This window comes from Hydrocarboniphaga sp. (assembly GCF_028291725.1).
GTDB lineage: Bacteria > Pseudomonadota > Gammaproteobacteria > Nevskiales > Nevskiaceae > Hydrocarboniphaga.
In genome coordinates this window covers 1-57671 of record NZ_JAQGNT010000043.1, presented here as the reverse complement: position 1 = coordinate 57671, position 57671 = coordinate 1, and the positions used below count along the sequence as shown (strand labels likewise).

The 57671-nt window shown below is 64.6% G+C and carries 41 protein-coding genes (1 of these 41 running past the window's edge); 24 read left to right on the top strand and 17 right to left on the bottom strand.

Going from position 1 to position 57671, the window contains the following annotated elements:
- Positions 1-1858, top strand: partial view of an acetate--CoA ligase family protein gene (locus tag JWQ90_RS12075; RefSeq protein WP_299694058.1) — the 3' portion only. The gene continues 272 nt to the left of window position 1, outside the view; 1858 of the gene's 2130 nt are visible here — the last part of the coding sequence; its start codon lies off the left edge, out of view; the stop codon is at positions 1856-1858.
- 37 nt (positions 1859-1895) lie between these two features.
- Here the strand turns inward: JWQ90_RS12075 and JWQ90_RS12070 are convergent, their stop codons facing one another.
- Positions 1896-2783, bottom strand: a complete 888-nt coding sequence (locus JWQ90_RS12070) for an acyl-CoA thioesterase II (RefSeq protein WP_299694055.1) — start codon at positions 2781-2783, stop codon at positions 1896-1898.
- Positions 2784-2940: 157 nt separating this feature from the next.
- Between JWQ90_RS12070 and JWQ90_RS12065 the strand changes: the two genes are divergently transcribed.
- Positions 2941-3915, top strand: a complete 975-nt coding sequence (locus tag JWQ90_RS12065; protein ID WP_366919504.1) for a nitronate monooxygenase family protein — start codon at positions 2941-2943, stop codon at positions 3913-3915.
- A complete protein-coding gene (locus JWQ90_RS12060; RefSeq protein ID WP_299694049.1) occupies positions 3912-4721 on the top strand; it encodes an enoyl-CoA hydratase-related protein in 810 nt (269 codons plus the stop codon). The genes JWQ90_RS12065 and JWQ90_RS12060 overlap by 4 nt, the downstream gene beginning before the upstream one ends.
- Positions 4722-4792: 71 nt before the next feature.
- On the opposite strand, the gene JWQ90_RS12055 is transcribed toward JWQ90_RS12060, so the two are convergent.
- From JWQ90_RS12055 to JWQ90_RS12035, 5 genes are all read right to left on the bottom strand, one after another.
- Positions 4793-6304, bottom strand: coding sequence for a class I adenylate-forming enzyme family protein (locus JWQ90_RS12055; protein WP_299694046.1), 1512 nt, complete (start codon positions 6302-6304; stop codon positions 4793-4795).
- Positions 6305-6312: 8 nt separating this feature from the next.
- Complete coding sequence (locus JWQ90_RS12050; protein ID WP_299694313.1) at positions 6313-7599, bottom strand: MaoC family dehydratase N-terminal domain-containing protein; 1287 nt, start codon at positions 7597-7599, stop codon at positions 6313-6315.
- A 117-nt stretch (positions 7600-7716) separates the two neighbouring features.
- Complete coding sequence (locus tag JWQ90_RS12045; RefSeq protein WP_299694043.1) at positions 7717-8688, bottom strand: flavin reductase; 972 nt, start codon at positions 8686-8688, stop codon at positions 7717-7719.
- 76 nt (positions 8689-8764) lie between these two features.
- Complete coding sequence (locus JWQ90_RS12040; RefSeq protein WP_299694040.1) at positions 8765-9856, bottom strand: amidohydrolase family protein; 1092 nt, start codon at positions 9854-9856, stop codon at positions 8765-8767.
- 100 nt (positions 9857-9956) lie between these two features.
- Positions 9957-10808: an enoyl-CoA hydratase/isomerase family protein gene (locus JWQ90_RS12035; RefSeq protein WP_299694038.1), complete on the bottom strand. Its 852-nt coding sequence runs from the start codon at positions 10806-10808 to the stop codon at positions 9957-9959.
- Between the two features lie 233 nt (positions 10809-11041).
- Here JWQ90_RS12035 and JWQ90_RS12030 point away from each other — a divergent pair, with 233 nt between their 5' ends.
- The 3 genes from JWQ90_RS12030 to JWQ90_RS12020 all read left to right on the top strand — a co-directional run bounded on the left by JWQ90_RS12030 (position 11042) and on the right by JWQ90_RS12020 (position 15676).
- Entirely contained in the window at positions 11042-12253 is a 1212-nt protein-coding gene (locus JWQ90_RS12030; RefSeq protein ID WP_299694035.1) for an acetyl-CoA C-acetyltransferase, read from the top strand.
- A 23-nt stretch (positions 12254-12276) separates the two neighbouring features.
- Entirely contained in the window at positions 12277-14430 is a 2154-nt protein-coding gene (locus tag JWQ90_RS12025) for a 3-hydroxyacyl-CoA dehydrogenase NAD-binding domain-containing protein (RefSeq protein WP_299694033.1), read from the top strand.
- 106 nt (positions 14431-14536) lie between these two features.
- Positions 14537-15676: a phosphotransferase gene (locus JWQ90_RS12020; protein ID WP_299694030.1), complete on the top strand. Its 1140-nt coding sequence runs from the start codon at positions 14537-14539 to the stop codon at positions 15674-15676.
- A gap of 31 nt (positions 15677-15707) precedes the next feature.
- Here the strand turns inward: JWQ90_RS12020 and JWQ90_RS12015 are convergent, their stop codons facing one another.
- On the bottom strand, positions 15708-16544 hold the full coding sequence (locus JWQ90_RS12015; protein ID WP_299694027.1) for an alpha/beta hydrolase: 837 nt from the start codon (positions 16542-16544) through the stop codon (positions 15708-15710).
- 148 nt (positions 16545-16692) lie between these two features.
- Here JWQ90_RS12015 and JWQ90_RS12010 point away from each other — a divergent pair, with 148 nt between their 5' ends.
- The 4 genes from JWQ90_RS12010 to JWQ90_RS11995 are packed head-to-tail and all read left to right on the top strand — an operon-like array spanning position 16693 to position 21313.
- The gene (locus JWQ90_RS12010) at positions 16693-17796 is read left to right on the top strand and encodes an acyl-CoA dehydrogenase family protein (RefSeq protein ID WP_299694024.1); all 1104 of its coding nucleotides are present in this window, start codon (positions 16693-16695) and stop codon (positions 17794-17796) included.
- Between the two features lie 11 nt (positions 17797-17807).
- Positions 17808-19019, top strand: coding sequence for an acyl-CoA dehydrogenase family protein (locus JWQ90_RS12005; RefSeq protein ID WP_299694021.1), 1212 nt, complete (start codon positions 17808-17810; stop codon positions 19017-19019).
- A gap of 9 nt (positions 19020-19028) precedes the next feature.
- Positions 19029-20240, top strand: a complete 1212-nt coding sequence (locus JWQ90_RS12000) for an acyl-CoA dehydrogenase family protein (protein WP_299694018.1) — start codon at positions 19029-19031, stop codon at positions 20238-20240.
- Positions 20240-21313: an acyl-CoA dehydrogenase family protein gene (locus tag JWQ90_RS11995; RefSeq protein WP_299694015.1), complete on the top strand. Its 1074-nt coding sequence runs from the start codon at positions 20240-20242 to the stop codon at positions 21311-21313. The genes JWQ90_RS12000 and JWQ90_RS11995 overlap by 1 nt, the downstream gene beginning before the upstream one ends.
- A 106-nt stretch (positions 21314-21419) precedes the next feature.
- Here the strand turns inward: JWQ90_RS11995 and JWQ90_RS11990 are convergent, their stop codons facing one another.
- From JWQ90_RS11990 to JWQ90_RS11980, 3 genes are all read right to left on the bottom strand, one after another.
- Entirely contained in the window at positions 21420-21761 is a 342-nt protein-coding gene (locus JWQ90_RS11990; RefSeq protein WP_299694012.1) for a hypothetical protein, read from the bottom strand.
- 78 nt (positions 21762-21839) lie between these two features.
- Positions 21840-22496 carry a TetR/AcrR family transcriptional regulator gene (locus JWQ90_RS11985; RefSeq protein WP_299694009.1) on the bottom strand — a complete coding sequence of 219 codons (657 nt, stop codon included), beginning with the start codon at positions 22494-22496 and terminating at the stop codon, positions 21840-21842.
- Complete coding sequence (locus JWQ90_RS11980; protein WP_299694006.1) at positions 22493-23479, bottom strand: TonB-dependent receptor; 987 nt, start codon at positions 23477-23479, stop codon at positions 22493-22495. The genes JWQ90_RS11985 and JWQ90_RS11980 overlap by 4 nt, the downstream gene beginning before the upstream one ends.
- Positions 23480-23652: 173 nt before the next feature.
- Between JWQ90_RS11980 and JWQ90_RS11975 the strand changes: the two genes are divergently transcribed.
- Positions 23653-26031: a TonB-dependent receptor gene (locus tag JWQ90_RS11975; protein WP_299694003.1), complete on the top strand. Its 2379-nt coding sequence runs from the start codon at positions 23653-23655 to the stop codon at positions 26029-26031.
- Positions 26032-26101: 70 nt separating this feature from the next.
- Here JWQ90_RS11975 and JWQ90_RS11970 read toward each other — a convergent pair whose 3' ends face one another.
- Together JWQ90_RS11970 and JWQ90_RS11965 are read right to left on the bottom strand one after the other, a co-directional pair.
- Complete coding sequence (locus tag JWQ90_RS11970; RefSeq protein WP_299694000.1) at positions 26102-27751, bottom strand: GntR family transcriptional regulator; 1650 nt, start codon at positions 27749-27751, stop codon at positions 26102-26104.
- 13 nt (positions 27752-27764) lie between these two features.
- Positions 27765-28970, bottom strand: a complete 1206-nt coding sequence (locus tag JWQ90_RS11965) for a cytochrome P450 (RefSeq protein WP_299693997.1) — start codon at positions 28968-28970, stop codon at positions 27765-27767.
- Positions 28971-29258: 288 nt separating this feature from the next.
- On the opposite strand from JWQ90_RS11965, the gene JWQ90_RS11960 reads away from it, so the two are divergent.
- The 4 genes from JWQ90_RS11960 to JWQ90_RS11945 all read left to right on the top strand — a co-directional run bounded on the left by JWQ90_RS11960 (position 29259) and on the right by JWQ90_RS11945 (position 34048).
- Positions 29259-30716: an aldehyde dehydrogenase family protein gene (locus JWQ90_RS11960; protein ID WP_299693994.1), complete on the top strand. Its 1458-nt coding sequence runs from the start codon at positions 29259-29261 to the stop codon at positions 30714-30716.
- 78 nt (positions 30717-30794) lie between these two features.
- Positions 30795-31580 (top strand): SDR family oxidoreductase, encoded by a 786-nt coding sequence (locus tag JWQ90_RS11955; protein WP_299693991.1) that lies wholly within the window; start codon positions 30795-30797, stop codon positions 31578-31580.
- Between the two features lie 142 nt (positions 31581-31722).
- Entirely contained in the window at positions 31723-32823 is a 1101-nt protein-coding gene (locus JWQ90_RS11950; protein ID WP_299693988.1) for an acyl-CoA dehydrogenase family protein, read from the top strand.
- A gap of 1 nt (position 32824) precedes the next feature.
- Positions 32825-34048 (top strand): acyl-CoA dehydrogenase family protein, encoded by a 1224-nt coding sequence (locus JWQ90_RS11945; RefSeq protein WP_299693986.1) that lies wholly within the window; start codon positions 32825-32827, stop codon positions 34046-34048.
- Positions 34049-34063: 15 nt separating this feature from the next.
- Here JWQ90_RS11945 and JWQ90_RS11940 read toward each other — a convergent pair whose 3' ends face one another.
- Positions 34064-34903, bottom strand: coding sequence for an FCD domain-containing protein (locus tag JWQ90_RS11940; protein ID WP_299693983.1), 840 nt, complete (start codon positions 34901-34903; stop codon positions 34064-34066).
- Between the two features lie 324 nt (positions 34904-35227).
- Between JWQ90_RS11940 and JWQ90_RS11935 the strand changes: the two genes are divergently transcribed.
- The 5 genes from JWQ90_RS11935 (at position 35228) to JWQ90_RS11915 (ending at position 43108) form a co-directional block, all read left to right on the top strand.
- Entirely contained in the window at positions 35228-35686 is a 459-nt protein-coding gene (locus JWQ90_RS11935) for an FCD domain-containing protein (protein WP_299693981.1), read from the top strand.
- A 369-nt stretch (positions 35687-36055) separates the two neighbouring features.
- A complete protein-coding gene (locus JWQ90_RS11930; RefSeq protein WP_299693978.1) occupies positions 36056-37918 on the top strand; it encodes a hypothetical protein in 1863 nt (620 codons plus the stop codon).
- A 66-nt stretch (positions 37919-37984) separates the two neighbouring features.
- Positions 37985-40441, top strand: coding sequence for a TonB-dependent receptor (locus JWQ90_RS11925; protein ID WP_299693975.1), 2457 nt, complete (start codon positions 37985-37987; stop codon positions 40439-40441).
- Positions 40442-40530: 89 nt separating this feature from the next.
- A complete protein-coding gene (locus JWQ90_RS11920; RefSeq protein ID WP_299693972.1) occupies positions 40531-42300 on the top strand; it encodes a DUF3237 family protein in 1770 nt (589 codons plus the stop codon).
- 37 nt (positions 42301-42337) lie between these two features.
- On the top strand, positions 42338-43108 hold the full coding sequence (locus tag JWQ90_RS11915) for a TetR/AcrR family transcriptional regulator (RefSeq protein WP_299693969.1): 771 nt from the start codon (positions 42338-42340) through the stop codon (positions 43106-43108).
- Between the two features lie 150 nt (positions 43109-43258).
- On the opposite strand, the gene JWQ90_RS11910 is transcribed toward JWQ90_RS11915, so the two are convergent.
- Both JWQ90_RS11910 and JWQ90_RS11905 read right to left on the bottom strand, forming a co-directional pair.
- Positions 43259-44047 carry a hypothetical protein gene (locus JWQ90_RS11910; protein WP_299693966.1) on the bottom strand — a complete coding sequence of 263 codons (789 nt, stop codon included), beginning with the start codon at positions 44045-44047 and terminating at the stop codon, positions 43259-43261.
- 43 nt (positions 44048-44090) lie between these two features.
- A complete protein-coding gene (locus JWQ90_RS11905) occupies positions 44091-44870 on the bottom strand; it encodes an SDR family oxidoreductase (protein ID WP_299693963.1) in 780 nt (259 codons plus the stop codon).
- Positions 44871-44990: 120 nt separating this feature from the next.
- On the opposite strand from JWQ90_RS11905, the gene JWQ90_RS11900 reads away from it, so the two are divergent.
- The 4 genes from JWQ90_RS11900 to JWQ90_RS11885 are packed head-to-tail and all read left to right on the top strand — an operon-like array spanning position 44991 to position 49011.
- Positions 44991-46472, top strand: coding sequence for a coniferyl aldehyde dehydrogenase (locus JWQ90_RS11900; protein ID WP_299693960.1), 1482 nt, complete (start codon positions 44991-44993; stop codon positions 46470-46472).
- A gap of 40 nt (positions 46473-46512) precedes the next feature.
- Positions 46513-47625 (top strand): acyl-CoA dehydrogenase family protein, encoded by a 1113-nt coding sequence (locus JWQ90_RS11895; RefSeq protein WP_299693957.1) that lies wholly within the window; start codon positions 46513-46515, stop codon positions 47623-47625.
- Positions 47622-48815, top strand: a complete 1194-nt coding sequence (locus JWQ90_RS11890; protein WP_299693955.1) for an acyl-CoA dehydrogenase family protein — start codon at positions 47622-47624, stop codon at positions 48813-48815. Before JWQ90_RS11895 ends, JWQ90_RS11890 begins: the two co-directional genes overlap by 4 nt.
- A gap of 34 nt (positions 48816-48849) precedes the next feature.
- Positions 48850-49011 carry an SEC-C metal-binding domain-containing protein gene (locus tag JWQ90_RS11885; RefSeq protein ID WP_299693952.1) on the top strand — a complete coding sequence of 54 codons (162 nt, stop codon included), beginning with the start codon at positions 48850-48852 and terminating at the stop codon, positions 49009-49011.
- 100 nt (positions 49012-49111) lie between these two features.
- Here JWQ90_RS11885 and pbpC read toward each other — a convergent pair whose 3' ends face one another.
- Both pbpC and JWQ90_RS11875 read right to left on the bottom strand, forming a co-directional pair.
- Complete coding sequence (gene pbpC / locus JWQ90_RS11880; RefSeq protein ID WP_299693950.1) at positions 49112-51427, bottom strand: penicillin-binding protein 1C; 2316 nt, start codon at positions 51425-51427, stop codon at positions 49112-49114.
- A gap of 16 nt (positions 51428-51443) precedes the next feature.
- On the bottom strand, positions 51444-57488 hold the full coding sequence (locus JWQ90_RS11875) for an alpha-2-macroglobulin (protein ID WP_299693948.1): 6045 nt from the start codon (positions 57486-57488) through the stop codon (positions 51444-51446).
- Positions 57489-57671: the final 183 nt, after the last annotated feature.

The following is a 57671-nucleotide window of genomic DNA, read 5'->3' as shown; positions in this document are numbered from 1 at the left end:
TGTCGCCGCGGCTGGCATCCGCTACGCCGTGGTGCTGACCTCCGGTTTCGCCGAACTCGGCGAGCAGGGCGCCAGAATCCAGGATGAATTGATCGACCGCGCTCGCTCGCTGGGGCTGTCGCTGTTCGGCCCCAACTCGCTGGGCTTCATCAATTACATCGACAACGTGCCTGCGATCGTGCTGCCGCCGATGGTCAAGCGGGCAGGGCCGGTCGCCGTGGTTTCGCAGAGCGGCGCGACGGCCGGCGCCATCATGGGTTTCGCCCAGCAGCAAGGCGTGGGGCTCAGCTACGCAGTCACACTCGGCAACGAGGCCATGATCGGGCTCGCCGAGGTGCTGGATTTCCTGATAGACGATGAGTCGACGAAGGCGGTCGCAGTTTTTGCCGAGTCGATCCGCGATCCGCGCGCGTTCATGGCGTCCGCGGCACGAGCCCATGCCGCGCGCAAACCGATCGTGATTCTCAAGGTCGGCACATCGGAGCTGACCGCCAAAGTGGCGCAGGCGCACACCGGTGCGCTGGTCGGCGACGACAAGGTCTTCGATAGCGCGTGCCGGCAGCTTGGCCTGGCGCGCGTCGGCAGCATCGAGGAGCTGGTCCAGACCGCGGCGCTGCTCGCCTATACCGGCCCGATCACGCAGCGCTCGCTGGGCCTGGTGTCGATCTCCGGCGGCGCCTGCGAGATGGTCGCCGACAATGCCGAAACGTTCGGCGTCGCGCTGCCCCAGTTCGGTGAGGAGACGCTCGCTGCGCTGCGCGGCGTGCTGTCGGAAATGGGTGCATCCACACACAACCCGCTCGATGTCACCGGCGCGGCCGTCACCAAACCCGAAATGTTCGAGAACGTGCTGAGGATCGCCGGCAGCGATCCAGGCATCGGCATCACCGCGACCGTCTGCGGCCTGCCGGACGAAGCGTCGAAGATCAGCAAGTTCAACACGGTCGCCCTCGCGCACATCGGCCGCGGCATCCAGGCCAGCGGCAAGCCGGGCGTGCTGTTGACGCAGACACTGCAACCCGTCAGCGAGCTCAGCCTCAAGCTGCTGGAGGAGTCCGGCGTTCCGTTTGCGCTTTGCGGCCTGGACGACGGCATCCAGGCACTGGGCCATGCTTTCGCCTGGTCTGCGTCGCTGGATCGCGCGGTCTACCGGCCGCTGCCGCCGTCTGCCGCGGCCGTCGCCAGGCCGCGCAGCGAGCGCGAGACGCTGGAGTACCTGGCGGCCAGCGGCGTGCCGGTGATTCCGGCGGTGACTGCGACCTCGTCGGCCCAGGCGGTGATGGCTGCTGCCGAAGCGCTCGGCCCGGTGGTGCTGAAGATCGCCTCACCCGATATCGCGCACAAGACCGAGGCCGGCGGCGTACTGCTGAACCTGGCCGACGACGCGGCCGTCGCCGAAGGCTACGCGCGGATTCTGGCCAACGTCGCCAAGGCGCAGCCGGACGCGCGGATCGACGGCGTCATCGTGTCGCCGATGCGAGCCAAAGGCAGCGAGCTGTTCGTCGGCATCGCGCGTGACCCGCAGTGGGGGCTGGCGATCGCGGTCTCCCTCGGCGGCGTCTGGGTGGAGGCCTTGCAGGACAGCAGCCTGCGACTGCTGCCGGTTGCGGCTGGCGAGATCAGGGCGATGTTCGAGGAACTGCGCGCCGCCAAGATCCTGCGTGGCTACCGTGGCCAGCCGGCGGTGGACCTGGATGCGGTGGCGCAGGTCGTCGAAAGGATCGCGCAGGCCGCGATCGCGCTCGGCCCCGACCTGGTGTCGCTGGAAGTGAACCCGCTGTATGTCGGACCCGACGGCCGCATCGAATGTCTGGACGCCCTGGCAATCTGGAACGACACGCCGGCACCCTCGCACTGAGAGGCTACGAGTTTTTCGCCCGCCTACTGCGGACGCTTCAGCCGAGCAGGCGGAGCATCGACTCCTGAGTCGCGCTCGCGATGCGCATGCCGCCGCGATCGTAGATGGCCGCGTTCACCAGCCCGCAGCCGTCCTCGACGACCGCTGATTCGGTGTCGAACAGCAGCCATTCGTCGACCGCTGTGCCGCCGTGCAGCCACAGGCTGTGATTCAAGGTCGGCGCGGCGAAATCGCGGCCCAGCCGCTGGCGGATGTGCGGCATCAGCATCGCACTGTTGAAAAAGGCGTCGGACAGGAAGCCCAGCAGCAGTTCCTGTGCGCGGGGGGCCGCATCGGTGCCGTTGCTCGGGCGGATCCAGTAGCGCAGTCGCGGCTCGCCGGGGCCGAACAGGAATGCGCGGCCGTCGATCGGGCGTATCTGATAGTGCGGGATGCCGGTCAACACCCGGCGCATGCCGTCGCTGAGTTCACTGCGATGGAGATCCGCGAGTTCGGCCAGGCCCGGCAAGGCCTCGGGCGGGGGAACCGCCGGCATCGTCTGCGCGCGCCGCGGCCCTGGCTCGCGCCGCTTGAAGCCGCAGCTCATCTGGAAGGCGAGGCGGCCTTGCTGGCGCACGACCACATCGCGCCGGCTGTAGCTGCGGCCTTCGAGCGTCGGCGTGACCTGGTAACGCGGCGGCGGATCGAGATCGACCGGGGTCAGGAAGCCCGCCTGCAGCATATGCAGCCGGCGCTCGTCGGCGACATCGGCCGCGGCAGCGGCCAGGCCCTGGGCGATCATCTGTCCGCCGAATACCTTGCCGCCGATGTTGGGCACGCTATGCAGCGCGCTGAATTCACCGTCGCCGCAGGCCGTCACCCGCATCAGTTCGGGCAGCGAGGCCCAGGTTCGGCGAGCGGCGGGCTTCTGGGTGTCATCCGGCATCGGGTCGTCTGGCTCACGGTGTCTGCGTCGCGTTATAATACAGGTACCTGTAATGATACCTGTAATGGAGTCGCGCGAATCTGCAAAAAGTCAGCGCGGGCCAACACATCCCTTGGGCGGAGTGAAGATGAGCGATACCGGAGTAGCGGCACCTGCGATCAGGACCCGTGTCAGCGAGATGCTGGGCGTGCGTTACCCGATCATCCAGGGCGGCATGCAGTGGGTCGGCTTCGCCGAGATGGCATCGGCCGTGTCCAACGCCGGTGCCTTCGGCATTCTCACGGGGCTTTCGCAGCCGACGCCGGAAGCTCTCGCCAAGGAGATCGCTCGCTGTCGCACGATGACCGATCAGCCCTTCGGCGTGAACCTGACGGTATTCCCGACGATCTCGCCGCCACCGTACGGCGAGTACATCGATGCGATCATCGAAGGCGGCATCCGGGTCGTCGAGACCGCTGGCCCGAAGTCCTCGGATCACTGGGCAAAACTCAAGAGCGCCGGCATCAGGATCGTTCACAAGTGCGTTGCGGTCCGCCACGCGCTGAGCGCCGAGCGCGCCGGCGTTGACGCGATCAGCATCGACGGCTTCGAATGCGCCGGACATCCCGGCGAGGACGATATCCCCGGCCTGGTGCTGATCCCGATCGCGGCTAAGGCGCTGAAGATTCCGCTGATTGCCTCGGGCGGCATCGGCGACGGGCGCGGCATGGCGGCGGCGATGGCGCTGGGTGCCGAGGGCATCAATATGGGCACGCGTTTCGAGGTCACGAAGGAGGCGCCGATCCACGAATCGATAAAGCAGGCGCTGCTTGCCGGTAGCGAGCGCGACACCAAGCTGATCTTCCGTACGATGAAGAACACCGCGCGAGTGTTCCGCAACGCCGTTACCGAGGAGGTCGTCGCGATCGAAAACCGCCCCGGCGGTGCGAAGTTCGAGGACATCCGGCACCTGGTCGCCGGCTCGCGTGGCAAGGCCGCGCTGGACGCGGGTGACCCCAACGGCGGCGTGATCACCGCCGGCATGGTGATCGGACTGATCGACGACATTCCCAGCTGCGAGGAATTAGTGCAGCGTATCGTCCGTGAATGCCGCGCGCAGCTGTCCGGCGCGCTAGCCGCAATGGGCTCATGAGCGAAGTTCCAGAACGGGTGCTGTACGAGCGCGAAGCCGGCCTGGCGCTGATCACGCTGAACCGCCCTGACCGCCTCAACGCGCTGTCGGGGCCGGTGATGGACCAACTGCTTGCGTACGTGCAGGCCGCGGCCGACGATCGCAGCGTGCGTGCGGTGCTGCTGCGCGGCGCTGGCCGCGCCTTTTGCGCCGGCGGCGACATGAAGTCCGGCTCGGGCAACCGCGAAGAGCTGGCGCAGATGACGCCGGAGGATCGCACTGCGCAGCTGCGTCGGCGCATGGAGGCAGCGAACCTGATGCATGCGATGCCCAAGCCGACGGTCAGCGCGCTGCGCGGCGCCGTCATGGGTGCCGGTGTCGGGCTGGGCCTGTCGGCGGATTTCCGCATTGCGTCCACGACACTGAACATCAACACCGCGTTCACCGCGCTGGGTTTCTCAGGCGATTACGGCGGCGCGTATTTCCTGACACGCCTTGCCGGTGTGTCCGCAGCTCGCGAGCTGATGATGCGATCGCGCAAGGTCGGTGCCGATGAGGCGCTCAAGCTCGGCCTGGTCACACGCCTGGTTGCCGACGAAGAGCTCGACGAGGCCGCACTGAACCTCGCGCGCGAGCTTGCGGCGGGTCCGGGCGTTGCGTTCCAGCACATGAAGCGTGCGCTGAACGCCGCGGCCGACGGTGCATCCTGCGCGCAGGTGCTCGATCTCGAAGCCGCGGCGATGGTTCGCACTGCGGAGACCGCCGACCACAAGGAAGCGGTGCGCGCGTTCGTCGACAAGCGCAAGCCGGATTTCAGCGGGCGATAAGATCGGCGATAGATCGGCGATAGATCGCGGTTGCGGCAGGGCCGGCAGCATTTGCCGCACCGCGCAGGCGGCTACTGCCGGAATAGCGCCCGCACCGCCGGCTGGCTGACCTTCATCGATGGCGTACGCGGCAGTTCGTCGACGAAGCGGAATTCCACCGGGATCTGATATGCGGTGAGCCGGCTGCGAAGATAAGCGTTCAGCTCCTCCTTGCCGGGCTGCGGCACACCCGCATTGGCGATCAGCGCGGCGACCGGAACCTCGCCGAGGCGCTCGTCCTTCAATCCGACCACCGATGCCTCCTTGATCGCCGGGTGGCCTTCGAGGACTTTGACGACTTCGTCGGGGTGGATCTTGAAGCCGCCGCGCAGAATCGCGTTGTCGGCGCGGCCGGTGATGAACAGGAAGCCGTCGGCGTCGAGGATCGCGCGGTCGGTGGTGCGCGTCCACGCCGTGGCATCGCCAAGCTGTGCACCCCGCAATTCGAGCAGTCCGTCGCGGCCCGGCTCCAGCGGCTCGAAGCTCTGCAGATCGACAATGCGCGCCTCGACGCCGGCCTGCAGCCGACCGACTGCGCCGCGCTTGTCCTGGCGATGCCGCTTGAAGTCTTCGATGCTCCAGCCGGCAACGGCACCGGCGAATTCGGTGGCGCCGTAGTTCTGCAACACGGGGATGCCGTAGCGTTGGTAGAACTCGTCGGCAACGGCCGGGTCCAGCGGTGCAGTACCGGTGCGCAGCGCCAGCAGGCTCGCCAGATCTTCCTTCGGCAGTTTGGCGTCGAGCAGCATGCGCAGCATCGTCGGCGGGCCAGCGAACATGCGCGGCCGATGGCGCTTGACTGCGTCATGCCAATCGTCGACCTTGAAGCGTTCCATCAGGCAGCACTTGCGTCCGCCGGCAATGCACTGGATGGGCGTCCACAGACCGCTGATATGGGTGAACGGCAAGGTCAGTATCATGGTCCCGGAGCGCAGTTGCGGCCGTGCGTCGGCGCCGCCTTTCTCGTAGGCCTGACCCGCGGCGAAACCCATCTCGAAAGCCCGGGTGTGCATCGGGATGCGCTTGGGCTTGCCGGTGGTGCCGCTGCTCAGCATCTCGACGATCACGCCGGGCTGTTCGCGCCGCAGGCGCTCGCCGCGCGGCTTTTCCAGCCCCGGCACGAATGCCGGCAGCTGGGTGATGTCGTCGGCCAGCGCGATCACGGCGCTGCCGGCTGCGCGCAGCGCTTCGAGCACGCCGGGCCGCTCGAACTCGCTGCGCTCGCCAATCACCACCGGCAGCTGCAGCGTCGACAGGTCGTCGAGCAGCTTGTCGTCCGGCAGCACAGGATTGAGCGTGACCATGCAACGGCTCGATACGATCGCCGCGAGCATCGCCGCCAGCTGCGGCGGTCGGTTGCGCAGCAGGATGCCAACGCGCGTGCCAGGGCCCAGGCCCGAGTGGGTCACGAGTGAGTCGATCGCGCGTACCTGGGCATCCAGGACACCCCAGCTGATCCATTGGCGCTGGAACTCGACCGCCGGCGCGGCGGGATCGATCGCCATCACCGCTTGAAGTGTCTGCGCTACCGATGCCATCGCCATGCGAGCCTTCAGGACTTGCCGCGGCGGCGCGCCGCGTTCAGTTCCCAGTGTCGCGCCATCATCCGGATTGCGCGCTCCTTCAACTCGGCCGGCGGCTCGGGCAGCAGCACGGGCTTGTGCTTGCTCGGCAGCGCGATCGATGCATCGCACAGCAACGTGTCTTCGCCGCGCTGGTTGGTCATCTTCACCTTGACGTCGACCAGGTTCAGACCGGCGTCCTCGCGCTTGCCGGTGATCTCGCCGCTGATGAACTGCACGTCGCCCATGTAGTTGAACTTGCGGATTTCGTCGTACTGGCGATACACCCATCCGTCATCGCCGGCCAGGTCGGTGAGATAACGATAGACGTAGTTCTCGCGCATCACGCCGTAGTCGTAGGCCATCGGGTTGCCGATCGCCTGCGCCCAGGCGCTGTCCCAATGCAGCCGCTGCGCCACGTCCGGAATGCCGTTCTCGTTCTTGATGTAGAACGGCGCGATGCGTTTGCGGTTCTTGTGCCAGTAGCGGCCCACGCGCAGGCCGTAGGGCACCCAGCCGTAACCGCCGGCATGAAAGGTGACGATGTCGGTCGTCGTCAGCGGCCCGGACGCCGACGGCCGCAGCGGGGCGCCGACCACCGCGTCCTCGAAGTACCAGCGATCGGCGCCGCGCGGCACGTCCTGGGCGTAGATCTCGTCGATCTTCGCGATCGCCTCGTCGTCGTACTTTGCCGGCTCCAGCTTGGAGTACTTGCCTTTCTCACGCGCGGTCTTGCGCTCGGTGAGGATCTCGCGGTACCGGTAGACCGCGACGATCTCCGCGCGCTGGTTGATCTTCACCTGGCGCGTGATGCGGTTGACCTTGCGGCCGGCGAATTCCGAGGGCTGCACTTCCAGCGTTTCGGCACCGGTAAAGCTATACAGCGTGTCGCCGGGATAGATCGGCCGGTAGAACAGCCACTCGCCGCCGGAGATGAACACGTGGATGCCGCGGAACACGCTCTTGGTCTGCGCTTTGATGTCCGCGTCCAATGCGTCGCCCAGCATCGGCCTGTTGACCACGCCGGCCATCATCGTCGGCGCGATCACGCCGCCCCAGCGGGTGCTTTCGGCGTACTCAGGATCGCAGTGCAGCGGGTTGTCGTTGCCGCAGCCGTAGGCGAATGTGCGGATGTTGTCGGCGGTCGCGGTGTGGATCTGCTCGTTGTCTCGGGCGGCAAGGTCGATTCCCAGCAGCAGGCGCGCGCGTTCGATGTCGTGGTCGGTGAGTTCATAGGCCGTGGCCTTCTCGAACTCCTTCTTCAGCTCGTCCTTCATGTCGGCCACGGTGCGCATCCTCTGGGTAGCCGGCCGCCATGCGGCGACCGTGTTGTTGTCTTTAAAAGAGATAGTTCTATGTAGCGCGCTGGCGACGGTCAGTCATGGGCCGTCGCCTCAGCGCTTGCGCAGCAGCGGCGGCAAGCCCCGCGAAGTGCTGCGGATGACGCGCCTCAGCAGTTGCTTGAGCAGTTGCGACTCGGAGTAGTCGAGCTCGCTTTCCGCATCGGATTCGGCCGACTTGGCGACGGCGAACAGCTCGATCATTGCGCGGCGGCCGCTGTCGGTCAGGCTCAGCCGCCCATCGCCGCGCACGAGCAGGCCGCGGCCCGCCAGCCCGGCGATCAGCTCTTCGCCCAGCGTATGCCCGGCGAAGCTCATCAGGGTGCCGATCTCGTCAAGCGGCAGATCCTCGTCCACGCCCAGAATACTCAGCAGGTAGTACTCGTTCTCCGAGAGGCCGCGTCGTGAGAACTCGTCGCGAATCGGCTTGAACAGCTGGCTGTAGGCAGCGCCCAGCAGGTAGCCGAGAAAGTCGCGGCTGAAGCTGCTCTCGGCCGCCGCCTCGTCGACCGGCACAGGCGCGGGACTCGCAGCCTGCTTGACCACCAGCCCGTACTTGCCGCTGTGAAAGACCAGAGGCGGCTTGTCGAAATGATCGAAACGCATGACCTCGCCGACGAAAATTTCGTGATCGCCGCCTTCGTATCGGAACGCGGTGCGACACTGGAAGCGCGCCGAACAGCCCTCGAGCAGCGGTACACCGCCTTCGCCGCGCGCCAGCGTTGTACCAGCGAACTTGTCCGCGCCACGCTTGGCGAACAGATCCGAAATCGCGCGCTGATCTGCCGCCAGGATGTGCACCGCGAAATGCGGGTTGTGCACAAACGCGGCGAGGCTCAGCGAGGTCTTCGCCAGGCTCCACAGCACCATCGGCGGGTCCAACGACACCGAGTTGAAGCTGTTGGCCGTCAGGCCGATGTCGCGGCCTTCCGCATCTACGGTGGTGACGATGGTGACGCCGGTGGTGAAGCTGCCCAGTGCGTCGCGAAATTGGCGGGTATCGGGTTTGACAGCAGCCTGTGACATGGCCGGATCTCCAGCAGGAATGCAGCCGACGAAGCGGGGGTTAAAGAGCGGCACTGGCCGCCTTCCGCTCCGAATATCAGGCCTTGGCGGCGGCCGCGCGCGGCAGGCGGAACAGGCGTGCCGCATTGCCGCCGAGAATATCAGTCTTTTCCTGCTCTGAAATATCGATGCCCTCAAAGAGGCGGGTGATCACATCCTTCGAATGCGGAAAGGTGCCCTCGGCATGCGGGTAGTCCGAGGCCCACATGATCGCCTGCGTACCGAGGATGTGGCGGGCCTCGATACAGGCGCGATCGTGCTGGAACGAGGCGTGGACCTGACGGCGGATGATGCCGCTCGGTGGCAGCGACAGCTTGGGCTTCACGAACACGCTGTGCGCCTCGTAGACCTCGTCCATGCGCTCGGACAAGGCGGCGAGCCAGCTGGCGCCACATTCGATGATCGCGACCTGCGTGCCGGGATTGCGGTCGAGCACGCCGCCCGCGACGAGGTAGGTCACGACGTCGATGCCGTCGTTCATCTGCTTGGTATAATTGATCACCGCGGCGCCAGCGCCGCGCTCCTGCACCACGTTCTCCAGGCCGGTGCCGGTATGCATCACCAGCACGATGCCGGCGATGCAGGCCGCGGCGAATACCGGGTCCCAGGCTTCGCTGTTGTACTTGGGTACGCCCGCAGGAATCACCGAAGGCAGCATGGCCGCGGTGAAGCCCATGCCGGCGAGCCGGCCGATCTCGGCGACCGTGTTGTTCAGGTCGCGCACCGGCAATACGCCGCAGCGCACGAACTTGTCGAGGTGCTCGGCGAAGAATCGCGAGTTCCAGTCGTTGTAGATCTGGCAGCTGCCGAGCTCGGCTTCCGCGTCGGTGATCATGTACAGCCACAGGCCCAGCGACGGGAAGCTGATCTCGCCGTCGATGCCGTCCTTCTCCATGTCGAGCAGGCGGCCCTTGATTTCGCCGGCGCCGATGCGTTTCTCTCCGGCGAGGTCGACCACGTTCAGGCGAATCTTGTAGATGACCTGGTCGCCGGCCTTGGTGACGATGGTGTCGCCGTCCTTGATCGCGTGGACCGCCCATTTCTGCATCGAGGCGGGCAGGCCCTTGCTGAAGAGGTCGTTGGGTTCGCGGATATGGGAGTCGGCGCTGAAGATGAAGGGACGGGTCATGGGCTCCTCCTGACGCGAATTCAATTAGCTAACTGTTTGCAAATTCTATAGAGATATCTGTTTTTAATCCAGCGCGCGATGTGCCGCCGGGAAACCGGCGCTAGCGCACCTCGAACTGCTTGACGGAGGCGAGCAGCGCATCGCGGTCGAGCGTGGCCTGCGCGATGGGGTTGCCGAGCATCGGGTTCTTCATCGATTGGGCCAGCGCGGCGTAGCGCGGCAGGTCCTGCGACTCCCAGACGGCCTTCACGCTGCCCTGCAGGGCGATGGCCGGTTTCAGCGCGATCCGGGCGGCCAGTTGCTGCGCGCGCTGCCAGAGCGGTTCGTGGCCGTCGACGATCTCGGTCACCAGGCCGATGCGCAGCGCAGTCTTCGCGCTCATGCGCTCGTCGTTGCCGAGCAGCACCATGCGCATGACCTCTCCGTAAGGGATGCGGTAGGTCAGACCGATCGGTTCGATGGCCGCCACCAGGCCGTAGGTCACGTGCGGATCGAAGAACTCGGCATCGTCCGAGCAGATCACGAAGTCGCATTCGCTGACCCAGTAGAACGCGCCGGCGCAGCACAGTCCATGGACGGCGCCGATCACCGGCTTCCAGCAGCGGTTCGACTTCGGGCCGAGGAATTCGCCCGGATCGCGCTGGTCGAAGGGCCGGCTGTAGTCCACAACCGCATCGTCGCCGCTCGCCTTCACATCGGCGCCGGTGGAGAAGGCACGGCCTTCGGCTGCGCGCAGCACGATCACGCTGACCGCATCGTCATTCTGCAGCGCCGCCCAGAGCTGCGCGAACTCCCGAAGCATCGGCGTGTTGAACGAGTTCATCGCTTTTGGCCGGTTGATCGTCACGGTCGCGATCTTGTCGGCACCCACTTCCACTAGCAGGGTCTGGTATTCCACGGCTTGGCTCCTCGTTCTTCCAGTCAATGGCGGAGAACGATAGCCGGTCGGCACTTCGGACCCCTTTAAAAGGTACCTGAATAAGGCGATCCGTTCAACGCGGCAGTTGGATGCGCTGACGGCTGGCTTGCGCGCCGGCTCTTCATTCCGCTCGCTGTGCGCTCGGGTCTTACTTGTCGGTAGATAGGCCCGCGCCGTATCATCGTAAAAACAGGTACCCGAATAGGCTGAGTGCCTTTCCGAGGCTGCCGGAAAGTCCAATGGAACCCGCCAATGGAACCCGAACGATGACCGACGCATACATCTATGACCACGTCCGCACGCCGCGGGGACGGGGCCGCAGCAGCGGATCACTGCACGAGGTGCCGCCGATCGAGCTGATCACGCAGGTGCTGCAGGCGCTGCAGCAGCGCAATGCACTCGATACCTCGCGCGTGGACGACGTGGTGCTCGGCGTGGTGCAGCCGGTCGGCGAACAGGGTTGCGACATCGCACGCACCGCGGCTCTGTATGCAGGCTGGGACCACGGCGTGCCGGGGATCCAGATCAACCGCTTCTGCTCGTCCGGCCTGGATGCGGTGAACCTTGCCGCAGCCCAGGTGATGTCCGGGCAGGCGCAGCTGGTGGTGGGCGGCGGCGTCGAGTCGATGTCGCGGGTGGCGATGGGAGCCGACGGCGGCGGCGCCTGGGGCAGCGATCCGATCGTCACCTACAACACCTACTTCGCGCCCCAGGGTATCGGCGCCGACCTGATCGCGACGCGCTGGGGGTATTCGCGCCAAGACCTGGACCGCTACGCGCATGCCAGCCAGCAACGCGCCTCGCGCGCCTGGAGCGAAGCCCGCTTCGCGCGCTCGGTTCTGGCGGTGAAGGACGAACTGGGCTTTACGCTGCTCGACCGCGACGAGCACATCCGCGCCGAGGCCACGCTTGCCGATCTGGCGGTGCTGAAGCCGGCGTTCACCCTGATGGGCGAGAAGGGTGGCTACGATGCGATCGCCTTGCAGCGCTATCCGGACGTCTTCGCCATCGATCACCTGCACACCGCCGGCAATTCAAGCGGCATTGTCGACGGTGCCGCCGGTGTACTCGTCGGCAGCCGCGAGATCGGCGAGCAGCTGGGCCTGAAGCCGCGTGCCCGCATCCGCGCATTCGCGTCGGTCGGCTCCGAGCCCACGATCATGATGACCGGCCCGCAGCCGGCTACCGAGAAGGCCTTGCGCAATGCCGGCATGTCGGTTGCCGATATCGACCTGTTCGAACTCAACGAGGCCTTTGCTTCCGTGGTGCTGCGCTACATGGAAGCGCTTGCGATTCCGCACGAGCGGATCAACGTCAACGGTGGCGCGATCGCGATGGGGCATCCGCTCGGCGCAACCGGCGCGATGATACTCGGCACCGTGCTCGACGAGCTGGAGCGCAGCGGCAAGGGCACCGCGCTGGCCACGCTCTGCGTCGGCCAAGGCATGGGCTGCGCGACGATCATCGAACGTATTTAGTCGAACGAATCTAGGACAAGCCCATGGCCGATCTGCATTGTTCCATCGACGCCGACGGCGTCGCCCTGCTGACACTCGATGTCGCCGGCAAGTCCGCCAATGTGGTGACGGATTCGATGCGCATCGCGCTCGCCGACGCGGTGGAGCGCATCGCCGCGGATCCGGCGATCCGGGGCGCCGTGATCACCTCGGCCAAGAACGACTTCATGGCCGGCGGCGACATCAATGCGATGATCGCATTCTTCGACACGCTGACCGACGAGCAGCAGGTTTACCGCGAAATTTCGCGGCCGTTCACGGAGGTGCTGCGCCGGCTGGAAACCTGCGGCAAGCCCTTCGCCGCGGCGATCAATGGCGCCGCCATGGGCGGCGGGCTGGAGCTTGCGCTGGCCTGCCACTGGCGTGTTGCGGCCGATGATCCGAAGGTGCTGATGGGCCTGCCCGAGGTCGGCATCGGCCTGATGCCCGGTGCCGGTGGTTCCCAGCGCTTGCCGCGCCTGATCGGTATCCAGAAGGCGGTGCCGTTGATGCTGCAGGGCAGGCCGCAGACCGCGAAGCAGGCCCTGGACCTCGGCATCATTCACGCGGTGGTCCTACCGCCTGATCTGCTATCGGCGGCGAAGCACTGGGTGCTGCAGGGCGATGCGGTGCAGCCCTGGGATCGCAAGGACTTCAAATTCCCTGGCGGCGCGGCGTTCCAGCGCGCGGAAATCGGAGGCTTCTTCAACCTGGCGGCGACCAGTGCGGCCGGCACGACGCAGCGTAACCAGCCGGCACCGGTCACGCTGCTGTCGGCGGTGGCGCGCGGTAGCGTCGTGCCGATGGATGCGGCGCTGCGCATCGAGTCGCGCCTGTTTACCCAGCTGCTGATGAATCCGGTCGCGCGCAACACCATGCGCACGATGTTCGCGTCCAAGGGCGCTTGCGACAAACTCGCGCGGCGGCCAAAGAACGTGGCGCCGCTGGCGATAAAAAGCGTCGGCGTGATCGGCGCCGGCCTGATGGGCATGGGCATCGCGCAGGTGTCGGCTCAGGCCGGTGCCACGGTGGTGGTGATCGATGCCTCGCAGGCGCAGGCCGAGGCCGCGAAGCAGCGTCTTGCCGACGGCTTTGCGAAGCAGATCGAGAAGGGCCGCATGAAGGCCGACCAGGCCGACGCGATCCTGGCGAAGATCGAGGCGGCGTCGGACTACGCGCGGCTGGGCGATTGCGACATCGTCGTCGAGGCCGTGTTCGAGGACCGCAAGCTCAAGCGCGAAGTCTTTGCGCGTGCGCGCGCCGCGATGCGGCTGGACGCGATCCTGGCGTCGAACACCTCGTCGCTGCCGATCAGCAGCCTCGCTGAAGGCGTGGCCGCGCCGGAGCGCTTCATCGGCCTGCATTTCTTCTCGCCCGTGGATCGCATGGCGCTGGTCGAGGTGATCCGCGGCCACGCCACGAGCGACGCCACGCTGGCGCAGGCGCTGGATTACATCAAGCTGCTGCGCAAGACGCCGATCATCGTCAACGACAGCCAGGGCTTCTTCACCACGCGCGTGATCAGCGTGTATCTGTCCGAGGCGATGGGCATGCTCACCGAAGGACTGGCGCCTGCGCTGATCGACAATGCCGCCCGGCAGGCGGGCTTCCCGGTCGGGCCGCTGGCGCTGATCGACGACCTGACGATCGAACTCGGCTATCACGCCAGCTGCCAGTATCGCAGCGACGCCGGAGCGGCCTGGGTCGAGCCTTACGGCTTCCGGGTGCAGGCGAAATTCTGCGAGGAGCTGGGCCGCAAGGGACGCCGCTACGGCAGCGGTTTCTACGACTACGTGGACGGCCGGCGCGTGGCATGGAAAGGCCTCAGCGAGGTCTATCCGCCTCAGGCCGGACCGCCTGCTGTCGAGGCGATCAAGTCTCGCCTGCTGTACATCCAGGCGCTCGAGGCGGCGCGCGCGTTCGAGGAGGGCGTGATCAGCGATCCGGGCGAAGGCGATGTCGGTGCGGTGCTCGGCATCGGTTTCCCCGGATATACCGGCGGCCCGTTCTCGCTGATCGACACCGTCGGCATCGCGGCTTTCGTCGCTGCCTGCGAGCATCTGGCCGATCGTCACGGTGAGCGTTACCGACCCAGCGCCTGGCTCCGGGCGCGGGCTGCACGTGGCGAAGCTTTCTACCGTCGCGCGGCGGCCGCATGAAAATGCGAAGCGGGCTCGGACGCGACAGCGTCAGCAGGCCGCTAAGGGTTCCGATCGGCACAAGCATGGTTCATCGAGTGTTTCATCGAGCGGCCTGGAGATTGCTTTGAGCATCGTATCCGCCCTCTCCGAAACCGTGCTGTCGCTCTCGCCCTGGTTGCCGCGAACCGGACCGGTCGCGTCGGCCCAGCTCACCCCGCGCTGGCTGACGCAGCAGATCGCCGCCGACGTGCCTGGCGCCGAGGTCGAGCGGATCGAACGGCTCGACGGAAACTCGGGCACCACGGATCGCCGCCGGCTCGCGCTGCACTGGAACGAGCGCGGCAAGTCGGCCGGACTGCCGGCAAGCGTCTTCATCAAGAGCACGCCGCTGACGGCGAGCAGCCGCCTGATGGTGGCGCCTTTGCAGATGGCGGTGAACGAGGTTCGGTTCTACCGGACGGTTCGCCAGGATCTCGCGGATGTCGCACCCCTGGCCTACGCTACGCATCTGGGCCGCGGCGCGCGTTTCATGCTCGTGCTCGAAGACCTGTCGCTGCGCGGATGCCGGCCGTTCTCGCTGGCCGACGAGGCCGACCTCGACCACCTGCGCGGCATGATGGTGGCGCTGGGTACGGTGCACGCTCGCTTCTGGAACAGTCCGCGGTTCTCGTCCGATCTGTCGTGGCTGGCGACCGAGCGCGCGCGACCGGCGTTCTCGCTGATGATGATGGTGCATCGCCGCTTCCGGAAGCGCTTCCTGAAGCCGGAAACACAGGCGTCCGATCCGGTACGCCGCCTGGCGCGCGTGCTGATCGACAACGAGCAGGCAGTGATCGACCAACGCGAGCGCGGGCCGCTGACCCTGGCGCACGGAGATTGTCACCTCGGCAACACCTACCGGCTCGCGGATGAGGAGCGCAGTGGCCTGCTGGACTGGCAGATCGTTCATCGTGGCGCGGGCCTGCGCGAGCTCGCCTATTTTCTCGGCCCCGGTGCCCCGATCGAACTGCGCCGGCGCCATGAGAAAGACCTGCTGGCGCTTTATCTCGACACACTCGCGTCGCTGGGTGTGCGCGACGCGCCCAAGCCGGAACAGGCCTGGGACCTGTACCGTTTTTGGATGAGCTATGCCTGGGACGCAGTGCAGATGACGCAAATGTGGGCGGGCCTGCAGGCGCCCGCCAACCTCACCGCTTCCTGGGCGCGCGTCTGCGCGGCTGTCGAGGATCTGGACGTCGCGGGCGCCGTCAAGGACGCAATCTGACAGGACCTGCGGCGACACAACTCCGAGAGATTCACGCGCGCAGCTGCGCCAGGATTGCCGCGGCAAATTCTCGTGGGCGTTCGTACTGCATGAAGTGCCCCGCGTCGGACATACGATGAATCCTCAAGCCCGCGGCGAACCACGCCTGCTGTCCGTCGAACATCTCGCTGCCGACACAGCCGTCCTGCCCGCCGCAGATCTGCAGCGTCGGCACGCGGATCACGGCGTCCGTCAGCGCCCGCTGATCGCGCTTCAGTGTCCCGGGTATGAAAGCACGGTAGTACGCGAGCGCGGCCTGCAGGCGTTGCGGCTGCGTAAAGGCTTGCTTGAGGAACGCCAGATCCTCGTCGCGAAAATCCCAGCTTGGCGACCAGCGCCGGATCAGGTTTTCGAGCCATGCGAAATTGCGCCGGCGGATCAGCCGCTCCGGCAGCCACCGCAGCTGGAAGAGCAGCGCATACGCCGATCGCCGGGCCTGCTTCAGGCCGGTGTTGCGTGTTGAATGGCCCGGATGCGGGATCGCTGCGGTGACCAGATGGCTCAGCCGTTCGGGGGCGATCGCGGCGGCTGCATAGGCCGCGAGCGCGCCCCAGTCGTGGCCGACCAGGACGAAGCGTTCGGCCCCGAGCGTAGCGGCGATCGCGAGGGCGTCCTCTCCGAGGCGGCGCAGCCGGTAGTCCCCGTCCGGCGCGAAGCCGCTGGGTGCGTAGCCGCGCATGAACGGTGCGACGACGCGGTAGCCCTCCTCAGCAAGAATCTTCATCGTGGCTGTGAAGCCGAACGCCGTGTCCGGAAAGCCGTGCAGCATCAGGATCAGCGGGCCGCTGCCGCGGTCCAGATAATGGAAACTCAGGCCGTTGGCCTGCACGTCGATACGAACTGTCTCCATCGGTTCACCCAGCTTGTCAGTCTTCGGAGCCACGCCGTATCATACCTGACAAAAGAGGTATCCCAATGACTAGTCACTCGGTCGCAGCGCTACGTTACTCGATCCGCGGCCTGGAGCCGCCACCGGCATGAATTTCGAATTCTCCGATGAGCAGGAGTCGCTGCGCGATCAGGCCCGCCGTCTGTTCGCGAACGCGCCGGCGAAGGCGCGCATGCTGCTCGAAGCCGATGCCGGGCACGATGCGGAATTGTGGTCGCACGCCGCCGGCATGGGCCTGACCGCGGCAGCGATCGCCGAGCGGCAGGGCGGACTCGGCCTGGGCGCGTTGGAACTGTGCGTCGTTGCAGAGGAGATCGGGCGGAGCCTCGCGCCGATCCCGTTCAGCTCGTCGGTGCTGGTCGCGACCGAGGCGCTCAAGCTGGCGGGCGGAGCCGCCGCGGACGAATGGCTGCCGCGGCTCGCGGCGGGCGAGGTGATCGCCACGCTCGCTTTCACCGAAGGCAGCGGCGTCTGGAGCACGGCGCCTCGGGGGCGCGTTCGCGACGGCCGCTTCGACGGCATCAAGACGCCCGTCGCCGATGCGGCTTCTGCGCAAATCGCGATCGTGTCGGCACGCTCGGATGAAGACGGTGATGGCTATGGTTGGTGGCTATTGCCCTTGCAGGGTGTGGCGCAGATGCCGGTGACGGCGATCGATCGCATCCGCAAGCACGCTGCGCTGAATTTCGTGGGGACGCCGGCGCAGCGCATCGGCTCGCCCGGCAGCGGTGCCACGCTGACTGAACGCCTGCTCGACATCGCCGCGGTCTATGTCGCCTTCGAACAGCTCGGCGGTGCCGAGGCGATGCTCGCGATGAGCGTGGACTACGCCAAACGGCGGCGTGCCTTCGGCAACGCGATCGGCGCGACGCAGGCGGTCAAGCATCGCCTCGCCGACATGTACACCAAGGTGCAGCTTGCGCGCGGCCATTGCCTCTACGGGGCCTGGGCCTTGTCGACGGCGGCTCCCGAACTGCCGCTGGCCGCGGCCGGCGCGCGGCTCGCCGCGAGCGATGCGTTCTGTTATGCGGCGGAAGAGGGCATCGAGATCCACGGCGGCATCGGCTTCACCTGGGAGAACGACTGCACGCTGTATCTGCGCCGTTCACGCCTGCTGGCGCAGATGCTCGGCCATCGCAGCCGCTGGTCCGACCGGCTGGTACGCGCGCTCATCGCAGGCCGCGCTGCCTGAGGAGCCTGAGCATGGATTTCAAGGATTCACCGGACGAAGCGAGCTATCGCGCTCAGGTGCGGGCCTGGCTGGCCGAGCACGCGCCAGGTCACGAGTTGCCCAGGGATCGCGATGCCAGCGAGGACGAACTCGTCGCGCTTGCACGCCGCTGGCAGGCGGCAAAAGCGGCGGCCGGCTACGTCGGCATCACCTGGCGCAAGGACGTGGGCGGGCAGGGCGGCACGCCGCTGCAGTCCGTGATCTTCCAGCAGGAAGAGGCGCGGTACCGTGTGTCTAACGTGCCGTTCGCAGTGACGATGGGCATGTGCGTACCGACGATCTACACCTACCTGACTCCGGAGCGCGCGCTGCCGATGGTGAGACGCGCTGTCGACGGCGAGCAGATCTGGTGCCAGCTGTTCTCAGAGCCAGCCGCGGGCTCCGACCTGGCCGGCATTCGCACGCGCGCGCAGCGCGATGGCAGCGACTGGGTGATCAACGGGCAGAAGGTGTGGACCTCGTACGCGCATCGCTCCGACTACGGCATCTTGCTGGTGCGCACCGACCCCGGCGTGGTCAAGCACAAGGGTCTGACCATGTTCTATCTGGACATGAAGACGCCTGGTGTCGACATCCGCCCGATTCGCACTTTGCCCGGCGAGGCCGAGTTCAACGAAGTGTTCCTGACCGACGTGCGCATCCCCGATTCGCAGCGTCTCGGCAATGTCGGCGAAGGCTGGAAAGTGTCGCTGACTACGCTGTCGCATGAACGCATGGCGATCACCAAACCCGCCGATGCTCCCGGAGTGGATGAGCTGATCGCGCTGATGCAGGCGCTGCCCGGCGAGTCCGGTGGCACGCAGGTCGATGATCCTTCGGTGCGCGATGCGATCGCGCGCTTCTACGTCAACGACATGGGCCTGGAGTTGCTGCGCATGCGCGCGCAGACCGCGTTGTCGAAGGGCCAGGCACCGGGCCCGGAAGCCGCGATCGGCAAGCTGGTGATGGCGAAGACGCGGCAGGATATCGGCGCGTTCGCGCTCGACCGCCTGGAGCAGGCGGGCATCGCCGAGACTGACGACCTGCGCATCAAGCCTTTCCGGTATTTCTACTGGTGGGCGCCCGGCCTGCGCATTGCCGGCGGAACCGACGAGATCCTGCGCAACATCATCGCCGAACGCGTGCTGGGCCTGCCGGGCGATCTGCGCCTGGACAAGGACCTGCCGTTCAACCAGATCAAATAGGGAACCGGCATGGACCTCAGCTACAGCACCGAGTACGAGACTTTTCGTGGCGAAGTGCGCGCGTTCCTGGCCGAGCACTGGCCGCCGAAGGGCGATGAGGCCGCGCTGAAAAAGCGGGAACAGGAGTCGCGGTTCCGCAGGCGTGCCACCGAAGCCGGTTATCTGAATCGCAGCATTCCCAAGCGTTACGGTGGCTCCGAGCAGGCGCCCGACCTGCTGCGCGCCGGCATCATCCGCGAAGAATTCAACCGCGTGCGCGCGCCGATGGAAGTCGCCGGCCTGGGCATGATGATGCTGGTGCCGACGCTTCTCGAGTGCGGCGCCGAATGGCAGAAGGAACAGTTCGTCGCGCGTACCGTCAGCGGTGAGATTTTTTGGGGACAGGGCTACAGCGAGCCGAATTCCGGTTCTGACCTTGCCTCGCTGCGAACCCGAGGTGAGCTGATCGACGGCGCGAACGGGCCGGAGTGGATCATCAACGGCCAGAAGATCTGGAGCACGTTCGCGCAGTATGCGCACTACATGTTCGCGCTGGTGCGCACCGAACCGGACGCGCCGACCAAGCACGCCGGGATTTCCTATCTGCTGATCGATCTGAAGCAGCCGGGGATTACGGTGCGCCCGCTCAAGCAGATGACCGGCGGCGAAGAATTCTGCGAAGTGTTCTTCAGCGATGCGCGCACGCCGGCGCACTGGATCGTCGGCGCGCGCGGCGAAGGCTGGAAAGTTTCCAAGGCCACGCTGAAGCACGAGCGCAGCTCGGTCGGCGGCGCGGCGGCATCGCGCGACCTGTTCCTGAAGCTGCTGGAACTGGCGCGGCGCACACCGCGCAACGGCAAACCCGCGATCGCCGACCCGCTGATCCGTGATCGGCTGGTGCAATTGCAGGGCAGCGTCGAATCCCACTTGTATTCGAGCTATCGCCAGCTGTCGATGGCCGGACGCGGTCAGGATCCCGGCCCAGTCACACTGATGAACAAGCTGGTGTCGACCAACATCGGCCACGACATTGCGCGGCTTGCGCGCGACATCATCGGCGACGATCTGATGATCGCGCCGCAGGCCGAAGGCGCCGGGGGCGCCGGTCCGGAGAAATGGAACAACCAGTTCATGGGCGCGCTCGGTGTCGCGATCGCGGCGGGCACGTCCAATATCCAGCGCAACGTGATTGCCGAGCGCGGCTATGGACTGCCGCGCGACCCGGCTACGGACAAGACCTGATGAATTTCCTGCTCTCCGACGACCAGACCGAGGTCCAGAGTGCTGTCCGACGCTACTTCGACAAGGCGCTGCCGTCGTCGCGCCTGCATCGATGCTTCGATGCCGAGGCCGGCTTTGACACCGAACTGTGGCGCGGCTTCGCGCAGATCGGCGTGACGGCCATCGCCTTGCCAGAGGACCATGGCGGACTCGGCCTGAAGCTGATCGATCTCGCTCTCGTCGCCGAGGCGGTCGGCGCGGCGGCAGCGCCAGTGCCTTTCCTCGGCCACGCGCTGGCGAGTCTGGCGATCGCCTGGGCTGGCAGCGAAGAACAGAAATCGCGCTGGCTGCCCGCGCTGGCCGAGGGCTCGGTGCTCGCGACGATCGCATTCGCCGATGCCGGCGGATGGCAGCCCGAACAGTGGTCACTGGCGTCCGCCGATCGACTGCTCGGCAGCAAGCGGCACGTATTCGCCGCGGACGTCGCAGACCTGATCGTGGTCGGCCTCGCCGGCGGCGAGCTTGCCGTGATCGAGAGAAACGCTGCCGGGCTCGTCGTCGCCGATGAAGGCGGCATCGATCGCACGCGTCGGCTGTTCACGCTGACACTGGAAGGTACACCAGCCGAACGTCTGCCCGAAGGGGCAGTTCAGTCCGCGCGTCTGCGCGACGCTGCGCTGGTGCTGCTCGCAGCCGACGCCTACGGCGGAGCAAAGCGCTGCCTCGACCTCGCAGTGGAATACGCCAAGACGCGCCAGCAGTTCGGCCAGGTCATCGGCCGCTTCCAGGCGCTCAAGCATCAGCTCGCCAACATGGCGGTGGAGATCGAGCCGGCGCGCGGTCTGTACTGGTTCGCTGCCTATGCTTTCGATGATGTGCAGGATCGCGCGGCGCATTCGGCGGCGCTGGCCAAGGCGCACCTTACCGATCGCGCCTTGCAGTTGGCACGCGACGCCGTCGAGGCTCACGGCGGCATCGGCTACACCTGGGAATACGAACTACACATCTGGCTCAAGCGCGCGATGCTCGACTACGCCTGGCTCGGTGCGCCGCAAGAGCATCGTGCTCGCGCTGCGGACCTCGCTGGCTGGTAGTCGCACAGATTTTGTACAGCCCGGCCTGGCGCATGGCGCCATGCCGGGCAATATTGAACCGCGAAGTTCGTTAGAAAGCCGCGCACCTGTCGGGATCTGTGTCGTTTTAGCGCGCTGCGCGGTATCCAAGCAGTAAACTCTCAGCGCTGCCAGTTCCCCTGAAGCTCGCGATAAAGATGTAAGCGAGTGAGAACGCGCCGCCACCGAGGATCGCCAGAAGTCCGCACGGCAAGCCGACCATGGCGCTCTTTTCGCGGTAAACGATCCAGGCTGCCATCAACAGCAGGTGGGCTGAGAAATCGCCATTGAACTGCGCGCGCCAGGGATGGCCGAAGTCACCGATGAACGTGGCGCCGGCCTGGTCGACGCCAAGGGTGAGCACTGCATGGATCGTGATCCCTACGACCAGCAGCCATGCGATTGCCACGACGCCACGGAAGATTTGCATCGTCAGCTCCTGTCACCGGAGCCTTGACTCTATACCGGCGGAATTTACATGACAATGACATGTCACGAATCAAGACGCTCAGCTTAGACCTCCGAGCAGATCATCGAGAGCCTCTCCGACTTCGGCGGCGCGTCGCTTGGGATTCTTCGAGTGGGCGACCAGCAAAGCGGCTTCCATGACGCTCCCGAAGATCAGATGCGCCAGCGGTTCCACTGGCCGTTTCCTGATCCGGCCGGATGACATGGCAGCAGCGAGCGCCGAGGTAATCGACCCCAGGCTGTATCGCTGCTCGATCTCCCTCCAGCGCTCCCAGCCCAGAACGGCGGGACCGTCAATCAGCGTGATGCGTTGAACGTCGGGCCGCGTTACGGCGACGAGATAGTGTTTGATTCCGGCGCGAAAAGCGGTCCACAGATCGAGCGACGGGTCGCGTTTATCCGCAGCCGTACTGGTCAGCTCGCTTTCCACGGCGTCGAAGACGGCGAGAAACATCGCCTGCTTGCCGGGGAAATGGTGGTAGAACGCGCCGCGCGTCACGCCAGCGGCGGCGGCGAAGTCGCGCACACCGACCTCGTGGTAGCCGCGCGTCGTCAACAGCTCGCGAGCCGCTTGCAGCAGCGCGGTGCGGGTGGCTTCCGCTTTCTGCGCGCGCCCACCACCCTTGCGCTGACTCGAGCCGCGAGCCGTGCTGACAACCGTGAAAGCGGCACCTGGTATTTTTTGTGACACGGTCATTTCGGATACGTGCAGCGCCGTGGGTCAGCGTCGGCATGATCATGACCGGTGCGAAGGAGTTTCCCAAGTGCCGCCAGGTTGATGCGCAGGCTGGTCGCAACCGCCCACTGCAGGTCGGCCTCGACGCCCTGCACCGTGGCTCTGTCGGCGTTCTGGAACTGGACGATGCCGCCACTGAGCAGCGACACGATCTGCGTGTGGAACACCGCGCCGTTGATCTGCACGTGATGATCGAAGCATTGCGTCTTGCCACCGGCCTCGTAGCCGGTCACGGTTTCCGGCTTGATCTGGGTCGGAGCCGACGTCAGGTTGACAATGTTGAAGCTGCCGCTCTTGAACGCGCGCTGCGCCGAGACGTAGAACAGCAGGTCGTCCATCGGCTTCATGCTGACGGTTGCCTTGGCGTCGACGAGATTGCCGACAGGATCGAGCAGGCTGATCAAATTGGTGAACTGGTCCACGGCCGGCACCAGCGCGGCGGGCAACGGCAGTGGAACCGTGCCGCTGCCCAGGCCCGCGAGGCCATCCTGCAGCCCGGCGACGTAGAAATGCACCGGGTCGTAGCCCACGGTGCTGTCGAGGAAATAGAGGCCGGCGATCCACTTGAAACGCTCCGCCCCGACCGTGATGCCCGCCGCCTCTAGCTGGTCACCGGTGAAGGCCGAAATCGAAATCGGAACGTCCTGCAGGCGCTCCTCACGCTTCTGCGCCGTGACCGTGACCGTGACCTCTTCTATGCCGTCGGATCGGGAGGAAGACTCCTGGGGCGATACAGTATCCGTCGCGGCCGTAGCGGTCCCGGCGGGATGCCGGGATCTTCGAGCCCCGGTTGCCTGAGAGCTTGTATCACCTTCAATCCGGTCAAACAAGTTCCTCAATAGAGCACTCATCGTTTTCAGTCGGCGTGCAACCGGCAGCTGCGAGCCTGCCGGAAAGCATCTGATGTTGCGGGTTTGGGCGTTCGTGCAGAAAAAACCTGACATCCGCATCGGTATCCATAACGGAAGGAAGGTCGGCTCAGAATCGACGGAAATTATATTGAGATATCTCTAATGATGGAGTACCTTGTGCCCGACGGAGCGAGCCCAAGACGGCCGCCTATGCAGCCATAAATAAGAACCAAGCCATTCGGTGTGGTCGCGAGGAGGAGATGATGATGAGCAAATCTGGACGGAGTCTGCGTCTCAACAACTGGGCGGTGGCAATTGCCTGTCTTTCGTTCACGGGAAGCGCCTTCGCGCAGATCGCGGCGCCCAAGACGGACACGGCACCGGCCCCCGATGCGGCGCCGGGCCAGACGGCCGCCTCGGGGGCCGGCGTCATCGACGAGGTCGTCGTCACCGCGCGCAAGACCAGGGAAAACATCCAGGATGTCCCGGTTGCGATCACCGCGCTTGGCGGCGACGCGCTGGCCGAGGCGTCCATCTTCGACGTGCAGGATATTCAGACCCACACGCCGAACATCTATATTCGCACGGCTCCGGGGCAGGGCCAGGCGATCGCAATCCAGATTCGCGGGCAGGTGCAGAACGACACCGTGGCGACGCTCGACCCATCGGTCGGCTTCTACCAGGACGGTATATACATCGCGCGACCGTTCGGCTCGAACGTGTCGTTCGTCGACGTGCAGAGCGTGCAGGTACTGCGCGGCCCCCAGGGAACCTTGTTTGGCCGCAACACCACCGGCGGTGCGATTCTGCTGACCAGTAACGATCCGGTGTTGAACAGCTACTCCGGCTCGCTGGCCACCGGCGTGTCCAGTTTCGATGGCGTGAAGTCCGAAGCGGTGGTCAACATCCCGCTGATCAACGACAAGTTGGCCTTGCGCGTGGCGGGCCAGCGCGTCACCAATGACGGCTACGCCTTTGACGCGACCAACCAGCGCGGCACTGGTAGCGAGCACCACACGCTGCTCCGCGCCAAACTGCTGTTCAAGGCCACTGACGAACTGAGCTTCCTGGCTTCCGGCGAGTACATCGATCTCGATCAGATCAACGTCGGCTCGGATTTGGCTTTCGCCAGCCCCTTGCGTTTTGCCGACTTCAACGGCGACGGCGTGCCGGACGATTTCAACGGCGACGGTCGGCCCGACCCGGTGGACGGAGTGGCTCGTGGTTTTGTGCTCGGCGCGTCCGGCGGTACCGACACGATCGACAACTACATCGGCCGTCCCTACACGTCGAACAATAACGCCGGCTTCCGGCCGACGTCGACTCTGCAAGTCAAGAGCCTTGGCCTGACGACAACACTCGAACAGGAATGGGCCACCATCAAGCTGATCGCCGGCTATCGCGAGAACGGGAATATCTTCAACGCGATCGACTTCGACAGCACGCCGTATCCGATTCTCGATACGACACTGGACGGCTATGGACGTCAGTCGAGCGTAGAACTGCAGTTCACCGGCACCGCGTTCGAACATCTCAAATGGGCAGCGGGCGGCTATTACTTCAGTGAAGGCTCCTACGAGCATTCGATCAGCACCGCATTCGGCGGTGCGGCGGTCACCGTGTTCGACGGCAATGTCGATGGCGACAGCGCCGGCGCCTATGCCCAGGGCAGCTATTCTGTGACCGAGCAGCTGACCGCGACGGCCGGTCTGCGTTACTCCTCGGACAAGAAGAAGCTCGAGTCGCACAACGTTGCCAACGGTGTCTGCGTGGTTCCGGGCGTCGCCGCAGGCGAGGAGTGCTCTGGCAAGTTCAGCGACACCTTCAACAAGACCAACTACCTGATCGGCACCGATTACAAGATCACCGAGGGAGTTCTGGCCTATGGTTCGCTGACCACCGGTTACCGTGCAGGCGGCGAGAATCTGCGTGCGAACTCGGTGGCGTCGTTCCAGCCCTTCGACCCCGAAGAGGTCACTCAGTACGAGTTGGGCCTGAAGTCCGATCTGCTGGGGCGCAGGTTACGGGCGAATGCGGCGGTGTTCTACTCCAACTACGACAATATCCAGCGGTCGGTGATCGTGACCGCGGCCGACGGCACCAACGCGACCATGGTGGTCAATGCGGCCAAGGCCGAGGTCAAGGGCGGCGAGCTGGAGCTCACGGCCTTGCCGATTGATAGCCTGGAACTGACGGCGTCCCTCGGCATCACGCGGCCCAAGTACAAGCGCTATGTCGACGCGCAGGGTGTCGACCGCTCGCACGAGCCGTTCGACCTGGTCCCCAAGATGACGTACATGCTCGCGGGCACGCATACGGCTGAATTCAACGGATTCAAATGGCGCAACAGCCTCGACTGGTCGTGGCAGGACAAGGTGATCAGCTCGTCTGCGAACATCCGTTCGTTCGCCGCTGAGGATCAGGCGGCCGTCGAGGACGCGCTAACCCAAAAAGCCGTGGGCGTGCTCGGCGCTCGCAGTTCGCTGGACTTCGACAACGGCCTCGGTGTTTCGCTGTGGGGCAAGAACCTGAGCGACGAGCATCGCTACGCGGCCCAGCTCGGCTTCGGTGCGCCGGTCGGCATCGTGGTGCGCTACCCCGAGGTGGGTCGCGAGGTCGGCATGGACGTGAGCTATCGCTTCTGATTGAACGTGGCTGACTGCATTGCAGGAAGCGGGGCCGCGAGGCTCCGTTTTTTTGGCCCGTTCCGACGTATCAGAGCAGTTGTTCCAGAAGGTCCGACGGAGGTCGCGCGTGGGGGCGCAGCAGTCCGCCGATGCGCCGTGCCAGCAATAGCTCGCGGCGGGCCAGGCTGTCGTCGCCGTCCTGCATGGCGCGAGCGACCAAACGCATCTGCGACAGGTAGTCGCGGTATCGGTTGGTGTATTCCGCTACCAGCGCAGCCGTGGTCGAGCGGCTGTCGACGCGCAGCAGTCCGCCGAGGATCTGAACGAACACAATGAAGATGGGATTGCCACTGGCAGCGGCCAGCCCTTCGTAAAGCCGCTGCATATGACCCTGGACGTCGGCCGTGTCGGGCTGGGCGTCGATCGCGGTGATAAAAGGAATCAGCACATCGGCTCCGTGCTGGCGCGAACGCTGAACCGCAGCGGTCGCTGCGGCGAGTTCGAGATCCTGAGAAAACTCCAGCAGGCCGTCGACCCGCATGTCGAGGAATCTCAGCAGCAGCACGGCGCTGCGGGCGGCAGCGGTCGAATCCGCTGCGGCCACGCAGACGCCGCCGTTGCGGCCTTCCTCGGTGCGCAGCACGCCGTTGCGTTCCAGATAGCGGACGGCCTCGCGCAGTACGCCGCGACTCACTCCGTAGCGCTGCAACAACACCGCCTCGCTGTCCAGGCGGTCACCGTCGCGATGCCCGCCGCCAAGGATCGCCTGCTGAAGTTGCAGGGCCAGCGTATCCGCCCGCTTGACCGGCTGTTCGGGATGAAAGACGGCGGCGATCCGAGCCGCGATCCGCAACGCGTCGTCGGCGCTCAGCGAATGGGTATCGGCGGTTGCGCGGGACGTGGCGAGATACCGTTCCAGCCATTGCGAGCCCAGCTGCGCGTTGGCCGCTATCGCAGCGGCGGCGTCGCCGCCAATCACGCTCTCGAGCTGTCCGCGACGAAGCGAAACAATGCGGCGCGCAAATGCCAGCGAATCCGCGTCGCCGCTACCGCGCAGGCTGGCCTGGAACCGCGAGAGGCCGAGGTAGGCAAGCGCGGAGCCGAAAATCTGCAGTGCCGGATTGCGCGTCATTGTGAGCAGGCCGGCGTGCAATTGAACCGCGCGCGTCCAGACCGGGTCGACATCGTCGGCAAGCTCCCGGTTGCCCAGTTCGCGCATTCGTGACACGTCTTCGCGTCGGCACCGGCGTGCGGCGAGCTGGAACATCAGGCCGTCCAGAAGGCCGAACGCCTGCAGCAGATGCAGCCCGTCTACGGGTGCCAGGCTCAGGTAGTTACCAAGCATGCTGGAGACGACGTCCTCCGCCGGCGCCGCGATCAGCAGGCCGCCGCCGGGGCCGCGCTGGCGCCGTGTCATGCCGTCGCGCTCGGTGATCGCCAGGGCTTCACGCAATACCGAGCGGCTTACGCCGAACCGGGTCGCTAGATCCTCTTCGCGCCCAAGGGCGCGCCCGACCGGCCAGCCCAGACGCAGGATTTCCTCCTCGATGCGCCTTGCCAGCTGTGGCGCAAGCTTGCCTTCGAGTCGCGAATCGTCACCGAGCCGGCTGGCCCAGGACGCAACCGGTACCGACACCGCTTCATTGCCCCCGCTGCCGAGGGTGGACCGCAACCTCGGCACGGGCGCGGTCCCGGTTCCGGACGCGACGTGCGCCGATCGAATGCGTTTCAGGCTCACTTGCTTCGCTCGCCTACCAGGCCAGATGTAGCGACTCCAGCCCGAACACGACGCCCAGGCGATATCGCGGCGTCACGCCGTCCTGCAGGCGGAACGGCGGCACCCGGGCCAGCCACTCTTCCAGGAAAACGCGCATTTCCATTCGCGCCAGTGGTGCGCCGGCGCAATTGTGCGGCCCGGTATTGAAGCCCAGGTGTTGCGGCCGCGGGCGGCCGATATCGACCGTGAGCGGGTCCGGCGTGACGCGATCGTCGAGGCTCGCCGCAGTAAGGCTGCTCATCACCATATCGCCTGCACGCATCTGCATGCCGGCGAATTCGGTGTCTCGCGTGACCACGCGGCCGGTGCTGACGAAGGTGTAGCGGCGCATGAATTCCTCGATGGCTTCGGGAATTTTTGCCGGATTTCGGCGCAGCTCGTCCTGCACGTCCGGGTTCTCGGCCAGATGCCGACAAATGAAGCCCATCGCATTGGTCACCGTGTCGAGGCCCGCCAGGAACAGCAGGTTGCACATCGCCAGCACGCGCTCGAACGCCAGTGGTTTGCCGTCGATTTCGGATTTCACCAGCCGGCTGATTACATCGTCGCCGGGCGCTGCCAGGCGCTCCTTGATCAGGCCGACCAGATACTGGCTCAGCGACATGAAGGCCTGCATGCGGAGGTCGCGATCGGTCGGGGACAGGATCGAATGCACCCAGCCGACAAATTCCTTGTAGCGTTCAAGCTCCATCCCCATCATGCCCATGAACAGCTTTACCGGCATCGGCACCGCAAAGCCGCCGATGAAATCGCAGCCGCGCTGTGGCTGCAGTGTGCTGATCAAGTCGACGGCGAGCTCGCGTGCCGATGCCTCCAGCCGCATGACCGAGTCGCGCGAGAATACGGGCACCAGCACACCGCGATGCCGGCGATGCTCATCGCCATCCATGTCCTGCGGCGGCAGCGGCAGCCTCATCTCCGGTGGCGGCACTGGCACGGTGGCAATCGCGCTGGAAAAGATGTCGCTGGCCTGCATCACCGCGCGCACGTCGGCCTGGCGCGTGACCACCCAGTGACCACCATTGCGCGGCGTGTAGAACACGTCGGGAGCATCACGATGCAGCGACTCGTACCCGGCATGGGCATTCTCGCGGAGCCGCGGATCGAAAAAGATGTCGAAGTCGAAAACCTGCTCCTGCTTCACGTGCGCAGGAATCGGTGCAGCGGTGGTGTCGCTCATGTGGTTCTCCTCGATGGCGGCTGATGCTCTGGATTCATGCTACCAGTTTCTAGAAAGCAATAAATTACGGTAAAAAGCCTGCAAAAATCTTATGTATTGTTTTTTTGGCTCGGCGCTTTAGCCGGTTATTTGACCTGACCAGCGATTTGTGCAGCCAATGCCATGCTTTTTCGGCAGAACGTCGTTGTGCCGGTATGAAACTAGTGCTACTAATATATCACTAGAGGTAACTCTTGAAGCGGGCGATCGCCGCTTCGACGAGCGCCCATAACCACCCGGAGGAGCCAGATGTCGAATCGCGATGCGGTGCCTGTAGTGAAGCTGCGTATTGGGGAGCGGATATTGGAGACCGCATCGGGAGGTGTTTACCAGCACGTGAACCCGGTGACCGGCAAGGTGCAAGCGAGCATCCCGCTGGCGGGCAAACTCGAAATGGACCAGGCCGTGGAAGCCGCGGTCGACGCGTTCGAGATCTGGCGCAAATGGACCCCGGAGGCGCGTCGCGATGCGCTGATCCGGCTGTCGCAGCTGGTGCAGTCCAATGCCGACGAGTTCGCGCGCCTGGCCGCGCTGGACGGCGGTACGCCTGTGACAATCGGCTTGACCGGCGTGCGCATCGCGGTCGAATGGATCTCCTACTACGCGGGCTGGGCCGACAAGCTCGACGGCCACGTCGCCTCGACTTTCGGCACACGCGGCGAGTTCTCCTACAACACCGCCGAGCCAATCGGCGTCATCGGCATCATCGTGACTTGGAACGGCCCGCTGATCTCGCTGGGCATGAAGGTGGCGCCGGCTCTGGCCGCCGGCAACTGCGTCGTGGTCAAGCCATCGGAAATGACGCCCTTTGCCGCGGATCTGTTCGGCAAGTTGGTGCTCGAAGCCGGCATTCCGCCAGGCGTGTGCGGCGTGCTGCCCGGCGCGGTCGAGGCCGGAGAGGCGCTGGTGCGTCATCCCAAGATTCCGAAGATCACGTTCACCGGCGGCCCGATCGCGGCGCGAAAGATTCTGGCGGCCTGCGCCGAGCAACTGAAGCCGGCGGTGCTGGAGCTTGGCGGCAAGTCGGCGAACCTGGTATTCCCCGACGCCGACCTGGATTTCGTCTGCATGCGTGCGGTCATGGGCAGCATTGGCATCCTGAGCGGGCAGGGCTGCGCGCTGCCGACGCGCATGCTGATCCACGAGAGCATCTACGAGCAGGCGATCGAAAAACTCGTCGGTGTCGCGAAGATGATCAAGACCGGCGATCCATTCGACCCGAAGACCATTGTTGGGCCGTTGATCAATGGCGCGGCCTGCGACCGCGTCATGGGCATGATCGACCGCGTCAAGATAGAGAAGTCCGGGCGCATCGTCACCGGCGGCAACCGCATGACCGGCGAACTCGCCGGCGGCCACTACATCGAGCCGACCATCATCGTCGACGTGAAGGACGACAGCGAGATTGCCCGGGTCGAGGTGTTTGGCCCAGTGCTGACCGTGATGAAGTTCAGCACCGAGGACGAGGCGGTGGCGATGGCAAACAGCACCGAGTACGGGCTCGCGGCCTATATCCAGTCACATGATCTCAAGCGCGTCCATCGAGTGGCCGAGCGTCTCAATGCAGGCGCCATCTACGTCAATGGCGGCGCGCCGATCAAGGCCAATACGCCATTCGGCGGCAACGGCCTGTCAGGCTTCGGCCGCGAGGGCGGCAAGCCGGGCATCGAGGAATTCGTCCGCTACAAGACTGTTCAGATCGCCTGAAGAGCTGAATCGGGCGGCCGCACTGCGACACTGATACGCGCGTTGCCGAACTGATTTCACCATCGAGGAGAGCAAGACATGACATTTTCAACCGAGAGCTATCGCATCGACGGCAAGGTCGCCGTCATCACCGGTGCCGGCGGTCGCGGCAACAGCATCGGCCGCGCCTATGCCTGCGGCCTCGCCGCCGCCGGCGCTTCGGTGATCGTGGCCGACCTCAATCTGGAAGGGGCCGAACTCGTCGCCCGCGAGATCGTCGAGGCCGGCGGCAAGGCTCACGCGGTTCAGGTCGACATCTCCGACGCGGCGTCCGTCGCCAGAATGGCAGCGGCGTCCAAGGCCGTCTTCGGCGGGGTCGACATCCTGATCAACAACGCCGCTCTGATGGTCGAAGTGCCGCATGGTTCGACGCTGGGCGTGACCTCTGAAATCTGGGACAAGGTGATGCGCGTCAACCTCACGGGTGCCTTCCTGTGCTGCCAGGCCCTGGTACCGCTGATGCGCGAGCGCGGCGGCGGCAAGATCGTCAACCAGGTCTCCGCCGGCGCGTTCCCGCCGGCGACGCTCTATGGCATCAGCAAGCTGGCGCTGTGGGGCCTGACGACGACACTGGCGCGGGAACTGGGCAAGGACAAGATCAATGTCAATGCGATCGCACCCGGCGCGACGATGAGTGACGCCGGCAAGGCGCTGACGCCGACCGATTCGCCCTTCGTCAAGGCGATCGAGGCCAGCGTCCCGCTGCGATTCCGCGGCCAGCCCGACGAACTGGTCGGCGCGATGCTGCTGCTCTGCTCACCGGCCGGCGACTGGATCACCGGGCAGGTGCTCAACGTCGACGGTGGCTGGGTGATCCGGGTCTGAGAGGCTGTGAGTTTCTTCGACGCCCTCGCTACGGCGTCCAAAATAAACAATTCATTGACCTCTATTAAAGAGATACCTCATTATATGGGCGCGACGCAGACGAAACGGCACTGAACCCCGCCGGCACCGCGTCAAGGACCCCATGGATTTCGATTTTTCCGACGAGCAGAAGATGCTTCGCGACGAGGCGCACCGTTTTCTGGGCGATGTCTCGAGCTTTGCATCGATTCGCCGCCATCTCGAAACAGGCAGCGCTTTCGACCGCGGTCTCTGGGCCCGGCTCGGCGAGATGGGCTGGCTGGGCGTGGCGGTAGCGGAAGAGCAGGGCGGCCTGGGTTTCGGCCCGCTTGAACTCTGCGTGCTGAACGAGGAACTCGGTCGCTGCCTGGCACCGGTTCCTTTCTTTTCGACGGTTTGCATTGCTGCCGAGATTCTCAAGGGCTGCACCGGCGCGGCAGCGGCCCGGCTGCTGAGGCGCATCGTCGGCGGGCAGGCCGTGGTGACGCTGGCCTCGGCCGAGCGCAGCGACTGGAATTTCGACATCGCGACTCGGTTCGCCGGAGGCAAGGTCAGCGGCAGCAAGACGCTCGTCGCGGACCTGCCCGGCGCGGATGCCTTGATCGTGACGGCGCTGGATGCGGACAAGGAGCCGTTGCTGCTATTGGTCGACGCGCTCGCGAACGGCGTGATGCGTACTGCGCTACAGGGACTCGATGCACTCAGACCGCAAGCTCACCTCGTGCTGGACCAGGTCGACGCGGACGTGCTCGCGCGCGGCGACGAAGCCCGCCAGCTGCTGGCGCGGGTCCACGAGCAGGCCGCTATCTTCGCTGCCTTCGAGCAGATTGGCGGCGCCCAGGGCGCACTCGACATGATCGCGGCCTACGGCCAGCAGCGCTACGCGTTTGGCCGGCCGATCGCAGGCAACCAGGCAGTCAAACACAAGCTCGCCGACATGCTGGTGAAGATCGAGCTGGCCCGTTCCAATGCGTATTACGGAGCCTGGTCGCTGGAGGCTGGCCCTGCCGAGCGACCCGTAGCGGCTGCGGCCGCACGGCTGTCCGCCATCGAGGCCTTCGAGTTTGCCGCCGAGGAAAACCTGCATCTGCATGGCGGTATCGGCTACACCTGGGAGGCTGATTGCCAGTTCTACTATCGCCGGTCGCGCCTGCTGGCCGTGAGCCTGGGCAACGCAGCGCAATGGAGCCAGAAACTGCTGGCCGGCTACTCCCGCGGGATCTGACATGAACGTTCAAGATACGCCGGAAGAAGCCCGGTTTCGCGTAGAGGTCCGCAGCTGGCTCCAGGCCACGGCGCCGGAATTCTGCAAGGATCTGCCGGCTGACCGCTCGGGTATCGAATACGCCGCGCGCGGCCAGGACTGGCAGCGAAAGAAGGCTGCAGCCGGCTTCGCGGCGATCTGCCTTCCGCAGACACTAGGTGGCCGCGATGCCAGCCCGATGATGGAAGTGATCTTTGCCGAGGAGGAAGCTCGCTATCCCTTGCCGGTAGGGCCGCTGACGAGCATCGGTGTCGGTCTCGCAGTGCCGACGATTCTCGCGCACGGCACGCCGGAACAGATCGAGCGTTTCGTCAAACCGACGCTGCTGGGCGAGTTACTGTGGTGTCAGCTGTTCTCAGAACCCGCCGCCGGATCGGATCTGGCGGGGCTGCGAGCGAGGGCCACGCGAGACGGCGACGACTGGATCATCTCCGGCCAGAAAGTCTGGAATTCCTGGGCACACGTGGCGCATTGGGGGCTGCTGGTCGCGCGCAGCGACGCCAGTGTGCCGAAGCACAAGGGTCTTAGCTATTTCCTGCTGGACATGCGCACGCCCGGTGTGGAAGTCCGCCCGATCCGGCAGATCTCAGGCGAGTCCGAATTCAACGAGGTCTTCCTCAACGACGTCCGCATTCCCGACTGCTGTCGGATCGGGCAGGTCGGCGAAGGGTGGAAGGTTACGATGACGACGCTGATGAACGAGCGCGTCAGTGTCGGAGGCGAGTCCGGCACGCTGCCAGACGTGCGCTCGGTGCTCGGCCTGCTGCAGACGCTGGAGCCCGAGCTGCAGGCGGTCTACCGAATGCAGCTGGCGCGGCTGGCCGCGCAGGAGCAGGGGCTCAAGTACTTCCGCTTTCGCCTTCTGACGCAGATTTCACGTGGCGAAATGCTGTCGGCCGTCGCCGGCATGGGCAAGCTGGTCTACGCCAACCTGCTACAGGACCTGTCGTCGCTGGCGCTCGACATCGCCGGCACCGCCGGGCTTTATCCCGAGACCGCGTCGCCGGCGATGGCGGCCGAGCTGAAGAAATTCCACGACGGGTATTTCTGGGGTGCGGCGCTGCGTATCGCGGGCGGTGCCGACGAAATCCTTCGCAACCAGATCGCCGAGCGCGCGCTGGGCTTGCCCGGCGACATCCGCGTCGACAAGGAAGTCGCTTTCAGCAAGTTGCCGTCAGGCCGTTAACAGGCCCAAGCAAAGTTAGTCGCTGGGCGCCGCGCCGTCGGGAATCCAGGTGCGGACTTCCTTGGTGTGGCGCTTGACGATCAGCATTGCGAGTTCACCGTCGCCGTCGATGACCGCCTGCGTGAGGCGGCGCGCGAAGCTGGCATAGACCGCGATGCGGGCATCGTCGATCTGGAAAGTGCTGTAACGCGGATCGCGGACCAGGTCGCGCATCACGTTGATCATCAGCTCCACCGCAGGATTGCCTGACAGCTTGCCGACCAGTTGTTCGAACTCGAGCAGAACGCGAACCTTGAGCCGCGCCTCGCCCGACGCTTTCTCGTCGAACCCGGCATGGCTGTGCAGGAATTCCTGTAGTGCGCGCCGCGCTTTCGCGTCCGGATTCTTGGCGAGCATGCGCGCGGCTTCCATCAACATCGGCGCGGTCGCGTCATGCAGCTGGCGCAGGGTGGTGCCCTGCGAGTTCAGGAAGATCGATGCGAGCCGGCTGACGGCCTCGGCACTCGGCGGCTGCGCGAAGAAGCCGCCGCCGATGCCGCGCTTGATCTTCAGCAGCTGCTCGTGCTCCAGCAGTCGCGCCGCCTGCCGAAAAGTCGGGCGGCTGACACCGAGCGCCGTCAGCAGCTGGTCTTCGGAACCCAGGAAGCGGTTGTCCTCCGTCGTTGCCAGGATGCGCCGACGCAGCGCATCAACCGCCTGCCTGACCAGGGAATTACCTTCTTCGCCGGGTCGCGGCTTCTTGAGCCTGAGCTCGCGCAGGGAGCTTGCCGTCACCGCATTGCGCCGCTTGGCCGGTTTGGGCGGCAGATCGGACACGGGAATTTTGCTCTTGCTGGTGGTGCGCGCAGCGGTCATCGGGTGGTCCGGGAAATCAATCGTGTGGGCTGAAGTTCAAGCCCGATGCGAGGGCTTCGATCAAACTCCTGCCGATATACGCATCTTAGCCAGCCTTGACCCGGCTTATCAAAGCGATCCGTGCCTGAACGCCTCGATTGAATTAGCTCTTTTGTCCGAAGAATGCCGATATGATCACCAATCTGAGCGGCCGACAACGGGGTAGCATGCGAAAGCGCGGTGACACCAGTGCCGTATCGACAGCGCCGCTCCGGCGACCCGTCGAATTGCCCGCGCCGCGAATGGTGGCCGACTACCGAACGGATCGTATCGCACATAGCAGCAATGGTGCTGAGCAGCCGGGGGGCGACGTTGAAACAGGTCGCCCGGGTATGCGGGCCACTGACCATCGAAGCCGTACGCCAGCTCGCAGAGCATCCCGATCCGGCTCTTCGCACCAGGCTGGCTGCGTTCGTTACGGAACACGAGGGCTTCGAGGCTTTGCCCGGCTATCGGCAGCGGGGACGCGTGATCGCCGATTTCGAACGGCTGCTGGCACAGAGTTGCGGCAATCCTGCGCTGGAACTGTTTGTTGAGGCGATTCTCGCCATCACCCGCGATGCCAAGTACACCGAGTTCCAGATCAGCCACGAGCAGGCGGCGGCCATCGCCAGGTGCCATCGGCAGATCGCCGAGCATGTGGCGCGCGGAGAGGCGGATATCGCCGTAGTCGTCGCCGGCCGTTACGCCGCGATGATCGTGGAATGGCTGCCGGATCTCGCCGCCGAAGGCTGGCTGGGCTGAACGCCGCAGCTGCTGGGAGTATTGCGACGCGATAGTCGACACATACAATTGAGATATCTCATTAAATGGACGAGGTAGTCTCCGGATCTCGGCTGTCTATCCGGAGCGCCAGAGCAGCGCCGAGATCCGAAGCTCGTCTCGCCGCCAGGTGCTCCGGTCATCTATACCGATACCTGTTTATCTATTAAGGTACTTCTTTTATGGCTAGAGCTGTGCGATCATTTGCGTCGAAGCACATCAAAAAGGGGCGGCAACCACAGCCCTGCTGCATGCATCGTACGGAGACCGTTGAATGCAACCCCGCAAGCTATCTGACACTGACGTCGGCGCAGCCCTATGACTCAGGATCGGCGCTCCGGATCCGTGCCATTGTTCGACGAACAGCGACAGCTGGTGGGGCCGGTCACGCGGGCAATCCGCCGTCGCAGCCTGCTGCTCTGGGCCGCGGCCGTCGGCATCGGTGCGGTGCTGTCCTCGAGCGGCTTGGGTGCGCACTGGGCGGCTTTCGGTGTCGGGCTGACGTTTCCTGGCGCGGGCTTTCTGTACTCGGCGCATCCACTGCTGATGCTGCTGACCCTGATGGTTTTCGTCGCCAGCCTGCTGGCTTGGCTGCTGATCGGAGCCTTCGTCGCGCCGATCATCGTGTGGCTCGGCAGCGGCTGGCTCGCCGCGCTGGTGGTGCCGGCCGAGCCCTGGCAGTGGGCGCGCATCGCGGCTCCTGCAGCGGTTCTGTTGCTGTTGCTGGTGCAGAAGTTGCGCGCTCCAGCCAAGTTGAAGCAACAGCTGGCGGTCGCGAAGGATCTCAATGCGCATTTGGTGACCGTGCCGTTGATGCCGGTGCCGTCAGGCTTCGAAATCGGCCCGGCGCTGGACGAGCAGGAAGTCGGCGCGATGCGATTCATGCTCGATCTGGCCCTTCAGCCGATCGACCGCTTCGACGGCTTCACCACGATCGACCAGTTCCGTGAAGCGGCGTGGCGCTATCAGCTCTACACGCTGACCGAATCACTGGCAATGCTGCGCAGCAACCGCCTGCCCGCGTTCTCGGGCTACCTGCAGCAGGCGCAGCGCAATGCGATCATGAAGATGACCGATCGCCGCGTATGGCAGTACTGGTTCTGGGAAAATCTTTGGGGCAACGGGCGTATCGACCCGGACCCGATGGTCAACGAGAACATCATGATCACCGGCTGGTATGCCCTCGCGCTCGGTGCTTACCAGATCACGACCGGCGACCGCAGCATCGATGCCACCGGCTCCCTGCCGTTCCGATGGAACGACCGCAAGACCTACGAATACAGCTACCCCAAGATAGCCGACACGCTGGTCCGCAACTTCGGTAACGACAAGCTGTGCTTCTATCCGTGTGAACCCAACTGGGTTTTCTCGTATTGCAACGAAGAAGGCATCGCCGGGCTGGCGCTGTACGACCGCTTCCATGGCAGCCGCCACGCCGAGGCCCTGATGCCGACGTTTCTGAAGCGCATGGAGCAGGAGTTCACCTGCGCGGACGGCGGGCAGGTGGTGATCATGGCCAATCGCATCGGTCTGCAGATCGCCACTCGCGGCGCGACGCTGTTCGCCGGCAACCTGTGGCTGCGCAATATGTTCGCGCCGGGTATCGCCGCGCGAGGCTGGGCGCAGTTGCGGCACGAGTTCCTGCGTCGCGACGGCGGCGACCTGATACCGATTGGCAGGGCCGACCGGCTGGACACCGGCAACTACCAGATGAGCGACGGCAACGCCTTCTATCCTCAACTGATGCTGGCGGCCAAGGAGATGGGCGACAGCGAGGTCTACGCGTTCACCAAGGCCAGACACGATGCGCTGGGCGTCGAGAACAACGGCGGTGCGCTGCGCTGGCCGGGCTCCACGTTCGTCAACCTGACTTCGCACATGGCTCGCTTTGGATCCCACGGTGCCTGGAATCGGCTGGCCCACGCGGACTATCCAACAGCCTGGCGCGAAGGACCGCTGCTGTCTGATGTTCCGTATCCGGCGGTGATGGTTACGCGCGCCGTGTCCGACGGCGCCGCGCTCGACTTCGAGCTGCTTCCGACGCGGGCGGGCGCTCGCCATCAGCTGGGCTTTTCGCGACTGCGAGCGAATGGCCGCTATCGGCTGGCCGGTGCCGAAGGAGAGCCCGCTCTGACTGCCGATCCGGGTGGCGAAGCCAGTGCGGATGTCCGGCTGGATCGTCGTACCCAGATGCGATTGCTGCCGCTGAATTGATTCCCAGAAGCAATACCTCAGCGACGCTCATAAGTCGCCGGTGGATCGTGAGAGATGGAGGAGAACATGAAGAAGCGTAATGCCCGCGCCCTGATTCTGGCGACCCTTGCCGGCCCACTGCCGTTGATGACGCCGCTTGGCGTGCCGGCTCAGATGGAATCGCCGGCCGCTGCGTCCGATGCCTCGCCCGACGGTGCGGCGACAGCAGGCACACCGTCAGAGCCCGAACAAGAGCTGGGCAGCATTCCGGTTTCTTCCGGGGAAGCGCAGGCGTCCGGGGAGGAAATCAAGCGGAGTGCCGGGGTCGAGAGCATCGGCATTGAAGAGGTTGTGGTCACGGCGCAAAAGCGCGCGGAAAGCATTCAGAGCGTACCGATCTCGATCTCGGCCTTCACGTCCGAGCAGCTGGCGACCCAGGGTGTCAGCAACAGCGCAAGCCTGGCGACGAAGATCCCGGCGATGTCGTTCGATTCGGTGGCCAATTTCGCGATTATCTATATCCGCGGAGTCGGCACCGACGCCTTCCTGCCATCGGCCGATCTCAGCGTTGCCACGTATATCGACGGTGTGAATTTCCCCATCTCCTTTGGACTGGCCCGCGCGCTGGGTTCGATCGAGCGCATCGAAATTCTCAAGGGACCTCAGGGCACCCTGTTCGGACGCAACTCCACCGGCGGTGCAATCAATATCGTGACCCGGGACCCCACGCCGGACTTCACCGGCGAATACAACGGCCAGGCCTCGCGTTTCGGAGAGTTCGACAACCGGGTGTTCGTCAGCGGACCTATAGTCGACACCTTGTCAGCGAGTATTTCGGTGGTCGCCAATCGCAGTGACGAGTACTACAAGCTTGCCGATTCGTCGCCGCTTGAGAGTTTGAACCCGAACATCGATCTGGGCGCCAACCTCAAGCTTAAATGGGCACCGACCGATTGGTTCGAGGCGATCGGCAGCGGGTTTTACATCAGCTCGAAGGCGACCGGCACCGCCCTCCTGCCCAATGTGCAGCCATCGACTCTGGGAGCCCTACTGGGCGCGAGGGCTTCGCCGGATTACCAGACAAGTGTCAACGTCAAACCGTATTCGAACGGTGACCTGGGTGTCGGGTCGCTGACGCTCAATGGGCACCCCGGACCTTTCGACATCAAGTCGATCACCGCCTATCAGGACTACAGGGCGTACGCCAACCAGGACTTCGACGGCAGCTCCGCGAACTTTGCCAGCTTCGGCAGCGTCGATGACAGCAAGCTCGCACTGAAAGCGAGAATTTTCACGCAGGAACTGCAGATTCTGTCGAACGATGACACCTGGGGCGCGGAGCATTTCAAATGGATCGTCGGTGGTTTTTTTCTGCATAGCGTGACCGGTTTCGTGCCCCTGCCGTTCAATCTCGCGGGACTGGATAACGTTTTGCAGCCCGACAACCCCTTGCCGCAGGTGCCGCTGCTGGCGACTATCACTGATCTGATTACAGCGCTGGGTTCCAATGTGCCGGTGACCGGCGTCAACCTCGATGTAACCGGTTCGCTGAAGACGACGTCGATATCGGGCTTCATGCAGGGCACGTATTCGCCGCTGGACTGGCTCGACATCACGCTGGGAGCGCGCCTGCAGCACGAAAAGCGCACTGTCTTCGACGCAGGGCTTGCGGCTGAGGCCGTGATTCTCGGCGCCGACCTGGTGAATCTCCAGGCAACGTCGTATCCGGAGCAAACTACGGTAAAGACCAATTTCTCGCCGAAGATTTCGGTCTCGGTGAAACCTGCCGAACACGTGCTGACCTATGCGTCCTACCAGCGCGCCTTCAAGAGCGGCAGCTTCAATATCGTCAATCTCACATCCGCGCCGACCTATATCAAACCCGAAACCGTCGATGCATTTGAAGCGGGTTTCAAGAGCGATCTGTTCAACCGCCGGTTGCGTGTCAACGCGGCTGCGTTCGAGACGATTATCCACGACCAGCAGGTTCAATTCGTCTCGCTGACCAGCGGTGGCGTGGTGAACTTCGAGAACGCGAAGAAGGCGACGGTGAAAGGTGTCGAGGGCGAGGTCATCTGGCAGATCGCGGGCGGACTGCAGGCCAATGTCGGTGCCACGTATCTGAAGAGTCGCTACAACGATTTCACCGACGCGGGCGGGTATAACGCTGCCGGCTTCTCGACGACGGGCAATAACTTTTCCGGCAACACGATCGCGCGAAACCCTAAATTCTCTGCCGTGACCGGCCTGAACTATTCCCAGCCTGTCGACGACGGCGTGTTCGAGCCGGGAGTCGATCTGTACTACAACGACGGCTACTATTTCGATGCGCAGAACAGCATCAGGCAGGACAGCTTCTACCTGTTGAACGCTCGCGCCAGCTATCTCTACACCCCCTGGGATCTGCGGCTGACTGCCTTCTGCGACAACATCACCTCGCAGAAGCACTACATCTACGAGACGCAGTTCGATACCGGCATCGCCGGCAAGTTGGCGCAACCAGTAACCTACGGACTGCGCATCAACTATCAGTTCGGCGGCTGACGCAGCCCGGTCTGCATTGAGATTAAATATGTAGACAGTCGCAAATAATGATACTAATATTATTGAGGTATCTCTAGAGCGACTGCCCCATGAAACCTGGCGACATCGACCTGTCCGACCCGCGCAGCTTCGTCGAAGGCGTGCCTCACGATTACTTCGCGATGTTGCGCCGGGAGGCGCCGGTATCCTGGCAGCCGCGCAGTGACGGAACCGGGCCCGGGTTCTGGTGCATTACGCGCTACCAGGACATCGTCAGCGCGGAGAAGCAGGTACCGCTTTTCAGCAGCCGCACCAATATCAGCCCGATGCCGGCGCCGGAAACCAGCGTCGCCACGCAGCTGGATCACAACCTGATCCTGTCGGATCCGCCTCGGCATGGTTTTCTGCGCCGTCTGATCATGACCGGGTTTTCACCGAAGGCGATCCAGAAGATCGAGGCGCAGATGCGCGTCTATGCTCGACAGGCCGTAGATTCGGTGATCGAGCGTGGCGAGTGCGATTTCGTCGACGTCGCCGCCTATCTGCCGGTGGAAGTGGTCAGCGACATTCTCGGTGTCGCGCCGTATGACAGGCCACGCCTGTTCGAGTGGGCCAACCTGATGTTCGGCACCCAGGACTCGGAGTTGTCGAGCCCGACGCGCAACTTGATCGGCGCGATGGAGATGTTCACCTACGCGCGCCAGCTTGGCGCGAAGAAGCGTGCCCATCCGGTCGACGATATCTTCAGCACGATCGCGGTGGCTCAGGAGAACGGACAACAGCTCAGCGATACCGATCTGGGCTCGCTGTTCCTGCTGATGGCGACCGCCGGCAACGAGACCACGCGCACACAGGCGATTCACGGCATCCATCTACTGATGGAGCATCGTGATGTGATGGAGCAACTGCGCGCCAAGCCCGACCTGATGCCCAACGCCGTCGAAGAGATGCTGCGCTTGACGACACCCGCGATGGGTTTCATGCGCAAGCTGACCGATGACACGGTGTTCGAAGGCCAGCCGATGAAGGCCGGCGACAAGGTGATGCTGTGGTACGTGTCAGGTAACCGAGACGAGAGCGTATTTCCTGAGGCCGGTCGCTTCAACATTACGCGCAGCAATGCGCGCGATCACCTGTCGTTCGGCGCTCGCGGCGCGCCGCACATGTGCCTGGGCGCGATGCTGGCCCGAACCGAGTTGCGCATCGTGCTGAGCGAGGTCATCGAGCGCATCCCCGATATTGCGCTGGCAGGCCGTATCGAACGGCAGACGTCCAATTTCACCAACGGGGTCAAGCGCATGCCGGTGCGATTCACGCCGGGGCGGTCCAGCGAGCAGCCGCCGGTCAATCGCCTGTACCAATCCCATGCCGCAGCCAAAGCCACCACAGCGGCGCCACCGCCACAAAAGGCCGCACCGCGTCCCGAAGTGGAAACTACCGAATCTGGAGATAACGACATGCCGATCAAGCTGATCCCGCTCGCCACGGCCACGCTCAAGCTGGGAACGCCAACCGTGATGCCGGAGGGTCCGCGTGGGACGCGCCTGATCGTCGAAGTGGCATCCGCCACTTGGGAGGGCGAGCGCCTGCGCGCGAAGCAACTCAAGGGCGCGGCCGGCGACTGGGCGCTGGTGGCACCGGACGGCACGCTGTCCATCGATGTGCGCGCCACACTGGAGACTCACGACGGAGCCCTGATTTTTCTGAACTACCAGGGGCGATCGGACTACACCAAGGCAGGGGCCGCTCCTCTGGTGATTGCGCCGCTGTTCGAAACCGGTGATCCGCGCTACGCCTGGCTCAACAAGGTGCAGGCTATCGGACGGGGCACGGCTCTTGATATGGAGACGCTCGTGTACGAAATCTACGAGGTCATGTGATTGGTAGTCTGGTGATCCATTCCTGGGCCGAGGCTCTATGACCCGGGCCCGAGAGCGTCCTGCGAGCCCGCGGATCGCATCGCTGGTGCCGGCGGACATGACGAGCGACGCGGTGGCGCAGCGCGTGATCGACGCGGCGGGTCGCTGCTTCGAGCGTCTGAGCCCGGGCAAGACGACGATCGAGGACATCGCCGCCGAATCCGGAGTGTCGCGCGCCACGATCTTCCGCCGTTTCGGCGGCTGGGACGCCATCTTCGTCGAGCTGCTGCGGCAGCAGTCCAAGCCTTATGTCGACGAAGGATTGCGCCGTCTGGCGGGACCCGGACTACTGCGGCAGCGGCTGGAGGAGAGCACGGTGCACGGCGTCATGGAGATGCCACGCAACCGCTGGCTCAAGGCGATGCTCGATGACGGCCTGACGCCGCGCGTGCTGGAGCTGTTCAAGTCGGTGTTCCTCGAACGCATCGACCAGGCGATGCGTGCCGCGCTGGCGGGGGCTCAGGCCAACGGCGAGTTGCGCGACGGGATCGACCTCCACGAACTGAGCGAGTGGAATCTCAGGGAGTTCATGCTGCTGACGGTGGCAGGCCCGTGGGACGAAGCGGCGCTGCGTCGGCGCATCCGTCAATTCGTTTTCCCGGTGATTTTTCGGGCTGAAAGCGAAGCGCCAGCGACCGTGGAGACCCTGCCGGATGCGCGCCTGCAGCGGATCGAAGCGCGTCTGGTCGAGCTGCATCATCTGCTGGGCGCGCTGCCGGTGGCAGCAGCACCGGCGGGCAGGTCGGAGAGTCGAAAGAAGAAAATCTGAGTGGTGCTCGGCTTCGCCGCGTAGCGCGTGCGGGGGTGGCCATCTCGCCAAAGCCGCGGATGTCAGCCACGCATGAAACGACGTCTCGCGTCGTTTGCGTGCCGATAATGCCGTCACTGTATGAGACCACTTCGGTTCGGGTCATCGACTTCAGGTTCCCAAGGAATGCAGGCGATCAATCGCCGCCAGGTAGTCGTGCAACAGCTCTTCGATGATCTGCCGGCAACTGCTTTCCCGCTGTAGGTCACCCACGATCTGTCCGACCGGGTAGGTGAGAAAGCGGGTGTCCGGATGACGCTCAAGACGTTTCATCGACTCGGCCATCAGGATGGTCTGTAGCGGCATGGTCAGCGGCGCCGGCGCATCGGCGCGCAGCCAGGCTTCGGTCAGCTCGCTCCTGAGCGCGCGGCAGGGCTTACCGACCAGGGCCCCCAGCTTGATGCCTCGGGCATGAATGCGTTCGATCAGATGCTGCGGGGCCACGCCGAGGGCGCTGACGATCAGCCGAACTTGCGGATGCTGCAGGGAGACGTCGATCAAGGCCTCGGCGTCGTCGGGCGTCATGTTGATGCGCGCCGCATATGCATCGAGGATTTCCTTGCCTTGCAGCGCCGGCAGCGGTGGCACGCCTGCGTCGTCCAGCAGCCGACGGGCAAACTCGCGGTGAGCCGCTGGGATCAGTTGCCCAGGGTCGAGTCGCTGAGCGGCGCTGGTCTTCTGGTAGCGATTGGGCATCAACAGGTCGACGGCATAGGGTTTGTCGCCGACGCGCTCATCGATCCAGCACAGCTCCCGTTCGAGTTGTTCTGCGTTGCAGCCGGCTGCGCCGAACACGCCCATGCCACCGGCCCGGGTCACTTCGGCCACGACGTCGCGGCAGTGGGAAAAAGCGAAGATCGGCAACTCGATGCCGAACTCGCGACAGACCGGGGTGCGCATGGATCGTCAAGCTCCGTGGTGGGCCGGGTGTGGTCGTTGCGCTTCAGCTGACTTTGTTGACCTTGTCCGAAATCTTCCACAGCAGCTTTGGTGAAAGCCGGCGCAGCAGGTAGGTCGGTTTGGCCTCGCCCGGAAGCACAATGGTCTGGCCCTTCTCGATCGCGGTTTCGATCGCGTCGAGAATGCTGTCGACGCTGGCCATGCGCTTCTTCTCCTTGACCATGCGGATCGCCGCGGGGCCGGTTTCGAGCGCCTGATTGATCAGCGGCGTATCCACCGCCGGCGGCGCCACGAGCAGGATGCGCAGGCCGCTCTTCTGGTGCTCGTGAATCAGGATTTCCATGTACGCATTCACCGCAGCCTTGCTCGCGCAGTATGCCGAGAAGCTGGTGCTGAAAGCGTAGCCGGTGATCGAGCCGAAGCAGATCAGGTCGCCATGCTTGCGTTCGAGCAAGCGAGGCAGCAGGGCCTTGGTCACATGCACGGTGCCGAAATAATTCACCTTCATGACCTGGGTGATCTTCTGCGACGACATGTTGAGGATCGTGTCGCCGGGCATGATGCCCGCGGCATGCACGCCGCGGTCGATCGGCCCGAGTTCGGCCTCGATACGAGCCACTGTGTCGATCACCTGCTCCTCGTCGGTGACGTCGCAGCGGTAGGCTTTCAGCTTGGGCGACAGTGCTGCGGTGTCCGCCAGCGCGGTCTCATTCAGGTCGAGGATCGCGACCTTTGCGCCCTGTTGCGCATGTCGCAGCGCCATCGCGCGCCCCATACCGCTGCCACCGCCGGTGACGAGCGCGACCTTGCCATGAAAAGCCATGAATCCCTCCAAAGTGGTATGAGTGCAGGGCCGGTGCCCGGGCCGGGAAGTCTAGGCTACAATACAGATACCTGAAACAGGGCGTCCAGAAGAAGCGCCTCGTCACCGGAGGAAAGCCCTATGAATGTTGCCGTTTCGCAGCTGCAAGTCGATGCCGAAGCCGGGTTGCTGGAAGTGCTGAAGCTACAGCGGACTGCGTTTCTCCGTGACGGCCCGCCTTCGGCCACCGCGCGCGAAAATCGCATAGACCGGTTGATGCACATCATGCTCAGCGAGGCGGATCGCCTGGTCGAAGCACTGGACGCCGATTACGGCAGTCGTTCGCGCACGGGCTCCTATATCTCGGATGTGTTGGGTCCGCTGCCTGCGCTCAAGCACACGCGGAAGCATCTTCGGCGCTGGATGAAGTCGCAAAGCTACAACGCCGGGCCACTCTCTTTGTTCGGCGGCAGGGCCTGGGTGGAATGGCAGCCGCTCGGTGTGGTCGGCGTGATGAGTCCGTGGAATTTCCCGGTCGGCCTGGCGTTCGCACCGGTGGCAGCGGCTTTCGCGGCCGGCAATCGCGTGATGCTGAAAGTGTCCGAATTCGTGCCGGCGACGTCCGAACTGATGCGAGCTGCGGTCGCGCGGGAGTTCGACCCCGCCGAGCTGGCCCTTATCACCGGCGGCCCCGAGATCGGTGCTGCCTTCAGCCGATTGCCGTTCGATCATTTGCTGTTTACCGGCGCCACGTCGGTCGGACGACACGTGCAGCGCGCCGCCGCCGACAACCTGGTGCCGGTGACGCTGGAACTGGGCGGCAAGTCGCCGGTCGTGGTATCACCCAAGGCGGACCTGCAATTCGTTGCACAGCGGGTGATGGCTGGCAAGTCGATCAACGCTGGCCAGCTGTGCCTGTCGCCGGATTACATGCTGGTGCCTGCGGGCTCGGAAGATGAGCTGATCGCGGCTTTCGAGTCAGTGACTCGAAAGATGTTCCCGACACTGCTGAACAACGATGATTTCAGCTCGATCGTTGCTGCGCGGCACTTCGAACGGCTCAACGGCTATATCGACGACGCGCGGGCCAAGGGCGCGCGGGTCGTCACGATCAATCCTGCGAACGAAGATTTCAGCGGCCAGTCCGCTCACAAGATTCCGCCGACGCTGCTGGTCGGCGTCAATGACGAGATGAAGATCGCGTCCGAGGAAACCTTTGGTCCTCTGTTGTCCATCATCAGCTACCGTCAGCTCGATGAAGCGATCGAGTACATCAATTCGCATCCCAAGCCCTTGGCAGCGTATTACTTCGGCCCGGCGGATGCGGACCGGCGCCGCTTCATCGAGAACACCTATTCGGGGGGCGTGACACTGAATGACGTGATCCTGCATCACAGTGTCGAAGACATGCCGTTCGGCGGCGTCGGGGCCAGCGGCATGGGCAATTATCACGGCCGGCACGGCTTCGAAACCTTTAGCCACGGCAAGAGCATCGTCTCGGCGCCGAAGGCGTTCAGTCCCTTGAAAATGGTGGCCCCGCCTTATGGTGAGCGCATGAAAAAATTTCTGAACTGGCAGATTCGCCGAGAAGCGTCTCAAGTGGAGAAGCGCTTGCACCGCTAGAGGTACCTGGATAAGAGGTACCTGGATAGGAGAGAAAGTCATGAGCACAATCAATGCCGAAGAACGGCAGGCGATCCGCGATAGTTTTCATCGTCTCCTGGCCGAGACCGGCCGGGAAGCGGACGTGCGCCGCGCCATGGCCACGGATTCTGGATTCGATCCTGTCTTGTGGCGCGCCATCGCCGATATGGGAATCCTGGGTCTGTTGATTCCCGCGGACTTCGGCGGCATCGGTGCCGGCGCCGAAGAAATCGAGCTCGTGATGGAGGAAGCGGGCGCGGCGCTGCTCTGTGGCCCGCTGATGTCAAGCGGTGTTCTGGCTGCGAGCCTGCTGTCCTATTCGTCGGACGAGCATGCCAAGGCGAGACTGCTGCCCGCGATCGGCAGCGGCGAGCGCATCGCCACCGTGGCCATTACCGGTGATCGCGGCCTTTGGACGCCCACGGACGTGAGCGTTACCGCTGTGCGCGATGGCGACGGCTGGCGGCTCGACGGAGTGGCCTCGTTCGTCACCGCAGGTACCCAGGCCGACACGCTGTTGGTGATCGCGAAGGCCGGCTCCGGACTGGCCACCTTCGAAGTCGATCGCGGCGCTGCGGGTGTGGCGGTCACCGCGCTCAAGAGCTTCGACCGCGGCCAACGCTTCGCGCGGATCGTGTTCGCATCGGCTTCGGGCGCCCCGATCGAGGGTGCGAACGAGGCTGCGATCGAAAAGATGCTGGACCTCGCGCGCGTGGCGCTGGCCGGCGAACAGGCCGGCGCCACGCGCCATGTGTTCGACATGACGGTCGAGTACATCAAGACTCGCGTGCAGTTCGGCCGCCCCATCGGCGGCTTCCAGGCGATCAAGCACATGGCCGCCGATCTGCTGATCGAAGTTGAATCCGCGACCTCGGCAGCGCGACACGCCGCGCGGGCCCTTGCAGAGGGCATGCCGGACACCGAGGTCCTGGTCAGTCTGGCGGCATTCGTCTGCGCCGATGCCTTCAGCCAGATAGCGGCCACCTCGATCCAGATGCATGGCGGTATCGGTTTCACGGCCGAGCATCCCGCCCATCTGTATCTGCGTCGTGCCCGCGCCGATGCGCAGCTGTTCGGCAACAGCAGCCTGTATCGCGAGCGGTATCTTTCCGCGCTGGAGAAAGCGGCATGACCGACGAAGAATTGCGCCTTGAGGCGAGCGAGTGGCTGGCCAGAAACTGGGACGCAAGGGCACGCAAGTCGAAGTACGACCCCGACGGCGGCCTGAAGGGCTGGCTGAAGCAGACGTTCGATGCGCGCTGGTCGGTGCTGCGCTGGCCCGAAGAATGGTACGGCCGCGGCCTGCCCGATGAGCAGGCCAAGATCGTGGAGCAGGAATTTGCGCGCGTGGGCGCTACCGGTACGGGCCTCGACCGTTCGCATCTTGCCGCGAACACGCTGCTCACATTCGGACAGGACGCACTCAAGCGCGAGTTGCTGCCCAAGTTCCTGACCGGCCAGTACACCAACTGCCTGCTCTACAGCGAGCCGGGCGCCGGATCGGACTTGGCGGCGTTGCGTGCGCGCGCGGACCGCGACGGCGATCGTTGGCTGATCAACGGACAGAAGGTCTGGACCTCCGGCGCCGCGACGGCGGACTACGGCCTGCTGATCGCACGCACCGACTGGGACGCGCCCAAGCACAAGGGCATCAGCTTCTTCTTCATTCCCATGAAGCAGAAGGGCATCGAGGTGCGGCCGCTGCACCAGATTACCGGCGACAGCCACTTCAGCGAAGTGTTTCTCGACAACGCCGTCGTCCCGGCCGGCAATCTGCTGGGCAAGGAGAACGATGGCTGGAAAGTGCTACAGACCGCGCTCGCCTACGAGCGTCTGGTCATGGGCGAGGGCGCTGGCGAGCGTCGCCAGGGATCGTCCATCGACAACAAGATCAGCCTGATCGCGATGGCGCGCGAGGCCGGTTGCATCGACGACCCCTGCATCCGCCAGGACATCGCGCGGGCCTTGGCCTACCGCCAACTCAACGCGCTCAACCTGCAGCGCGCAAAGGCCGAGATGGCGCAGGGGACCTCATCGCCGATCATGTCGCTGGGCAAGCTCGCGATGTCGCGCATCCTGCACGAGGATGCACGCGTGATGACGACGATCCTCGGCGCGTCCAGCGTGCTCGATGGTGCCGAGCATCCGCGCGCAGCCGACGTCAACTATCGCGCGTTCAACGCCTACATGACGTCGATCGGCGGCGGCACTGATCAGATTCAGCGCAACATCATCGGCGAGCGCGTGCTCGGCCTGCCGCGAGAAGTGGAACTGAATCGCGACCTGCCGTTCCGTGAATCGCTAGCCGTCCCCAAGTCATAGCCGCGGCGCGAACAATTTCCGATGAGAGTCATTGATGCAAATCAAAGCTGCCGTCGTCCATGCCAATCGTGGCCCGCTGGTCATCGAATCCATCGAAGTCGACGAGCCCGGCACCGACCAAGTGCTGGTGCGCAACGACCCATGCCCGTGCGGCTCAGCGAGCTTGTTTCAAGAATTGCTGCATGCGGTCCGGTGAGTTCGATGGAGCTGATCGCCATCACTACATGAGGTAAATAACGGGCGGCCAGAAGGCCGCCCGTTATCAGTGGTCGGCAAAGCAGATGACGCTGCAGCCGTCATCGCACCACGGCAACCCGCAGTTCCCGTCGGTCACTACGACCACGGTCGTCCACCACGCTGACTTCGTAGTCGCCTGACTGCTGCGGCTTCCAGCTGAGCGGAGCGCCGCTGCGCGCGCTGCCGACATAGCTCTGATCGACGAACCAGTGCAAGGTGCGGACGTCGCCATCGCTGTTCGCCGACAGCGGTACGGCATCGACACCGAGACGGTCGAGGCGCAGGCTGTAAGTTACTGCCCTGAGCGGCGAGGTGATTGCCGGTGGCCTGCCGGCCTGCACGTCGGATGTGCATTGTCCTGGCGGTGGTGGGCGGCGGCGCGGCATGCCGGCCTGCGCGAACAGGCGTTGCAAATCCGACGGCCAGAACTCGAAGACTTCGCTGCGCACGTAGCGCGCTTCGTACGGCGGACAGGCCTGCGCACCGGTGCGATTGTCGACCCATAGGCGCCGGTGCACGCGACTCAGGCGGATCGGCGACTTGCCGGGAATGAACCAGGTAATCGCAGTCTGCGGGCAATCGGCGTTCGGCAAATCGCCGGAGGCGCTGCATACCTCCACGCGCGTCAGGTTCGGTGGCCGAGGCGGTGGCGGTTCCGGCAAGGCGGGCTGCGCCGCGCGTATCGCATCGACCATGTGGAAGAACAGCGGTGCGGCGGCGTGCAGGCCGACAAAGGCAGGGTTGGAGCTGCCGTCGAAATTGCCGACCCATACCGCGAGTACGTAGGGTCCAAAGATCCCGACGCTCCAGGCATCGCGGAAGCCCCAGGACGTGCCGGTCTTCCAGGCCACCGGCTTGCCGGTACCGACGCCTTGCAGGATCAGATCGTCCGGCCTGGGGTTGTCCTTCAGCATGTCCAGAACCATGAAGCTGGCTTCGGCTGACAGCAGACGCTCGCCATCGTCGAGCCGGTCTTGCGGGCGGTAGCGCAGGCTCTTGAGCAGGCCGCGATTGGCCAGCAGCGCATACAGGCGCACCACGTCCTGCATCGTGATCTCGCCTCCACCCAAGGCCAGTGCGAGGCCGTAGTGCTCACGCGCCGCCAGTGGCCCAACGCCGGAAAGCTTCAGGAAATCGTAGAGATCGGGCTTCGTCAGTCGCGCCGCCAGGCCAACAGCTGGGATGTTGCGCGAGCGCACCAGCGCGTCCCGCGCGGTGATCGGCCCGACGAAAGCGCCGTCGAAGTTCTCGGGGCTGAAAGGGCCGAAGGCAGTAGGCGCATCCTTGAGCACGCTCAGCGGATGGATCAGGCCCTGGTCTAGAGCCAGTGCATACAGAAACGGTTTCAAGGCGGAGCCCGGCGAGCGCAGCGCGCGGGTGCCGTCGACCTGGCCATCAATACTGCCGTCGGTGAAATCAAGTGAGCCGAGCACGGCTCTGACTTCCATGCTGCGCCAGTCGAGCAGCATCGCAGAAACATTGCGGATGCCGACGCGCTGTTCGCGATCGACATAGCGCCGTGCCTCGCGCTGCAGCAGTCGCTGCAGCGACAGATCCAGCGTCGAGCGGATTTCACGCTCGCCGGGCTGTTGCTGTAGCAGCATCGTAGTCAGGTGCGGCGCTTCAAAGGGCAGGGCGCGCGGGCTACGGAAGTGCAGCGCCAGTTGCATCAGGCCGGCCTGATCGGCCGCCTGCGGGTGCTCCGCAAGCCAGCTTGCGAATAGGCGCAGTCGGGCTTGCCGCAACGACGCAGGCTCGCCGGTAGCAGGATCTCGCAGGCCGGGCGATTGCGGAATCAGCACCAGCGCCAGAGCCTGCGGCAACGACAGTGTCTCGGGCTCCCGGCCGAAATAGATCAGGCTGGCGGCACCGACGCCCTGGATGTTGCCGCCGTAGGGCATCAGATTGAGATGCGCCTCCAGCAGATCGTGCTTGGAGTAGCGCAGCTCCAGCCACAGCGCGCAGCCGATCTGGTGCAGCTTGCCGCCGAAGCTTCGTGTGTTGAGCCGGTACAGCAGGCGCGCGAGCTGCATGCTCAAGGTCGAGCCGCCCTGACGCGAGTCGCCGACGGCAGTGCGCAACGCTGCCCGCAGTAACGCGGCAGGATTGACGCCGGGATGGCGGTAGAACGCGCGATCCTCATGTAGCAGCAGGGCGGCGACCAGATCAGGCGACACTGCCTCCAGCGGCGTCCACAGGCGGTACTGCTGATCGCTCGCCAGCGTCAGGCGCAGCAAACGGCCTTGCGCATCGAGCACTGCGGTGGAACTGGGGATGCGCTCGCGCAGCGGCGCGTGCGGCCACAGGCGCAGCACGACGAGCAACGCCAACAGCGACGCCGCAGCTCCCAGTGCCGTCAGCCACCGGCGCTTCATGCCGACGTTCACCGTCTCAAGGCTTCTCGACGACGATCTGGCCGCCGGCCGAGCGTGCTTGCACATTCGGCTCGTACATCGATTCGCCGTACGCAGGTGGCAGCGTGTAAGTACCGGCGTTGGTGGCCTTGATGCGGTAGACGATTTGCCCGATGTCGGTTGACACCTCGGTATAGAACACCACGCGGTCCTCGCGGAAGTCTGCGTACTGCGGATATGCGTTCGTCCCGTTCACGCAAACCGGGCAGACCCAGCGTGTCCAGCGGCTGCGGCCATCACCGCTGTCCTCCTCGTCGTCGCCTTCGCCGTATTCGCTGGGCGTTGGCTCTTCCGATGCGCCGCTGCTCGATGCACGCAGGAACGCCTGCTGGCGCTCCTGCGGCTGCACCACCAATTCAAAGCCACCCGGCAACAGATCGACCAGCGCCGCGTCGGTGATCGTCTGGCGCTCGTTGGCGCGGAACTTCAGGTGAACGTCGATCTCGTCGCCCATCTTCACGGTGCTCACCGGCACGCCCTGCGTGTTGGTGTACTCATGCAGTATTTCGAAGCCCTGTACCAGCGGCGTGTTCGGTACGACGCGCTCGAAGCCGGCCTGGCTGACGATAGTGTAGGCGTTGAGCTTGGCTCCGTTATCGAAGCGCAGCGCCTTGGCGTCGGAGCCGAAGTCCACTTTCGGCAGCAGCGTGTCGGGCAGCCTGAGTGCACGTTGCGTCTTGCCGTCGCGCAGCAGCTCGGTCACCGCGAACTTGGCGTTGATGCCGGATTCGCCTGCGGCCCGCGCGTAGGCATCGAGTGCGAGCAGCGTGGTGCCGGCGGCCAGCGAGTGGTACAGGCCCTGCTGCGTGCGCTTGACCAGGTTGTCCATCATCGACGGAGGCAGCTTGGCCAAACGCTGCGGGAAGTGGCGGGCAGTGAGGAATAGCAGTTGCGCGTCCCAGACCATGGCGTCACGCCAGCGGTCATAGGGATGCGCGCCTTCGAATGCGACCTGGGCGATGAGTTTGTCGGCATCGCGCGTCTGCTTCATCAGTTGCAGTGAGGCCGCGAGATAGGCCACCGCGATATCGCCTCGGCCTTCGTCCTTGTAGCGTTCCTCCAGACGCTGCCTCAGACCCGCGGCTTCGGCGCTCATGACCTGGCCCTGGCGCGTGAGCAGGTACAAGGCGTAGGCGCTGTTGCGCTCGTCTTCGAGGCTGTCGCCATCACGCGAGGCGAGGGTGCGTAACCACTCGTTGCCGTGCTCGATCAGATCGCGCGGGACAGCTAGGCCCAGATCGGCGGCCTCGATCAGACCGTGCTGCGCGTAAATCGAAACGAACTCCTGCACTCCGTCGCTGCCCGGCCAATAGCGATACGCGCCGTCCGCGTTCTGCCTTGAGCGCAGTTCGTCGATCAGCGCAGGCAGATCGGAGCCGGGCGTGGCCTTCACATAACCGAACTCGGGCCGCTGCGACAGCACGATGCCCGGCATCGCCATACTCATCAGCTGTTCGGTGCACGAGTAGGGGTAACGTTGCAGGTAGGCGGTGTAGCCATGGGCCAGCGCCAGCGGGAAGATGGACATGCCGGCCTCGAGTTCGCGGAACTGCGGATACAGCTCGCGCGCGGCGGAAACCTCGATGCGCTTGCTCGGCGCCACGCTGCCGGCCTGCAGCGTCACGCGATAGGGCACGGCCGGCCTCACCGACAGATCGATCTTGCGCTGAGCTGCCTTGTTACCGAGCCTGGACACGAAAACCAAGTCGGCCGACCCGAGCGCTTCGGTCGCCTTGAGCCGAAAACGCGCCGAGGATTCGTGCGCCTCAGGGATCGCCACCGTCTGCGACTTGTCGCCGACAATCTTCAGCCCCGCCGTGGTTTCCAGCGTCACTGCGACCTTCGCATCCTTGCCCGACCCACCGACGTTGTTGGCGACGCCGACGCTGACTTCAAACTCGTCGCCCGGAGCTACCGTGGTTGGCGCATTCGGCGAGAGCACGAAGTCGCCGCGCACCAGGCTCTTGCCGTCGAACACGCCGATGGCCTCATCCGACACGGCTACCGCAAACACGCGCAGCGTGCCGTTGAAGTAGTCCGGTACGGTATACCGCAGCTCACGCTCGCTGGCATCCGCATCGACGATGCCGGACCACCAGGCCACCGGCTTGTCGCCCTTGCGCTTGAACGGATTCAGGTGCTTGGCGAGCAGGTTGTCGCCATCGCCACCCGGCGCGGCGGCCATCGCTGCGTCGCGGAACTCGGGCAGGATCAGGTCGAGGATCTGCCGCGTGGAAACATCCAGCGAGCGCTTCTGGAAGAAATGCGCCAGCGGGTCGGGCGGCTGATAGCGCGCCACCTGCAGGATGCCTTCGTCGACCGCGAACACGACGATGCGCGAAGGCCGGTCAGTGCGATAGCGGAAGCTCGCGGTTTCGCCGGGCTTGAGCTTGTCCGGTATCGCCAGATGCACCTCGTTGCGGCGAGCGCCGAGCGCGATCGAAAACGGTTTCACGCCGTAGGACAGGGGGCTCGTGTAAATCTCGGGCGAACCTGGATCGCGCACGAAGCTGACGCTGACATAGGCATTGCCTTCGATCCCCTCGGGCAGGCGGATACGCTGGGTCGAAGCCGTGGTGCCGGCACGGAACCAGTGCCAGGCATAGACCTTGTCGCGCTCGATGGTAATCAGGCCGGCGCCGGCGTAAGGCGCCGTGATCTGCAGCTCGATTTCTTCGCCCGGTGCGTAGTCGGGTTTGGACAGCGCCAGCTGCAACTCGGCGTTCTTCTCCAGCGAACGCGTCAGGTTGGCGTCACCCGCCACCTGGTAGTCGATCCGCGCCAGCTGCTGGCCGCTGTCGTCGCGCAGCAGATAGGCATAGCTGCCGGGCTCGCTGGTCTGCAGCGGCAGCTTGCTGCCGGCGGCCGCGATGGCTAGCGTGCTCTCCTTCTGTGACAACTCCTTGCGACGCGATTCGTAGCGATAGGTGCCGTTGTTCTGCTTCACCAGCACCGAGGTGTAGACGATCTTCAGCAGTGACAGCTTGAGGCCTTTGACCGAGGTTTTCTGGGCCTTGGGATCGATCGCGATCAGCGACACCGCGCGCCCGACGTTGCGGCCGATGAAGTCGAGGTCGCCGTCGGACTTGTAGCCGACGAGATAGGGCATCGACGACACCAGCTGCGTCGTCTGCACCGCCACGCCGCGGCCGCCATCAGCCTCGAAACCCTGAGCCACGAACTGCAGCTGGTAAGTGGCTTTCTCGAAGCGCTGCAGATTGAGATCGAAGGAGGCGCTGCCGTCGTCGTCGGTGCTGCCATCCGGCAGCTCCTCGTCGAAGCTCTGCCGCGCGACCTGCGGATCGTGGAAGTGGTAGTCACGATAGGCGGCGAAACTCGGGAAACCCGGCGATAGCCGGATCGACGCGGTGACGCGGCGCTGCTGCGCCGGAGTGCCGAATAGATTTTGCAGCGTGATGTTGGCCTTCAAGTCTTGTGGCGACACCCAACCTTCGGTCGATACCGCCGACAGCGCCGCCGACATCTTCATGCGGTCCGGCAGGAAGTCGCGTACCTGCACCTGCAAGGAGCCGATCACGCCGCCCTTGGTGATGGACACGTTGATGGTGTAGTTGCCGGCGGGCGAGGCCTCCTGTGTGCTGTAGCGGATTTCCTCGAAGCCGCCCGCTCCCAGCACCAGCTTGTCTTTCTTGACCACGGTACCGCGCGGGTCGGTGATTTCCATCTGCAAGGGCACGCCCTGGAGCGGCTTCCAGTCCTGCGATTTGATGATGGCGCCGATGCGGATTTCTTCGCCCGGCCGATACAGGCCACGGTCGGAGAACAGATACGCGGTCAATGCATCGGCGTCGGTGGTGTTGGACACGCCGCCGACGTCAAAGCGCGAGAGATCGAGCTGGCGCACGCGCGAGTCGATCGGCATGAAGGAGCTGTCGCCGTCCTTGCGCGCGAGGTACAGCACCGGCTGCTGTTCGCGCGTGAAATCCTTCAGTGAGGCGAAGCGGGCATGGCCCTCGGCATCGCTGGTCTGGGTCAATACCGCTTCGCCGTTGCGGCCCAGCACCGACACTTCCGCGCCGGCCACCGGTGCGCCGCTGTGGATCGACTGCACGAACACGTCCTGCGTACCGTCGAGGTTGCGCTTCACCACCAGGCCGAGATCGGTAATGACGATCAGACGGGTGTCGCCTACGGCAATCTGCTCGCCTTCCTCGTTATAACGATAACGACGGCTGCCCGCCTCGCTCTCCGTGCTCAGCGGCTGGTTGTTTTTCTTGTCCCAGGCCTGCAGGCGCAACAGAAAGATGCCGCGGCGTTCGCCACCCTCGGATTTGAGATAGCGGCCGAGGTCGAGCGTGCTGTAGTTGGCCGTGCCGGCCGGTAGCTCGGGCAGGTTTTCGATCTGCGTCAGGTGTTCGGTGATGTTGCTGGCGTCGAATCGGTAGTTCTGGAATTCCGGGCTGGCGAAGCGGCCTTGAGTCTGCGTCACCAGGTGCTGCAGCTGGTGCGGCAACAGGCGCTCGATCTCCACGCGCATCGCCGGCACGTCGCGTGAGAACAGGTTGAGCCGTTTGGGACCGGACATGGCCATCAGCGAACCTTCGGCCATTACGCGTAGCTCGCGCGGGTACTCCGGTACTTGCAGTACGCGCTCCACCGTGTCACCGAGGCGGAAGCCGCCGAAGGACTTCAGTCCCTTGTCGATGCGCACATAGACGAAGCGCTGCGGATCGGCGGTGAAACTGAAACTGTGCAGTTCGTGGTGTTCGAGTTCCCCCGGCACCAGGGTCAAGGGCAGGGGCTGTGACTGGTCGATGATGCGCTGGTCTAAGCCGGAGCTGGAGGTGCTGCCGCCGATGCACTCGCAGTTATTCCAGTCAAAGGGTCCGCCGCCTGGATGCGAGGCCTCGAAGGCCTTCTGCTTTTCCGCATCCGGATGGCGCGGTGGCAGCAGCCAGGTCTTGATCTTCGGTGCCATGTCCGTTTCCAGCACGCTGTAGGACATGGCGGCCAGCAGCAGTTGGCGCGGGTCGTTGCGCTCGTCGCGCGCGATGACCAGGCTCACGTCGTTGACGCGCAGGCTGTTGATGCCGGGTACCACGACTTCCGCCGTCAGCGGCGCATCCAGCTTATTGCCGCCGCGCGCGGCGTGCACGCCCTTGGCCACGCTCAGTTCCAGCCGCCCCTGTTTCTCCGGAACCGTCAGCTGCGCCGAGTGGACGTAGGCGTTGAGCTTGAGGTTGTCGTAGCTGACGGTGTACGCAACGGCGCCGGCGTCCTGTTCCTGCTCGGCGTCGATGCGTTCAAACAGCTGCAACTTGAGCCGCGATTCGAAGTCGGCAACATCGACCGGATGCGAGAAGTTGAGTGTGAACACCGCCTTCTTGTCCGAGGCGACCACCGGGTGCTGGTAGAACTCCTTGTTGGCCACACTCATCTGAAACGGCGCGGTGCGGACCTTGAACTCATAGCGTTCGAGGTGAACATGCCGCGCGACGAAGCCCTTGCGCGCGAACTCCACATCGTATTCGGCGTCGATCGGCCAATCCTCGGCGGGCCGGAACGCCAGTGTCCGGTCATTGCTCCACGACCAAGTGCCGGAAGGAAGTTTGCTGCCGCCGACGTTGATGCCGGCTTTGGCCGGGTCCAGGATCTTGCCGTCCAGTTCGAGCGGCGCTACCGATTCGGAGAAGCTCACCGTGAGTTCGGCGGGCTTTGCGTCCGATCCGCATTCGTAGCAGGTGCGCGGCAACAGTTCGGGCGCGTAGACGCTGACTTCGACCGGCTTGGGCCGGCTCTGCCACCACCGCCATCCGCCGTAGCTGCCAGCGGCGATCAGTACCACGAGAACCGCGACGGCAGCCGCGATGCGCGGGCTGCGGCGAATCGCCACCATAACCGTCGCGGCCAGCCAGGCGATGCCGCGCTTCAGTGCCGTCAGCCATCCCGGTGCCTGCCAGGAAACCTGTCCGAACAACCTGTGCCCCAGCCAGCCGAGAGCGGCCCAGACCTGCAGCGACCCGCGGACGACCTGCGTCCGCAGCGATTTCCAGAACTTCATCCCTGTTTCCCCCCGGCGTCATTTCGCTCTCAGAGCGATCCAGAACCCTTGCCGCCCTCGCGATAAGCTTAAGCGCACAAGCGCATCGCCAGCGCGCGAGTGCGTGCGCTGGTTCACGATTGCAGCGTCGACTGCGTCCTAAGTCCTAAGGTCTACGAACCTTGATGGAGTCGATCGTCTGGC

Bases quoted from the DNA above. Each gene is read 5' to 3' on its own strand.
- JWQ90_RS11900 (WP_299693960.1), top strand. From the start codon at position 44,991: ATGAATGTTGCCGTTTCGCAGCTGCAAGTCGATGCCGAAGCCGGGTTG.
- JWQ90_RS12005 (WP_299694021.1), top strand. From the start codon at position 17,808: ATGGATTTCAAGGATTCACCGGACGAAGCGAGCTATCGCGCTCAGGTG.
- JWQ90_RS11890 (WP_299693955.1), top strand. From the start codon at position 47,622: ATGACCGACGAAGAATTGCGCCTTGAGGCGAGCGAGTGGCTGGCCAGA.
- JWQ90_RS11995 (WP_299694015.1), top strand. From the start codon at position 20,240: ATGAATTTCCTGCTCTCCGACGACCAGACCGAGGTCCAGAGTGCTGTC.
- JWQ90_RS12030 (WP_299694035.1), top strand. From the start codon at position 11,042: ATGACCGACGCATACATCTATGACCACGTCCGCACGCCGCGGGGACGG.
- JWQ90_RS12060 (WP_299694049.1), top strand. From the start codon at position 3,912: ATGAGCGAAGTTCCAGAACGGGTGCTGTACGAGCGCGAAGCCGGCCTG.
- JWQ90_RS11975 (WP_299694003.1), top strand. From the start codon at position 23,653: ATGAGCAAATCTGGACGGAGTCTGCGTCTCAACAACTGGGCGGTGGCA.
- JWQ90_RS12050 (WP_299694313.1), bottom strand. From the start codon at position 7,599: ATGAAGGACGAGCTGAAGAAGGAGTTCGAGAAGGCCACGGCCTATGAA.
- JWQ90_RS11935 (WP_299693981.1), top strand. From the start codon at position 35,228: ATGGTGCTGAGCAGCCGGGGGGCGACGTTGAAACAGGTCGCCCGGGTA.
- JWQ90_RS12025 (WP_299694033.1), top strand. From the start codon at position 12,277: ATGGCCGATCTGCATTGTTCCATCGACGCCGACGGCGTCGCCCTGCTG.
- JWQ90_RS11950 (WP_299693988.1), top strand. From the start codon at position 31,723: ATGGATTTCGATTTTTCCGACGAGCAGAAGATGCTTCGCGACGAGGCG.
- JWQ90_RS11885 (WP_299693952.1), top strand. From the start codon at position 48,850: ATGCAAATCAAAGCTGCCGTCGTCCATGCCAATCGTGGCCCGCTGGTC.
- JWQ90_RS11940 (WP_299693983.1), bottom strand. From the start codon at position 34,903: ATGACCGCTGCGCGCACCACCAGCAAGAGCAAAATTCCCGTGTCCGAT.
- JWQ90_RS11945 (WP_299693986.1), top strand. From the start codon at position 32,825: ATGAACGTTCAAGATACGCCGGAAGAAGCCCGGTTTCGCGTAGAGGTC.
- JWQ90_RS12045 (WP_299694043.1), bottom strand. From the start codon at position 8,688: ATGTCACAGGCTGCTGTCAAACCCGATACCCGCCAATTTCGCGACGCA.
- JWQ90_RS11905 (WP_299693963.1), bottom strand. From the start codon at position 44,870: ATGGCTTTTCATGGCAAGGTCGCGCTCGTCACCGGCGGTGGCAGCGGT.
- JWQ90_RS12000 (WP_299694018.1), top strand. From the start codon at position 19,029: ATGGACCTCAGCTACAGCACCGAGTACGAGACTTTTCGTGGCGAAGTG.
- JWQ90_RS11985 (WP_299694009.1), bottom strand. From the start codon at position 22,496: ATGACCGTGTCACAAAAAATACCAGGTGCCGCTTTCACGGTTGTCAGC.
- JWQ90_RS11980 (WP_299694006.1), bottom strand. From the start codon at position 23,479: ATGTCAGGTTTTTTCTGCACGAACGCCCAAACCCGCAACATCAGATGC.
- JWQ90_RS12070 (WP_299694055.1), bottom strand. From the start codon at position 2,783: ATGCCGGATGACACCCAGAAGCCCGCCGCTCGCCGAACCTGGGCCTCG.
- JWQ90_RS11965 (WP_299693997.1), bottom strand. From the start codon at position 28,970: ATGAGCGACACCACCGCTGCACCGATTCCTGCGCACGTGAAGCAGGAG.
- JWQ90_RS12055 (WP_299694046.1), bottom strand. From the start codon at position 6,304: ATGGCGATGGCATCGGTAGCGCAGACACTTCAAGCGGTGATGGCGATC.
- JWQ90_RS12040 (WP_299694040.1), bottom strand. From the start codon at position 9,856: ATGACCCGTCCCTTCATCTTCAGCGCCGACTCCCATATCCGCGAACCC.
- JWQ90_RS11910 (WP_299693966.1), bottom strand. From the start codon at position 44,047: ATGCGCACCCCGGTCTGTCGCGAGTTCGGCATCGAGTTGCCGATCTTC.
- JWQ90_RS11960 (WP_299693994.1), top strand. From the start codon at position 29,259: ATGTCGAATCGCGATGCGGTGCCTGTAGTGAAGCTGCGTATTGGGGAG.
- JWQ90_RS11990 (WP_299694012.1), bottom strand. From the start codon at position 21,761: ATGCAAATCTTCCGTGGCGTCGTGGCAATCGCATGGCTGCTGGTCGTA.
- JWQ90_RS11920 (WP_299693972.1), top strand. From the start codon at position 40,531: ATGAAACCTGGCGACATCGACCTGTCCGACCCGCGCAGCTTCGTCGAA.
- JWQ90_RS11875 (WP_299693948.1), bottom strand. From the start codon at position 57,488: ATGAAGTTCTGGAAATCGCTGCGGACGCAGGTCGTCCGCGGGTCGCTG.
- JWQ90_RS12010 (WP_299694024.1), top strand. From the start codon at position 16,693: ATGAATTTCGAATTCTCCGATGAGCAGGAGTCGCTGCGCGATCAGGCC.
- JWQ90_RS11915 (WP_299693969.1), top strand. From the start codon at position 42,338: ATGACCCGGGCCCGAGAGCGTCCTGCGAGCCCGCGGATCGCATCGCTG.
- JWQ90_RS11955 (WP_299693991.1), top strand. From the start codon at position 30,795: ATGACATTTTCAACCGAGAGCTATCGCATCGACGGCAAGGTCGCCGTC.
- pbpC (WP_299693950.1), bottom strand. From the start codon at position 51,427: ATGAAGCGCCGGTGGCTGACGGCACTGGGAGCTGCGGCGTCGCTGTTG.
- JWQ90_RS11895 (WP_299693957.1), top strand. From the start codon at position 46,513: ATGAGCACAATCAATGCCGAAGAACGGCAGGCGATCCGCGATAGTTTT.
- JWQ90_RS11925 (WP_299693975.1), top strand. From the start codon at position 37,985: ATGAAGAAGCGTAATGCCCGCGCCCTGATTCTGGCGACCCTTGCCGGC.